51 protein-coding genes and 1 pseudogene (1 of these 52 cut by a window edge) are annotated in these 56,855 nt (G+C 73.1%); 29 read left to right on the top strand and 23 right to left on the bottom strand.

Annotated elements, in window-relative coordinates:
• Positions 1–1,328, top strand: partial view of a DUF8744 domain-containing protein gene (locus HT134_RS05050; RefSeq protein WP_246363540.1) — the final stretch only. 2,380 nt of this gene lie to the left of the window's left edge; 1,328 of the gene's 3,708 nt are visible here — the last part of the coding sequence; the start codon falls outside the window, past its left edge; the stop codon is at positions 1,326–1,328.
• 67 nt (positions 1,329–1,395) lie between these two features.
• Positions 1,396–2,358 (top strand): Acg family FMN-binding oxidoreductase, encoded by a 963-nt coding sequence (locus tag HT134_RS05045; protein ID WP_175599034.1) that lies wholly within the window; start codon positions 1,396–1,398, stop codon positions 2,356–2,358.
• A 41-nt stretch (positions 2,359–2,399) separates the two neighbouring features.
• On the opposite strand, the gene HT134_RS05040 is transcribed toward HT134_RS05045, so the two are convergent.
• A complete protein-coding gene (locus HT134_RS05040; RefSeq protein WP_175599033.1) occupies positions 2,400–3,410 on the bottom strand; it encodes a zinc-dependent alcohol dehydrogenase in 1,011 nt (336 codons plus the stop codon).
• Between the two features lie 217 nt (positions 3,411–3,627).
• On the opposite strand from HT134_RS05040, the gene HT134_RS05035 reads away from it, so the two are divergent.
• A complete protein-coding gene (locus tag HT134_RS05035; RefSeq protein ID WP_175599032.1) occupies positions 3,628–4,326 on the top strand; it encodes a CBS domain-containing protein in 699 nt (232 codons plus the stop codon).
• A gap of 24 nt (positions 4,327–4,350) precedes the next feature.
• Here HT134_RS05035 and HT134_RS05030 read toward each other — a convergent pair whose 3' ends face one another.
• Positions 4,351–5,001, bottom strand: a complete 651-nt coding sequence (locus tag HT134_RS05030) for a response regulator (protein ID WP_175599031.1) — start codon at positions 4,999–5,001, stop codon at positions 4,351–4,353.
• 150 nt (positions 5,002–5,151) lie between these two features.
• On the opposite strand from HT134_RS05030, the gene HT134_RS05025 reads away from it, so the two are divergent.
• Positions 5,152–5,958, top strand: coding sequence for a universal stress protein (locus HT134_RS05025; RefSeq protein ID WP_175599030.1), 807 nt, complete (start codon positions 5,152–5,154; stop codon positions 5,956–5,958).
• 6 nt (positions 5,959–5,964) lie between these two features.
• On the opposite strand, the gene HT134_RS05020 is transcribed toward HT134_RS05025, so the two are convergent.
• Complete coding sequence (locus tag HT134_RS05020; RefSeq protein ID WP_175599029.1) at positions 5,965–6,576, bottom strand: hypothetical protein; 612 nt, start codon at positions 6,574–6,576, stop codon at positions 5,965–5,967.
• Positions 6,577–6,793: 217 nt separating this feature from the next.
• On the opposite strand from HT134_RS05020, the gene HT134_RS05015 reads away from it, so the two are divergent.
• Together HT134_RS05015 and HT134_RS45255 are read left to right on the top strand one after the other, a co-directional pair.
• Positions 6,794–7,558 (top strand): sigma 54 modulation/S30EA ribosomal C-terminal domain-containing protein, encoded by a 765-nt coding sequence (locus HT134_RS05015; RefSeq protein WP_175599028.1) that lies wholly within the window; start codon positions 6,794–6,796, stop codon positions 7,556–7,558.
• A 322-nt stretch (positions 7,559–7,880) separates the two neighbouring features.
• Positions 7,881–8,150, top strand: coding sequence for a YciI family protein (locus HT134_RS45255; RefSeq protein WP_175599027.1), 270 nt, complete (start codon positions 7,881–7,883; stop codon positions 8,148–8,150).
• A gap of 31 nt (positions 8,151–8,181) precedes the next feature.
• Here HT134_RS45255 and HT134_RS05000 read toward each other — a convergent pair whose 3' ends face one another.
• Entirely contained in the window at positions 8,182–9,366 is a 1,185-nt protein-coding gene (locus HT134_RS05000; RefSeq protein ID WP_175599026.1) for a cytochrome P450, read from the bottom strand.
• A gap of 86 nt (positions 9,367–9,452) precedes the next feature.
• Here HT134_RS05000 and HT134_RS04995 point away from each other — a divergent pair, with 86 nt between their 5' ends.
• Complete coding sequence (locus HT134_RS04995; RefSeq protein WP_175599025.1) at positions 9,453–10,058, top strand: TetR/AcrR family transcriptional regulator; 606 nt, start codon at positions 9,453–9,455, stop codon at positions 10,056–10,058.
• A 147-nt stretch (positions 10,059–10,205) separates the two neighbouring features.
• Here HT134_RS04995 and HT134_RS04990 read toward each other — a convergent pair whose 3' ends face one another.
• Complete coding sequence (locus tag HT134_RS04990) at positions 10,206–10,763, bottom strand: TetR/AcrR family transcriptional regulator (protein ID WP_217707182.1); 558 nt, start codon at positions 10,761–10,763, stop codon at positions 10,206–10,208.
• A gap of 116 nt (positions 10,764–10,879) precedes the next feature.
• Here HT134_RS04990 and HT134_RS04985 point away from each other — a divergent pair, with 116 nt between their 5' ends.
• Positions 10,880–11,527 (top strand): class I SAM-dependent methyltransferase, encoded by a 648-nt coding sequence (locus HT134_RS04985; protein ID WP_175599024.1) that lies wholly within the window; start codon positions 10,880–10,882, stop codon positions 11,525–11,527.
• A 411-nt stretch (positions 11,528–11,938) separates the two neighbouring features.
• On the opposite strand, the gene HT134_RS46740 is transcribed toward HT134_RS04985, so the two are convergent.
• From HT134_RS46740 to HT134_RS04960, 6 genes are all read right to left on the bottom strand, one after another.
• On the bottom strand, positions 11,939–12,067 hold the full coding sequence (locus HT134_RS46740) for a hypothetical protein (RefSeq protein ID WP_281387371.1): 129 nt from the start codon (positions 12,065–12,067) through the stop codon (positions 11,939–11,941).
• A gap of 176 nt (positions 12,068–12,243) precedes the next feature.
• Positions 12,244–13,476, bottom strand: a complete 1,233-nt coding sequence (locus tag HT134_RS04980) for an MFS transporter (RefSeq protein ID WP_175599023.1) — start codon at positions 13,474–13,476, stop codon at positions 12,244–12,246.
• Positions 13,473–14,792, bottom strand: a complete 1,320-nt coding sequence (locus tag HT134_RS04975; RefSeq protein WP_175599022.1) for an MBL fold metallo-hydrolase — start codon at positions 14,790–14,792, stop codon at positions 13,473–13,475. Before HT134_RS04975 ends, HT134_RS04980 begins: the two co-directional genes overlap by 4 nt.
• Before the next feature lie 33 nt (positions 14,793–14,825).
• Complete coding sequence (locus HT134_RS04970) at positions 14,826–16,124, bottom strand: MFS transporter (protein WP_312887977.1); 1,299 nt, start codon at positions 16,122–16,124, stop codon at positions 14,826–14,828.
• A gap of 12 nt (positions 16,125–16,136) precedes the next feature.
• On the bottom strand, positions 16,137–16,472 hold the full coding sequence (locus HT134_RS04965; protein WP_217707181.1) for a hypothetical protein: 336 nt from the start codon (positions 16,470–16,472) through the stop codon (positions 16,137–16,139).
• Positions 16,473–16,528: 56 nt separating this feature from the next.
• Positions 16,529–17,416 carry a LysR family transcriptional regulator gene (locus HT134_RS04960; RefSeq protein WP_175599021.1) on the bottom strand — a complete coding sequence of 296 codons (888 nt, stop codon included), beginning with the start codon at positions 17,414–17,416 and terminating at the stop codon, positions 16,529–16,531.
• A gap of 131 nt (positions 17,417–17,547) precedes the next feature.
• Between HT134_RS04960 and HT134_RS04955 the strand changes: the two genes are divergently transcribed.
• From HT134_RS04955 to HT134_RS47525, 4 genes are all read left to right on the top strand, one after another.
• Complete coding sequence (locus tag HT134_RS04955) at positions 17,548–18,555, top strand: alcohol dehydrogenase catalytic domain-containing protein (RefSeq protein ID WP_175600134.1); 1,008 nt, start codon at positions 17,548–17,550, stop codon at positions 18,553–18,555.
• Between the two features lie 90 nt (positions 18,556–18,645).
• Positions 18,646–19,299, top strand: coding sequence for an ArsR/SmtB family transcription factor (locus HT134_RS04950; RefSeq protein WP_175599020.1), 654 nt, complete (start codon positions 18,646–18,648; stop codon positions 19,297–19,299).
• Positions 19,296–19,580: a sulfurtransferase TusA family protein gene (locus HT134_RS04945; protein WP_175599019.1), complete on the top strand. Its 285-nt coding sequence runs from the start codon at positions 19,296–19,298 to the stop codon at positions 19,578–19,580. Before HT134_RS04950 ends, HT134_RS04945 begins: the two co-directional genes overlap by 4 nt.
• Before the next feature lie 147 nt (positions 19,581–19,727).
• Positions 19,728–21,638 carry a sugar transferase gene (locus HT134_RS47525; protein WP_175599018.1) on the top strand — a complete coding sequence of 637 codons (1,911 nt, stop codon included), beginning with the start codon at positions 19,728–19,730 and terminating at the stop codon, positions 21,636–21,638.
• Between the two features lie 6 nt (positions 21,639–21,644).
• Here HT134_RS47525 and HT134_RS04935 read toward each other — a convergent pair whose 3' ends face one another.
• Positions 21,645–22,097 (bottom strand): hypothetical protein, encoded by a 453-nt coding sequence (locus HT134_RS04935; protein ID WP_175599017.1) that lies wholly within the window; start codon positions 22,095–22,097, stop codon positions 21,645–21,647.
• Between the two features lie 147 nt (positions 22,098–22,244).
• Here HT134_RS04935 and HT134_RS04930 point away from each other — a divergent pair, with 147 nt between their 5' ends.
• Together HT134_RS04930 and HT134_RS04925 are read left to right on the top strand one after the other, a co-directional pair.
• Positions 22,245–22,745, top strand: a complete 501-nt coding sequence (locus tag HT134_RS04930; RefSeq protein ID WP_175599016.1) for a hemerythrin domain-containing protein — start codon at positions 22,245–22,247, stop codon at positions 22,743–22,745.
• A 111-nt stretch (positions 22,746–22,856) separates the two neighbouring features.
• Entirely contained in the window at positions 22,857–23,696 is an 840-nt protein-coding gene (locus HT134_RS04925) for a universal stress protein (RefSeq protein ID WP_312887976.1), read from the top strand.
• 71 nt (positions 23,697–23,767) lie between these two features.
• On the opposite strand, the gene HT134_RS04920 is transcribed toward HT134_RS04925, so the two are convergent.
• Positions 23,768–24,031, bottom strand: a complete 264-nt coding sequence (locus HT134_RS04920; protein ID WP_175599015.1) for a dsRBD fold-containing protein — start codon at positions 24,029–24,031, stop codon at positions 23,768–23,770.
• A gap of 38 nt (positions 24,032–24,069) precedes the next feature.
• Positions 24,070–24,480 (bottom strand): Hsp20/alpha crystallin family protein, encoded by a 411-nt coding sequence (locus tag HT134_RS04915; RefSeq protein WP_175599014.1) that lies wholly within the window; start codon positions 24,478–24,480, stop codon positions 24,070–24,072.
• A gap of 234 nt (positions 24,481–24,714) precedes the next feature.
• Here HT134_RS04915 and HT134_RS04910 point away from each other — a divergent pair, with 234 nt between their 5' ends.
• The 5 genes and pseudogenes from HT134_RS04910 (at position 24,715) to HT134_RS04895 (ending at position 31,404) form a co-directional block, all read left to right on the top strand.
• Complete coding sequence (locus tag HT134_RS04910; RefSeq protein WP_175599013.1) at positions 24,715–25,419, top strand: DUF305 domain-containing protein; 705 nt, start codon at positions 24,715–24,717, stop codon at positions 25,417–25,419.
• 106 nt (positions 25,420–25,525) lie between these two features.
• Positions 25,526–25,855 (top strand): annotated as a pseudogene (locus tag HT134_RS47520) (NADH-quinone oxidoreductase subunit NuoE family protein); the annotation flags it as partial.
• Between the two features lie 54 nt (positions 25,856–25,909).
• Complete coding sequence (locus HT134_RS47515) at positions 25,910–27,151, top strand: NADH-ubiquinone oxidoreductase-F iron-sulfur binding region domain-containing protein (protein WP_312888074.1); 1,242 nt, start codon at positions 25,910–25,912, stop codon at positions 27,149–27,151.
• Positions 27,148–29,823 (top strand): formate dehydrogenase subunit alpha, encoded by a 2,676-nt coding sequence (fdhF, locus tag HT134_RS04900; RefSeq protein WP_175599012.1) that lies wholly within the window; start codon positions 27,148–27,150, stop codon positions 29,821–29,823. The genes HT134_RS47515 and fdhF overlap by 4 nt, the downstream gene beginning before the upstream one ends.
• A 66-nt stretch (positions 29,824–29,889) precedes the next feature.
• Entirely contained in the window at positions 29,890–31,404 is a 1,515-nt protein-coding gene (locus HT134_RS04895; protein ID WP_175599011.1) for a bifunctional aminoglycoside phosphotransferase/ATP-binding protein, read from the top strand.
• Positions 31,405–31,437: 33 nt separating this feature from the next.
• On the opposite strand, the gene HT134_RS04890 is transcribed toward HT134_RS04895, so the two are convergent.
• The 5 genes from HT134_RS04890 to HT134_RS04870 form a co-directional block, all read right to left on the bottom strand.
• Positions 31,438–32,274 (bottom strand): universal stress protein, encoded by an 837-nt coding sequence (locus HT134_RS04890; protein ID WP_175599010.1) that lies wholly within the window; start codon positions 32,272–32,274, stop codon positions 31,438–31,440.
• A gap of 30 nt (positions 32,275–32,304) precedes the next feature.
• The gene (locus HT134_RS04885; RefSeq protein ID WP_175599009.1) at positions 32,305–33,006 is read right to left on the bottom strand and encodes a CBS domain-containing protein; all 702 of its coding nucleotides are present in this window, start codon (positions 33,004–33,006) and stop codon (positions 32,305–32,307) included.
• Between the two features lie 133 nt (positions 33,007–33,139).
• The gene (locus HT134_RS04880) at positions 33,140–34,249 is read right to left on the bottom strand and encodes a site-2 protease family protein (protein WP_175599008.1); all 1,110 of its coding nucleotides are present in this window, start codon (positions 34,247–34,249) and stop codon (positions 33,140–33,142) included.
• A 112-nt stretch (positions 34,250–34,361) separates the two neighbouring features.
• Positions 34,362–36,944, bottom strand: a complete 2,583-nt coding sequence (locus HT134_RS04875) for a cation-translocating P-type ATPase (protein WP_246363538.1) — start codon at positions 36,942–36,944, stop codon at positions 34,362–34,364.
• Positions 36,945–37,027: 83 nt separating this feature from the next.
• Entirely contained in the window at positions 37,028–39,742 is a 2,715-nt protein-coding gene (locus HT134_RS04870; RefSeq protein ID WP_175599007.1) for a cation-translocating P-type ATPase, read from the bottom strand.
• 167 nt (positions 39,743–39,909) lie between these two features.
• On the opposite strand from HT134_RS04870, the gene HT134_RS04865 reads away from it, so the two are divergent.
• Positions 39,910–40,608 (top strand): helix-turn-helix domain-containing protein, encoded by a 699-nt coding sequence (locus tag HT134_RS04865; protein ID WP_246363537.1) that lies wholly within the window; start codon positions 39,910–39,912, stop codon positions 40,606–40,608.
• Positions 40,609–40,654: 46 nt separating this feature from the next.
• Here the strand turns inward: HT134_RS04865 and HT134_RS04860 are convergent, their stop codons facing one another.
• From HT134_RS04860 to HT134_RS04850, 3 genes are read right to left on the bottom strand one after another with little or no spacing between them, the layout of a single operon-like run.
• Positions 40,655–41,380: a GntR family transcriptional regulator gene (locus tag HT134_RS04860; protein ID WP_175599006.1), complete on the bottom strand. Its 726-nt coding sequence runs from the start codon at positions 41,378–41,380 to the stop codon at positions 40,655–40,657.
• Positions 41,381–41,437: 57 nt separating this feature from the next.
• Positions 41,438–42,442 carry an acetylxylan esterase gene (locus HT134_RS04855; protein WP_175599005.1) on the bottom strand — a complete coding sequence of 335 codons (1,005 nt, stop codon included), beginning with the start codon at positions 42,440–42,442 and terminating at the stop codon, positions 41,438–41,440.
• A 25-nt stretch (positions 42,443–42,467) separates the two neighbouring features.
• Positions 42,468–43,325, bottom strand: a complete 858-nt coding sequence (locus HT134_RS04850; RefSeq protein WP_175599004.1) for an amidohydrolase family protein — start codon at positions 43,323–43,325, stop codon at positions 42,468–42,470.
• Between the two features lie 147 nt (positions 43,326–43,472).
• Between HT134_RS04850 and HT134_RS04845 the strand changes: the two genes are divergently transcribed.
• Both HT134_RS04845 and HT134_RS04840 read left to right on the top strand, forming a co-directional pair.
• The gene (locus tag HT134_RS04845; protein WP_217707179.1) at positions 43,473–45,374 is read left to right on the top strand and encodes a DUF8034 domain-containing protein; all 1,902 of its coding nucleotides are present in this window, start codon (positions 43,473–43,475) and stop codon (positions 45,372–45,374) included.
• Positions 45,371–46,279: an aldo/keto reductase gene (locus HT134_RS04840; RefSeq protein ID WP_175599003.1), complete on the top strand. Its 909-nt coding sequence runs from the start codon at positions 45,371–45,373 to the stop codon at positions 46,277–46,279. Before HT134_RS04845 ends, HT134_RS04840 begins: the two co-directional genes overlap by 4 nt.
• Positions 46,280–46,351: 72 nt before the next feature.
• On the opposite strand, the gene HT134_RS04835 is transcribed toward HT134_RS04840, so the two are convergent.
• Positions 46,352–47,152, bottom strand: a complete 801-nt coding sequence (locus tag HT134_RS04835) for an RraA family protein (RefSeq protein WP_217707178.1) — start codon at positions 47,150–47,152, stop codon at positions 46,352–46,354.
• Between the two features lie 95 nt (positions 47,153–47,247).
• On the opposite strand from HT134_RS04835, the gene HT134_RS04830 reads away from it, so the two are divergent.
• The 7 genes from HT134_RS04830 to HT134_RS04800 form a co-directional block, all read left to right on the top strand.
• The gene (locus HT134_RS04830; protein WP_312887975.1) at positions 47,248–48,507 is read left to right on the top strand and encodes an alpha-L-fucosidase; all 1,260 of its coding nucleotides are present in this window, start codon (positions 47,248–47,250) and stop codon (positions 48,505–48,507) included.
• Positions 48,497–50,329 carry a heparinase II/III family protein gene (locus tag HT134_RS04825; RefSeq protein ID WP_175599001.1) on the top strand — a complete coding sequence of 611 codons (1,833 nt, stop codon included), beginning with the start codon at positions 48,497–48,499 and terminating at the stop codon, positions 50,327–50,329. The genes HT134_RS04830 and HT134_RS04825 overlap by 11 nt, the downstream gene beginning before the upstream one ends.
• A gap of 274 nt (positions 50,330–50,603) precedes the next feature.
• On the top strand, positions 50,604–51,851 hold the full coding sequence (locus HT134_RS04820) for an ABC transporter substrate-binding protein (RefSeq protein WP_175599000.1): 1,248 nt from the start codon (positions 50,604–50,606) through the stop codon (positions 51,849–51,851).
• Positions 51,833–52,798, top strand: a complete 966-nt coding sequence (locus HT134_RS47510; RefSeq protein ID WP_217707177.1) for a carbohydrate ABC transporter permease — start codon at positions 51,833–51,835, stop codon at positions 52,796–52,798. The genes HT134_RS04820 and HT134_RS47510 overlap by 19 nt, the downstream gene beginning before the upstream one ends.
• A gap of 9 nt (positions 52,799–52,807) precedes the next feature.
• The gene (locus HT134_RS04810; RefSeq protein ID WP_175598999.1) at positions 52,808–53,665 is read left to right on the top strand and encodes a carbohydrate ABC transporter permease; all 858 of its coding nucleotides are present in this window, start codon (positions 52,808–52,810) and stop codon (positions 53,663–53,665) included.
• Between the two features lie 37 nt (positions 53,666–53,702).
• The gene (locus HT134_RS04805; RefSeq protein WP_217707176.1) at positions 53,703–55,673 is read left to right on the top strand and encodes a right-handed parallel beta-helix repeat-containing protein; all 1,971 of its coding nucleotides are present in this window, start codon (positions 53,703–53,705) and stop codon (positions 55,671–55,673) included.
• 243 nt (positions 55,674–55,916) lie between these two features.
• A partial coding sequence (locus tag HT134_RS04800; RefSeq protein ID WP_175598998.1) for a GDSL-type esterase/lipase family protein occupies positions 55,917–56,855 on the top strand: 939 nt, incomplete at its 3' end.

Raw genomic sequence — 56,855 nt, 5'->3', positions numbered from 1 at the left:
TGGCCGTCGGCTGCCTGGTGACGGCCGCCGCGGTCGTCGTCGCCACGTCCGGCGGGTCCGGGCCGGCGGCGAGGGTGACCGCGACGGGTTCGCGGACGGTCGAGGTGACGCTGTCCGGGATGAGGATCCGTCCCGCCGTGATCGAGGCGCCCGTCGGCACCGTGCTGACGTTGCGCGTCACCAACGCCGACGCGCAACGGCACGACCTGCGCCTGGCGACCGGCGAACGCACCCCGCTGCTGGCCCCGGGCCAGAGCGCCACGCTGACGCCGGCCCCGCTGGGAGAGCCGGTCGAGGGGTGGTGCACGGTGGCGGGGCACCGCGCGGCGGGCATGACCATGCGCGTCGTCCCGGTCGGCACGGCGGCGTCCCCGCCCCGGCCGGGCACCGGCCACGCCGGTCACGACGGCCAGGCCACGGCCGCCGCCGGACCAGCCGGGCTGGACCTGTCCGCCCCCATGTCGCCGGGCTGGACACCGTACGACGCGACCCTGCGGCCCGCGCCCGGCGGCACGGAGCACCATGTCGAGCTGCGCGCCGAGGACACCCGCGTGCAGGAGGTCGCGCCCGGGACGCGGCAACGCGTGTGGACGTTCAACGGCACCATGCCCGGACCGGTGCTGCGCGGCAAGGTCGGCGACGTGTTCGTCGTCACGTTCGTCAACGCCGGCACGATGGGACACGGCATCGACTTCCACGCCGGGGCGACCGCGCCGGACGGGCCGATGCGCACGATCCGGCCCGGCGAGCGGCTCACCTACCGCTTCCGCGCGGACTTCGCCGGCGCGTGGCTGTATCACTGCTCGACCATGCCGATGACCCAGCACATCGCCAACGGCATGTACGGGGCCGTCGTCATCGACCCGCCCGGCCTGCCGAAGGCGGACCGCGAGTACCTCCTGGTCCAGGGCGAGCTCTACCTCGGGGAACCCGGCAGCGACGCCCAGGTCGCCAAGATGCGGCGGGGCGAACCGGACGGCTGGCTGTTCAACGGCGTCGCCGCCGGCTACGACCACGCCCCGCTGCGGGCCGAGGCGGGTGAGCGGGTCCGTATCTGGGCCGTGGCCGCCGGCCCGAGCTCGGGCACGGCGCTGCACGTGGTCGGGGCCCCGTTCGACACCGTCTACAAGGAGGGCGCCTACACGTTGCGGACCGGCGACCCGGGCGGGGCGCAGGTGCTCGACCTGGCGCCCGCGCAGGGCGGCTTCGCCGAGCTGGTCTTTCCCGAGGCGGGCACGTACCCGGTGGTGGACCACACGATGCGCCAGGCGGAGGCGGGCGCGCACGGCCTGTTCAAGGTGGGCGGGGGCGATGAAGGCCCGCGCTGATCGCGGGAGCACCGCTCCCCGGCCCCGGCAGCGACGTCACGACACCGTGAAAGCCGAGAGGTGAACGATGGCCGGCCCCTTCGCCAGTCTCTCCGGCGTGCGCCGGATCGTCGAGGCCGCGGTCGCCGCGCCCTCCGTGCACAACACCCAGCCGTGGCTGTTCCACCACCTCAAGGACAGCGTGACCGTGTACGCCGACCTTGGCCGGCAACTGCACGTCGCCGACCCCCGAGGGCGCTGCCTCGGCATCAGCTGCGGGGCCGCCCTGCTCAACATGAGACTGGCCATCGGGATGACCGGCCACGAGGCCCGGGTCCTGCCGTTGCCCGCCCCGCGCGGAGCGCCCGATCTCCTCGCCGTCGTGCGGGCCGTCCCGGGCGAAGCGCCGTCGGCGGAGGAACAGCGGCTGCACGCCGTGATCGCGCGCCGGCGCACCAACCGCTTCCCCTTCGACGACCGCCCCCTGCCCGTCGAGGTCGCCGGCGACCTGGTCGCCGCGGCCCGCCGCGAAGGGGCCACCCTGGTCATGCTCGACAGCCGGGTGGGGCGCAAGGTCCTCGGCCTGGTCGCCGCCGCCGACAGGGCGCTCTCACGCGACGACGCCCATCGCCGCGAGCTGTCGTGCTGGACCGGGGACGGCGCCCGTGCCGACGGCGTCCCCCGCCACGCCTTCGGCGCCCGGCCGGCGGACACGGGGCTGCCGCTACGCGACTTCAGCCTGGGAGAGGGCGGGCAGGTGGCCGGATTCGAAGCGGATCCGCAGATCGCCGCGCTGTTCACCCGCGGCGACGGACCACGTGACTGGCTGGTCGCCGGCCAGGCGTTGCAGCGGGTGCTGCTCACCGCCACCGCTCAGGGTGTGTCGGCGTCGCTGTTCAGCCAGCCGCTGGACCTTCCGGACCGGGGGCACGGTGACGAAGCCGCCGGGCGGCTCGGGCACCTGCAGATGCTGCTGCGGCTGGGGTACGGCCCGCCGGTCCCCGCCGTGCCCCGCCGTCCCCTGCACGAGGTCCTCAACACCCGCCCGTGAGGGGACGGCCGACCGGGTGGCTCATGGCCTCCTGGAGGCGGTCACAGCTCGAAGACGAGGCGGGCGGGCACGGTCCCGGCGAGGACGTCGTCGAAGGACTGGTTGATCTCCTCCAGCTTGCGGGTCTCGTAGACGACCTTGGTGCGTCCCTGCGCGTGCAGCTGGAAGACCTCGGCCAGATCGGCGCGGGTGCCGACGATCGAGCCGATGACGCTGATGCCGCCGAGCACGGTCTCGAAGACGGGCAGGCTCATCGTGTTGTCCTTCGGCAGGGAGACCAGGACCAGGCGGCCGCCGCGCCGCAGCGAGGCGTGGGCCTGCTCCAGCACGCGGGGATTCGCGGCCAGCACGACGGCCACGTCGGCACCGCCCAGCCCCCTGATCGCGGCCACCGGGTCCTCGGCGGCGGCGTTGACCGTGTGCGCGGCGCCGAGGTCACGGGCCAGCCGGAGCTTGTCCTCGGTGACGTCGACGGCGATGGTCCGGCCGCCGAAGATCTGCGCGTACTGCTGGGCGAGATGGCCGAGCCCGCCGATGCCGAAGATCGCGGCACACTCGGCGGGGCGCAGGCCGGAGACCTTGACCGCCTTGTACGTGGTCACGCCGGCGCAGGTCAGCGGCGCGGCCTCAGCGGGCGGAACGCCGTCGGGCACGGGCACGACGTAGGCGGCGTGGGCGACGGCGTACTCGGCGTGACCGCCGTCGAGCGCGTACCCGGTGTTCTGCTGGGACGCGCACAGGGTCTCGCGGCCGCTGACGCAGTACGCGCAGACGCCGCAGGCGTACCCGAGCCACGGGATGGCCACGCGCTCGCCGACGGTCCGGCCGGTCACGGCGGAGCCGAGCTTCTCGATGACGCCGACGCCCTCGTGGCCGGGGGTGAACGGCAGCGCCGGCTTGACCGGCCAGTCACCGTGGGCGGCGTGGATGTCGGTGTGGCACAGGCCGCTGGCCTCGATGCGGACGAGGACCTGGAACGGCTCCGGCTCGGGGACGGGCACCTCCCGCACCTCGACGGGCCTGTCGAAACCGGTGACGACGGCAGCGCGCATGGCTCTTCTCTCCTTCGGTCGGGCCCTCACCCTCCCGCGCGGGACGACACCGTGATCAGGGCCGAACGTCCCGCGCGACCCTGCCGTCGGTCACCCGCTTCGCGAGCACGTCCCCCGTCGGGCAGGCGGCCTGACCAAAGCCGCGGCCGGCGGGACCTCCGGCCCTGGAGGGCGGGCCGGGCGAGGCGGTGGCATGGCAGGCAGAAGGGGAGGACCCATGTTGCGGATCAACGTGAGGGACGTCATGACCACGCATGTCGCCTCGGTCGAGGGCGGCACGCCGTTCAAGGACGTCGCCGAGCTGCTCGTGCGGCGCGAGGTCAGCGCCGTGCCCGTCCTGGCCGCCGACGGCACAGTCGTCGGCGTGGTGTCCGAGGCGGACCTGTTGCGCAAGGAGGAGTTCCGGGAGCAGTACTACGGGGAGGACTACCGGCCGCGGCTGCGGACCCGGTTGCGCCACAGGCTGGCCGGGCACGGCGAGGACCCCGGCCACAAGGCCGAGGGCGTCACGGCGGCGCAGCTGATGTCCTCGCCGGCGGTGACGGTCGCCCCGGACGCCTCGACGGTGACGGCCGCGCGACTCATGGACGCGCACGGCGTCAAGCGCCTGGTCGTCGTGGACGACGACGGACGGCTGATCGGCATCGTCAGCAGGCGCGACCTGCTCAAGGCGTACGTGCGCGACGACGGCGAGCTCAAGCGCTGGGTCGAGGAGGCCATCCCCGAGCAGGCCCGGTGGAACGACCGGACGGGCATCGTCGTCCAGGTGCGGAACGGCATCGTGACGCTGTCCGGGCACACCTCCACGCGCGCCGACGCGAGGGCGGCCGTGCACATGGCCAAGGGACTCGGCGGGGTCGTCGGCGTGCGCGAGGAGCTCGTCCGGGACCGGGACGACCGGGGCGGTACCCCCTGACGCGGGACCGGCCCGGGGCCGCGGTCAGGCCGTTCGGTCGCGCTTGTCGGCGCGCAGGCGGGCGGCCAGCGCGGCGGCCTGGGTGCGGCGCTGCATGCTGAGCTTGGCCAGCAGGTTGGACACGTAGTTCTTGACCGTCTTCTCGGCGAGGAACATCCGCTCGCCGATCTGCCGGTTGGTCAGCCCCTCGCCGATCAGGTCCAGGATGTGCCGCTCCTGCTCGGTCAGCGCGGCGAGGGGATCCTTCCGGTCCGCCTGCTCGCGTATCCGCTGCAGCATGGCGGCGGTGGTCTGCGGGTCCAGCAGCGACCGCCCGGCGGCGACCGTGCGCACCGCGCCGACCAGGTCGGAGCCGTGGATCTGCTTGAGCACGTAGCCGGACGCCCCGGCCATGACCGCGTCGAACAGCGCGTCGTCGTCGGCGTACGACGTCAGCATCAGGCACGCCAGCCCCTGCACCCGGGAGCGCACCTCGCGGCACACGTCCACGCCGCTGCCGTCGGGCAGGCGCACGTCCAGCACCGCCACGTCGGGCCGGAGCGCCGGGATGCGGGCGACCGCCGACTCGGCGGTGCCGGCCTCGCCGACGACCTCGATGTCGTCTTCGGACTCCAGCAGGGCGGCCACGCCCCGGCGGACGACCTCGTGGTCGTCGACGAGAAAGACACGAATCATGTCCTCGACGTTATCGGAGCATCGGCACCGGCAGAAGGATCACCCCATTCGTGGATCTTGGTGGCGAAAGGCCCCCCGCAATGAGGCCGTTCGGCGCTGTGCCGGTGACCTGCCTCTGCGGTGTTCTGGAGGGGAGAACCTGGAGGGATCATGATTGTCGTCGGTGTGGACAGCTCGCGGGCCGCTCTGGAGGCCGCCGCATGGGCCGCACGGGAGGCGGGACTGCGCGACGTGCCGCTCCTGGTGGCGCACGCCATGCCACGGTGGGCGTACGAGGGCGGCACGGACCGCTACGCGGAGGTGGCCGCCTGGATGCGCGACGGCGGAAGGGCGGTGCTGGCGGCGGCGGAGGAACGGGTGCGCCTGGAGCGCCCCGGGATCAGCGTGACCACGACCTTCCTGCCCGACGACCCGCGCACCGCGCTGATCGACGCCGCCAAGGACGCCGACCTGCTGGTCGTCGGCAGCCACGGGATCGGCGGCTTCCGCGGCATGCTGGTCGGATCGGTCGCCTACGGTGTGGCCGGGCACGCCGCCTGCGACGTCGTCGTGGTCCGCGAGGCGCCCCCGTCGTCCTGCCCCGAGATCGTCGCCGGGGTCGACGGTTCGCCGGCGTCCGGCCGGGTGCTGGAGTTCGCCCTCACCGAGGCCCGGTTGCGCGGCGCCCGGCTGCGCGTGGTCACCGTCATCCCCGAGGGGTTCCCGCCGGCCGAGACCGATGAGCCGCACCCGGCGGACGCGACCCTCGCCGAGCGGCACCCGGACGTCCCCGTCATCGAGGAGATCGCCCACGGCCACCCCGTCGAGGTGTTACGGCAGGCCGCCGACGGCGCCGACCTGCTGGTGGTGGGCTCTCACGGGCACCGCGCGTTCGCCGGCATGCTGCTGGGCTCGGTCAGCCACGAGCTGCTCCACCACGCGCCCTGCCCCCTGGCCGTCGTCAGGAACGCGGGGTGACCCGGCCTACGTCCGCGCCGGCAGCGCCACGTGCGCCACCGTGGTGAAACGGCCGTGGGTCACTCGTGTGTGGGCGTGCGCGGCCGCCCGGCGTACCTCGTCGGCGAGGACGGCGCCGATCTCGCCGGGGAACGACAGGTACACGTGCACCGTGCCGTTCACCTCCACGAGCTCCACCTGCGGATACGCGCCCGCGCCCGGCAGCAGCGGCCGGACCGCGTCGACGACGGCCCGGCGGGCCGCGGAGCCGGTCGGCGTGACCGTCTCCGCGCAGGCCTCGACCAGCTCGCCGGGGTCGCATCCGGCCACGACCTCGTCCAGTCCGGTGCCCACCGGCGGGGGCCCGGCCACCAGCACCGGAACCTGCGCGCGAAGGGCGCACATGACCCCGGCCTCTCTGAGCGTGAACGGGCCCGGCGCCAGCCGGACATCCACCAGCAGATCCGCGCCGCCGTCCGCCAGCGGGCAGCGCCCGCCCGGCGCCATCCCGCCGCATGGCGCGGCCGACGCCTCCGCGCCCGGAGGGTGGCAGTAGGCCACGTCGTGTCCCTCGAGGGTGAGCAACGCCCCGGCCACCGCGCCGCCGGAGGGGTCCGACTCGGTCATCACGATCCGCATGTGACCAGCCTGTCGTCAGAGCTCACGGGCCGGCAGGGGCGAAAGTCCGTCCGGTGGCGGGCCGGAGACCTCGGATCGTCCCCAGCGGTCCCATCGGTCACTTCCGCCACCCTGAGCACAAGGTCCCCACGCGGTGAGGGCCAAAGCCCCTGGCAGCGCGTCCGGACCGGTCGGAGAGTGGGATCACCATCAACGGATGCGAAGAAGGTGCTGACGCATGAGGCACAGGACCATCGCCCTTGAGGCCGCCGACGTGCACGTCAAGACCCGTGGCGGGATCCCGTCCGCCGACGTCCGCCGCGCCCGGCACACCGTGGCCGAACTGACCAGGCTCGCCCACGCGCCGGTGCTCCGGGCCACGGTCAAGCTCTCCACCGGGCCGGGGCTCGCGCAGGAGCGACGTACGGCGGAGGCCGTCCTGGACGTCCAGGGGCGGCTCGTCAGGGCCCGGGCCGGCGCCGCCTCCACCCGCGCCGCGATCCACCTGCTCGGCGACCGGCTGCGGACGCGGCTGCTGGACGTCACCAGGCAGGGGGACAGCCGGCGGGGACGCCGCCAACGGCAGCGCCCCCCGGCCCGGCTCGCCGGGGAGCGGCGCGTCGTCCGCACCCTCGCGGCGGCCCGTGTCCTGCCCGAGGAGGCGGTGGCGGACATGGAAGAGCTCGACTACGACTTCCTGCTGTTCACCGAGGCCGTGACGGGCCAGGCCGGCGTCGTCTACCGCACCGGCGACGGCTACCGGCTCGCCCGGCTCACGCCCCGGCCGGACCTGCCGGCGCCGGCAGGCGCGGCCATCTCGGTCAGCGCGGTGCCCGCCGCACGGCTCACCACGGACGAGGCCATCGAGAGGCTGGAGCTGACCGGCTTCCCGTTCGTCTTCTTCGCCGACGCGAGCACCGGCGCCGGCTGCCTCCTCTACCGCCGGTACGACGGGGATCACGGACTGGTCACCAGCGTCCACGACACCGGGCGACAGCCGTAAGGCCGCTGGCGGCTCACTTGACGTCGCGTAGGACGAGTGTCCCGAGATCCCTCTAGGACAGTCGGCAGGGTTACGAGCACACGTCCTTCGCGGCGATCGCGCAGGCCGTGCGCATCTCCCGGGGCAACTTCTCCTACCACTTCAAGTCCAAGGACGACATCCTCGACGTGGGAGGCCGAGGAGGCCGACCCGGCCGGCCGCATCCGCAGGTTCGTCGAGATCGTGGTGACCAACCGCGCCGACATCCAGAACTACGGCTGCCCGGTGGGCACCTTGACGACAGAGCTGGGCAAGCTCGGCCATCCCGCCCTGGACGCGGCCCATGGTCTGTTCACGCTCTTCCGCGCCTGGCTGCGCGAGCAGTTCGAGCAGCTGGGGCACCACGAGCGGGCCGACGCGCCGGCGATGCACGCTGGTCGGCGGCATCCAGCCGGGGCTGGGCGGCGCGATCCTGGCGGCCGACACGTCCCGGGAGGAGCTGGAGAGCCGCGTGGCGGCCGACCCGTTCGTCGCCGAGGACGTCGTCAGCGCGGAGATCGTCGAGATCGCTCCCTGGCTGGCCGACGACCGCCTGAAGTTCCTGCTCGCCTGAGCCTGCCCCTGCCCCTGCCCGGGGCCGCGGGTCACCAGGTCACGGGCAGCGCGGTCAGGCCGCCGGTCAGCACGTTCGCGTCGAAGGTCAGCTCCTCCACCGCGCAGCCCAGCTCCAGGGCGGGGAAGCGGGCGACGAGCCGGGAGAAGACCACCTGGAGCTCGACGCGGGCCAGGGGCGCGCCGATGCAGTAGCGGGCGCCGTGACCGAAACTCAGATGCGGCACGGCGGGGCGGCCGATGTCGAAGCGGTCGGGGTCGGCGAACGCGCCGGCGTCGTGGTTGGCCGCGCCGACGTCCAGCAGCACCAGGTCTCCGGCGCGCACCCGCGCTCCGGCGATCTCCAGGTCGGTGCGGGCGTAGCGGGGGATGCCGCCGCCGCCCAGGCCGGGCGCGCGCAGGATCTCCTCCACCGCCGCGTCGACGCGGGACGGGTCCTCCACCAGCGCCTGCCACTGCCCAGGAGCGGCCAGCAGCCACAGGGCTCCCTCGCCGATCGCGGCGACCGTGGTCTCGTGGCCGGCGAACAGCAGGAACATGCCCATCGTGGCCGCCTCGTCGTCACTCACCCCGTCGGTCGCGGCCAGCCGGGAGATGACGTCGGCGTCCGGGTCCCCTTCGGCCCGCTTGCGCGCCACCAGCCGCTGCCCGTAGCCGAACAGCTCGGCCAGCCCCTGCTCGGAGCGGGCCCGATCGGTGATGTCCGCGGCGGCCCGCGTCCATTGCCGGAACCGGCCGCGGTCGGCGAACGGCACCCCGAGCAGCTCGCAGATGACCGCGATCGGCAGGGGCAGCGCCAGCGCGGTGTGCAGGTCGGCGGGCGGTCCGGCGGTGGCCAGCTCGTCCAGCAGCTCCTCGGTGAGCGTCTCGACGCGCTCGCGCAGCGCGCGCATCCGCTTGGGGGAGAAGTGCGGCTGCAACAGCGAGCGCATCCGCCGGTGGTCGGCCTGCTCGGTGTCGAAGTCGCCCAGCGGCCCGCCGAACATCGCCGACTCGCCGGTACGGGAAGCGCGTTCGGGCTCGCGGTGGGCCCGGCCGAGGCGGTCGTCGTCCAGCAGGCGGCGCACCTCCTCGTAGCCGGTCACCAGCCAGGCCGGGTCGCCGACCGCGGTCCGGACGGCGTGGACGGGGCTCCTCGACTGCAGCTCGCGCAGCAGCGGCGCGGGCCGCAGGGGATGAGGCTGCTCGAACGGCAGCTGAACGGGGCCTGACGGCACGGCTCCTCCATGAAGTAGACGAGCATTTGTATACTCAGACGTATAAGAAGCTACATGTACACTTTGCCTTCTACAAGGGAGGCGGGATGGGCGACGTCGAGCAAGACGACGGCCAGGTCGTGGCGGCCCAGCCGATACGGCGGCTGCGGCGCGCGGAGCGGCGCGAGCAGATCCTCGACGCGGCCACCCGCGCCTTCGCCCGCGCCGGCTACAATGCCACCGGCCTGGACGACATCGCCGACGAGGCCGAGCTCACCCGCGCCATGCTGTACAGGCACTTCGACTCCAAGGCCGACCTGTACCGGGCCGTGCTCGACCGCGCCTGCGTCCGCCTGGAGGAGGCCACCGGGGCCGACGACTTCGACGACAGCGCCATCCCCGCCCTGCTGCGCGCCGCCGCCGCCGACCCCGACGGGTTCAGGCTGCTGTTCCGCCACGCCGCCCGCGAGCCCGACTTCCGCGAGCTGATCGACTCCATCACCGCGGCCTCCCGCGAGGTCGCCCACCGCAACCTCGCCCGCCGCATCCCGGCGGGCCCATGGCTCGACTGGGCCGCCACCCTGATCCCCGCCTTCACCCTGGAGGCCGTCATCGCCTGGCTGGACGCCGGGCAGCCCGACCCCGACCAGGCAGCCGCCCGCATCAGCCAGGCCGTACGCGGGGTCATGGCCGCCGCGCACGCCTCTCACTGAAGGGGCTCCGCCGGTCATTCCGGCCGGGTGACCCCAGGCCGGTGCTCCTGAGAGAACGTCCGTGCCGGTGGCCCGGGTGCGCTGCCGGAAACCGGACGAGGACTGATGTCCGGTGACGGCGTCGCTCCACCCCGCACGACCGAGCGGTCAGAGCCGGCCCAGCACTGCGCGCACTCCCGGCTCGACGGCCGCGCGGAAAGCGGCGTCCAGCTCGGCGGGCGAAGCGGCGGTCTCGCCGTCCACCCACGCCCGCAGCAGCCCCATGAACGCGCCCACCACGCAGACCACCAGCAGGTCGAGCGCCGCCGACGCCCGCGCGCCCGCCGCGAGAAGCTCGTCCCTGACGAGGCCGGCGAGCAGCCGCTCCCCGTGCGCGTGCACCGGACCGCCGCCGCGCCGCCCCAGCAGGGCCCGCACGAGCCGCTCCTGCTCGCGCACGTGCTCCAGCATCGGCAGGCTGAACGCGAACAGCCTCCCCGGCTCGCCGCCGGCCGGTGCGGGGCGCAGGAACGCGAGGTCATGCAGGTTGCTGAGCAGTACGTCCTGCTTGTCGGTGAAATGGGAGTAGAACGTGGACCGGCCCACGTCGGCGCGGGCGATGATGTCGGTGACGGTCACCGCCTCGTAGCCCTTCTCCAGGATCAGCGCCACCAACGCCTCCTGGACCATGCGCCGTGTGCGCCGCACCCGCCGGTCTCCGGACACTTTCGCGCTCCCTGTTCGGTACGGCACAACACGGCCTGTCTGCTCGTTGATCCTCTCCCATTATGAACGCATCATTCATAAGCGAACACATTGTTCGGAATTCAGGAGGTCAGGCCATGGGACTCGGAAAGCTGCTGCATCGCCATGACGAGCACGCCGACGAGGGCGGGACCATCGACCGCCCGCGGGCCTACGAGGTCTTCGCCTCGATCGGGTTCCTCGGCGGGCGTCGCGCCGCCTTCACCCGCCTGGCCGCCGCGGCCAGGCCGCGCGCCGGGGACCGCGTCCTGGACGTCGGCTGCGGCACCGGTTACCTGAGCCGGGTCCTCGCCCCGGTCGTCACACCCAGCGGACACGTCACCGGCCTCGACCCGTCACCCGCGATGATCGAGTACGCCACCCGGCGCGCCCCGGCCAACTGCACCTATGTCGTGGGCGCGGGGCAGGACCTGCCGTTCCCGGACGGCTCCTTCGACCTGGTCGTCTCCAGCCTGGCCGTGCACCACATGCCCGTCGAGGCGCGGCCCGGAGCCGTGCGGGAGATGTTCCGGGTGCTGCGGCCGGGCGGGCGGCTGCTCATCGCCGAGTTCCGCCCGCCGGCCGGCCACCTGGCCCGGCACCTCGTCGGAGCGTTGTCCGGCCCCGCCATGCGGCACGACCCCCGAGACCTGCTCGGCACCGTGGTCCCGGACGCCGGATTCGAGGTGGAGGCCGAGGGCGACCTGCCGTACCTCCTGTACTACGTCCGGGCCACCCGCCCGTAGCACGGCGACAACGCCTGCTGCCGGGCGGCGACCTCGCGCGAGTGGGTGGACAGCGACATTCAGGGACTCGGTTACCCCTATTGGGCCAAGGCTCTAGGAACTAAGATGGTTAGGTGTAACCGACTTGGGCGCGCGTCCCGTGGGAGGCGACCGGACCAGGTTCAGCGCATCTCGGCACCGGCGCGCGCACACCAGCCGCCGCGGCGGCGGCACTGTCAAAGACCCGTAGTTGGACCCGCCGCCGCGGTGCTCATCCTGTCGGGGTGCGGTCACGGCCTCGCGCCGGATGCCCACAGCACGCTCGCCGCCACGAGCCCCCGGCATCACACAAACCTCCGACCCTCGCATGAGGGCCGGAGGCTGATTTCTCTGTCTGCCGACTCTGTGACCAGAGCTAGAGGCGAGGCCGGTCTACCACCACCAGCCGCCGCCCCAGCCTCCGCCGCCCCACCAGCGATGGCCGCAGCCGCCGCCCCACCAGCGGCGACGGCGCCACCATGGGTGCTGCTCGAAGTCGACGTGAGACATATACCTAGCCATGTTTCCTCCCCCGTGGGCTAGGCAACCCAAATTCGAACATTACTCCCATGCAGGGACATATAGCGATGTCAAGGGACATTTCTGACGGTCAGCGTTCTGACTCCTGTCTCCGCGCTAGTCCGCCCTTGACGAAGACGGGACGTGAGGAGGCGAGCAGCAGGTGAGGGACCGTGCCGTCATGTGGCGGCGGCCCCTCTCACGTGGGTCTCGTACATGCGCAGGGCGACCACCAGTCCGGAGGCGGCGGTGAGGGCGGCGACGGTCCAGATGGCGGCGGGGATGCCGAACAGGTCGGCGGTCACTCCGGCGACCAGGGCGCCGGCCGCGAAGCCGCCGTCGCGCCACAGGCGGTAGACGCCGACCGCGCGGGCTCGCCACGAAGGGTGCGCGACGTCGCCGATGGCGGCCAGGAGCGTGGGGTAGACCATCGCGGTCCCGGCACCGAGCAGCACCAGGGCGGCGGCCCACAGGGGGAAGGACGAGGCCGCGCCGATGAGGGCGAGGGCGAGGCCCTGGGTGAGCATGCCCCAGACGATCAGCCGTTTGCGTCCCCACCGGTCCGACAGGGCGCCGGTGGCGAGTTGGCCCAGGCCCCAGACGGCCAGGTAGAGCGCGGACAGGAAGCCGATCCGGCCCAGGGACAGGCCGTGCGCGGCGAACATGATCGGCAGCAGTCCCCAGGCGAGGCCGTCGTTGAGGTTGTTGACCAGCCCGGCCTGGCTCACCGATGACAGGGCGCGTTCCTTGAAGCTGGTCAGGAGGAAGATCTGGCGGGTGGTGTGCGGGCTTGGCTCGGATCCGGCCTCGTGGCGGGCGTGATCGTGGGTCTCCTTGACCGCCACTGTGGACAGGCCCAGCCCGAGTGCGGCGTAGGCGGCGCCGAGCAGGAAGGGGGCGGGGCGCAGGCCGTACCGCTCGGCCAAGTAGCCGGTGGCCACGGTCGTGACGGCGACCGCGAGATAGCCGGCGGCCTCGTTGAGCCCCATGGCCAGGCCACGGCGTTCGGGGCCGGCCAGGTCGATCTTCATGATCACGGTGGTGGACCAGGTCAGGCCCTGGTTGACCCCGAGCAGCACGTTGGCGATGATCACCCAGCCCCAGCCGGGCGCCCACATCAGCAGCAGCGGGATCGGCAGGCCGATGAGCCAGCCGGCGACGAGGACGGGCTTGCGGCCGTAGCGGTCGGACAGGGTGCCGGCGAAGAAGTTCGTGGCCGCCTTGACCAGGCCGAAGGTCAGGATGAAGGTGAGGGCGCTGGTGGCCGTGGTCAGGCCGAAGGTCTGCTCGGCGAGCAGGGGCAGTACCACGCGCTCCTGGCCGAGCATGCCGCCGACCAGGGCGTTGACCGCGACGAGGAGCGTGAACTGGGCCAGGTTGGCGCGCAGACCGAGCCGTACCGGGCCGGTCATGGTCCGGCTTCCAGCTCGCGTCCGGTGGCGGCGGCCCAGTCGGCGGCGCCGCCGTTCAGGACGCTGACCTGCCGGTGTCCCGCGCGGGCGAGCAGGCTCGCGCCGGTCATGGCGCGCTCGCCGTGCCCGCACATGACCACCGTCGGCTCGTCGGGGACGGCATGGCCGCGCAGCTCCCCGAGCTCCACGTGCACGGCTCCCGGCAGATGTCCGCTCGCGAACTCGCTGCTCTGGCGGACATCGAGCACGGTGCCGCTGATCTCGGCCGGAGCGACCAGCGGGATGCGGGCGAGCGGGCCGTCCCATGCTCCGGCGAGTTCCCCGGCGAGGTTCTCCTGGCCGATCTTGAGCGCCTGCCAGAGGATCTCGGCCGGGTCCTGGTCCGGGTCGCGGACGATGACGTACGGCGTGGCCGGGTCGACCAGCCAGCCGAGCCAGGTGGCGAACTGGGCGCGCAGCGGGATCGAGATCGCGCCGGGGATGTGACCGCGGGCGACATGCTCCTTCGGCCGCACGTCGACCACCATGGCTCCGCCGTCCAGGAGCCTCCTGGTCCGTGCCGCGGTGAGCGGTGTGAGCGCCGGCTCGCCGACGGGGGAGGGGCCGTGCCGGTTGGCTTCGGCCAGCCGCAGGAAGTACGGCGGGAAGCTGCCCGCCCCGTCCAGCAGCTCCTTGACGAAGGCGTCCTCGTCGGCGGCCTGGAGGAGGGGATTGGCGGCCTTCTCCGCGCCGACGGTGGAGACCCGGCCGGCGGCGGGACCGGCCAGGCAGAACGAGCCGGCGCCGTGCGTGGGCCAGACCGGCGTCGCGTCCGGCAGGGTGGCCAGGCGGCGCAGCGAGGTGTACTGGGCGCGGGCCAGCGGCTCGGTCCGCTCGGAGCCGGTCAGGTCGGTGCGGGCGGCGCCGCCGACGATCAGCGACCCGCCGGTGAAGACGCCTTGGACGGAGGTGCCGTCCAGCAGGAGGAAGGCCAGGTGCTCACCGGTGTGGCCGGGGGTGGCCCAGGCGCGCAGCGTCAGCCCGCCCAGGTCGACCTCGTCGCCGTCGCGCAGCCCGCGGTGGTCGAAGAGCCGCTCGCCGGCCGCCGAGGCCAGGACCCGCGCCCCGTCGTCGCGGGCGAGCTGGAGTGAGCCGGACAGGAAGTCGGCGTGCAGGTGGGTGTCGGCGGCGAACGCGACGCGCAGGCCGCGCCGGGCCGCGTGGGCCTTCAGCGCCCGCAGGTCCCGCGAGGCGTCGACGGCCAGCGCGCGGCCGTCGCCGAGGTCGACCAGGTAGGAGCTGTTGCCCAGGCCGTCGTCCGGGATGGTGATGATCATCGCCCCTCCACGTAGCTCTCTTACAATATTCCATTAAGTATTGGAATGCGATCGAGCGTGGCCGGCCAGGAGCACGGCCGGCGGAAGGAGCGCGACGAGGGCCAGGGCGGACAGCAGGGAGAAGCCGCTGACGGCCAGCAGCGGCCCGGACGCGAACGCCGCGGCCGCTCCGCAGAGGTTCGACAGCGCGTCCACCCCGCCCTGGGACGAGGCGCGGGTCTCGGCGGAGACGACCGCGTCGAACAGCGCGGAGCCGGCGACATTGACCAAGGACCAGCCGACGCCCAGCAGCATCAGCGACGCGATGATCCAGCCGGTGCCGTCGGGTTTCACGGCGCCGATCACGAGGGAGGCGGCGAGGACGCCGAGCCCGGCGCCGATCGCCGGCCGGTGACCGTACCGGTCCGCGAGCAGGCCCACGAGCGGGGCCGGGGCGTACATGCCGACGATGTGCAGGCTGATCGTGACGCCGACGACGGTGACCGAGCCGCCTTGGTGGGTGAGGTGGACCGGCGTCATGGTCATGATCGCGACCATCACCCCTTGGGCGGTGAGAATCGCGATCACCGCCAGCCGGGCCCGCCGGTTGACGCGCAGTTCGGCGAGCACCTGCCGGATGCGGCCCGGCTGCTGCCTGCCGCCAGGACCCGGCGGTGAGGCGGGCGTGGCCGGCCCGAGGAACAGCAGCGGGTCGGGACGCAGCCACACGAACACGATCAGACCCGCGACGGCCAGGCAGGCAGCGGCGATGAGGAAGGCGCCGGCGTACACGGTCAGGCCGGTGGCCGAGCCGATGATCTCGCCGGGTACGCCGAGGTTCGGGCCGAGCACGGAGCCGAGGGTGCCCACCCAGACCACCAGGGCCAGCGAGCGGGCTCTGCGGTGCGGCTGCGCGAGGTCGGTGGCCGCGAACCGTGACTGCAGGCTCACCGCCAGGCCGACGCCGATCAGCAGCAGGCCGGCGAAGAGCGGCACGACCATGCTCCACTGCGCCGCGGCGACCAGCACCGCGCCGCCCGCGGCCGCCGTCCACCAGCCGCCGGCGAGGGCGACGCGGCGTCCGCGGCGTGCGGCCAGCGCGCCCAGCGGCAGGCCGAGCAGCGCCGCGCCGAGCGTGCTCGCGGTGCGGGCCAGGCCCGCCCAGGCTTCGCTGTCGGTGACGGCTCCGGCCAGCAGTACGCCGATCGAGGGCGCGACGCCCACCCCCACGGTGCCGATGATCTGCGCGAGGACCAGCACAGTCATCGTGCGCCGCTGGACGGCGTCGGCGGCGAGCCCGGCCGGGGCGGAGGGTACGGCGCCGGTGCCGGCGAGGTGTTCGAGGTCAGGCACGAGAATCCTTGGTCAGGCGCTCTCGTAGACGCGCACGTCCGGAGCCGCCTTCAGGTAGGGCCGCAGAGCGGTGACGACGTCCTGGGTGAACAGCTCGGTGGACAGGTACGCGTGCGCGTCGGCGGTGCTGGCGAACCCGTGCAGGACCTGCACGTCCTCGTCGCGGACCAGCAGTTCCTTGCTCCTCGCGCCCGCGATCGTGTCCAGGAACGGCTGCTTGTAGCGCTGGTAGACGCCGGCCGCGGCGGCACGGTCCTCCGCGCTGACGTTCAGGGTGATCTGAAGGTAGGCCATGGGGTTCCTCGTTCCGGGTCCGAGCGTGATGGCCACGACGTGAGCCGTGGCCATGCGCCGAAGCTATGCCCGGGAACGAGCGGCCCGGTAGCCGGGCGACGCGAATACGGCTATAGGCGGCGGTTATCGCCGAGCGAGGCGACGAGCCGGCTCAGATCGGCCGCGTGGCGGGAGGTGGGGTCCCACACGGCCTCGTAGAACAACTCGACCGGCCGCCCGTCGTCGATGAGCGGGCGGGCGGTGAGGCGGGCGTCCGACAGCTTGGACTCGGGCAGGATCGCCGCGCCCAGGCCGAGGCCGACCCACTGCTCGAGGACCTGGTAACCGCCGGCCTCGCCCGGGTAGGTGCGCAGCGGCAGGTCGTGCTCACGGAACAGCTGCGTGGTGAACCGGGTCAGGCCGCACGCGTCGGGAACCAGGATGAACTGCGCATCGGCGGTGTCGCTCAGCTCCACGGCCGACGACGCTTCCGCGTGGGCGTCGATCACGACGACCCGTTCGGAATGGATGACGCGGTGCTCGAAGCGGGGCAGCGGGTTCACCGACGGGATCAGGATGACGTCGAGCTCCCCTGCGGCGAGCGCCTCGTGCAGGTCGGCCATGTTCGCCTCCCGCAGCACCAGGTCCCCCGGGACCGGCAACCGGCGCACCGCGCCGAAGGCCCGCGCCACCAGGTCCGGACTGATGAGCGGGGACACGCCCAGACGAATGCGGGGCGCCTCCGGGCCGGCCATCCGCCGCGCCTCGGCGGTGATCGCGTCCAGCGCCGACAGCGCGGTGTCCACCAGCGGGATCAGCCGCACCGCTTCGGCGGTCAAGGTCACACCCCGGGTGGACCGCTCGAACAACCGCACCCCGAGGCGCTCCTCCAGCCGGGCGACCGCGTTCGACAGCGCCGGCTGCGTGATGCCGTGAGCGCGCGCGGCGGCCGAGAACGACCGGGCGTGCGCGACCGACCGCGCGTACCGCAGCGCCTCGAGGTTCAACCGCTCGGCCATAACCGGAGGCTATCACCCGATTCGCGCCGCACACCTACCCGCGCCGACCGGCCCGGCCATATCGTCCCTGAATGCCTGCCGGCGCGTGAGCACGCGCCGCCCCGCAGGAGAGGGAGAGAGCGTTGTCGACCATGTTCCGCCGCATGGCGGTCACCGAGCCCGGCGGCCCGCTTCGCCCCGTCGAGGCGGCGATCACCGATCCGGAACCCGGCTGGGTCCGCGTGCGGGTGGCCGCCGGCGGGGTGTGCGGCGCCGATCTCGGCACCGTGAGCGCCTCCGATCCGGCCGGCGGCTTCCCGATCACTCCGGGGCATGAGATCGCCGGCGTGATCGACGCGACCGGCGCACCCGCCGCCGGCTGGAGAACGGGCGATCGGGTCGCGGTCGGCTGGTCCGGCGGCAGCTGCGGCCACTGCCACGCGTGCCGCACCGGCGACCAGGTTCACTGCCGGCGACGCCTGATCCCGGGCCTGTCCTATCCGGGCGGCTGGGCCGACATGGTGACCGTTCCCCTGGAGGCGCTCGCCCGGATCCCCGACGGATTGAGCATGGCCGACGCGGCGCCGATGGGCTGTGCCGGCGTGACCACGTTCACCGCGATCCGCGCGGCCGGCCTGCCGCCGGGCTCGCGGGTCGCCGTGTACGGCCTCGGCGGCCTCGGCCATCTCGCCGTGCAGTTCGCCGCCCGCATGGGCCACGAGGTCGTCGTGGTGGCCCGCGGCACCGGCCGCGAGCACGACGCCGCCGCGCTGGGCGCCCGCCACTACATCGACGCCACCACCCAGGACGCGGGCCGGACGCTGGCGGAGCTCGGCGGTGCCGACCTCATGCTGTGCACGGCCTCCAGCTCCGAGCCGGTCAGCGCACTGCTCGCCGGGCTGCGCGTGCGCGGACGGCTCACGCTGATCGGCGTGGACGGCGGAGCCCTCCGGGTGCCGGTGGCGCGGCTGGTGATGAACGCGCAGACCGTCACCGGCCACCTCACCGGCACGCCCGCCGACATCGAGGACACCATGCGCTTCGCCGCCGCCCACGACGTCCGGCCGCGTCTCGAACGCCTGCCGCTCGAACAGGCCGGCCTCGCGGTGCGCCGGCTGCGTGACGGACAAGCCCGGTACCGGTTGGTGCTGGAGCCCTGACCTCGAACGACGGACTTGGCTCCGCAGGGCGGTGATTGCCCCCGGCGGGGACGCCTCATACACTATTCCAGAAAGTAGTGGAGGACTGTCGTGGGCGACAAGACATCGTTGTTCGAGGCGTTCGCTCAGGTGGCCAAGGCCCTGGCCAGCGCGAAGCGCCTGGAGCTGCTCGACCTGCTGGCCCAGGGTGAGCGATCCGTCGAGGTGCTGGCCGGCGCGGCCGGGCTCGGGCTGACGAGCGCCTCGAACCACTTGCAGGTCCTGAAGCAGTCCGGCCTGGTGGCGACGCGCAAGGAGGGGACGAGGGTCTTCTACCGTCTGGCCGGGGACGACGTGGCCGACCTCTGGGCCCGCCTTCGCCATGTCGCCTCCGCCCACCTGGCGGAAGTGGATCGCGCGCGTGCCGCCTATCTCGGTCCTGCGGACACCGAGCAGCTGACCCGGGCCGAGCTGCTGCGCAGGATCCAGGACGGGGACGTCACGGTCATCGACGTGCGCCCCCGTGAGGAGTACGCGGCCGGGCACATCCCCGGCGCCCTGTCGATCCCCGTGGACGAGCTCCTGGACCGGCTGGCCGAACTGCCCGAGGACGGCACCGTCGTCGCCTACTGCCGCGGCGCCTACTGCGTGTTCGCGCACGACGCCGTCAGGGCGCTGACCGGCCAGGGGCGCCGCGCCGTCCGGCTGGAGGACGGCATGCTGGAGTGGCGCCTGGCCGAGCTGCCCGTGGCGACGGGCGCATGATTCCACCTCCGGACCTGGTGGTCGACGGCGGCGACCGGCTGTGCGTGCGGTTGCTGATCGAGTTGCGCGCTCACGTGGCGGCGGCGCGCCCCGGGGCGGTGATCCACCTCATCGCCTCCGACCCGGCGGCGCCGATCGACCTGCCTGCCTGGTGCCACCTGACGGGCAACGACTATCTGGGACAGGTGCCGGGCGCTGCGCGTTCGACGTACGCCCTTCGGGTGGGCGGCGGGGCCCGCGAAACCGAGCCGAAGAGCCCATGGCGGACCCGGGTGGACTGACCTTCGGCCGCCGGTCTTTCGACAGGCCCGCCAGGCCGGGACGGCGGCCCTCCTCGTGCTCCGCCGCGGCTGATCCGTTAGAGTCACGGGAGCGTTTGCCGGGAATGATGGGGCTGAGGAGACATCGCCGCGGACGATCTGCCGCCTGTGGGCGCGGCGCAGTTCACCCCGGAGATCTGGGTCAGCGCGGGGAGAGGCGTCCGGGAGACCGCTGACGATCTGGCCCGGGGCGTGGACGCGTTCTGCCGGGCGATGGATGAGCGGCCCTTCGGTCAGGATGATCTGGGCCGGGCGCTGTTCGAGGGCCATCCCGAGGCGGGCATGCCCGGGTTCGCCCGGCTGCGTAACGACCTGCTGGCAGATCTGGTCGTGGCGGTGAACCTGTTACGCCGGATGGCGGCCGGGCTGGTCGTCGCCGGGGACTCCTATGCCGAAGCCGAGGCGGCGAGCATCGGGATCCCGTACGCGCCATCACGCCCGACCTGGCTGACGGACCCGGAGGAGTACCGGCCTGAGCCGGGACCGAGCGGCCTGCCGACGACCACGCCACCGCCTGACTTCGTGAGCCAGGCGATCTGGTTCCTCGAGTCCGTGGGATGCGGCGCCGCGTGGCCGGACGCCGATCTCGACGGTGTGACGCGGCTGCGCGATGCCGCGACGGCGCTGGGACGCGTGGTCGGCGACGTTCAGGAACAGATCGCGGGACAGGCCGGGCGGGTGACCAAGGCCGGGCTCGGGCCGGCCACGGCCGCGTTCGGACAGGCCACGCGGGCGGTGCACGGCGAGCCGGGGCAGCTGGCGGACCTGCGGCGGCGGTGCGAGCATCTCGCCTGCTGCGCCCAGATCGCCTATGACGCGATCGTCAAGGCCCGATGGCGATTCGTGGCCTCCGCCGGGTTCGTGCTGACCCTGATGCTCGTCGCGAAGCTCCTGGCGCCCCGGCTCGGCCCGCTCCTCGACGTGGTGGTGCGAAGGCTTCTCCGGGCGGAGGGCCTGGCGCTGCGGATCATCTTGCTGATCATCCGGCAGGCCGCGCTGGGCGCGATGTTCTCCGGCGGGCTGAGCGCGATCGACCAGTTGTTCGCCACCGGCGACATCGATGCGGCGCGGCTGACCCGGGATCTGTATCACGGAGCCCTCGCCGGCGGTCTGATGGCCGGCGCGCACGCCGGGCTGCCCGCGCTGCTGCGCCGAGGCGGACCCGCGCTCACCGGCCTGGCCGAGGCCATGGAGTCGGCCACATGGGAACGGGCGTTCACCCGGATCCTGGCCGGCGGGACGGTGAGCACCACCGTGCTGGCGACCGCGGGATGGGCCGGCGGTGCCGGCTGGAACTGGAAGCACTCCGCTGAGATGGGGTTCGGCATGGCCGTGCTCAGTACCGGCGCGGCGCTCGCCTCCCGGGCCTGGCCCGTCCCGAGCTATGCGGGCCTGACGGGCAGAGCCTGGAAGCAGAGCCCGGCCAAGCGGTGGCATGACGTCAAGTGGGCCCTGGGGATTCTCCTGATCACCGCTCCCGCGGTCTCCGCCTTCGCGCTCGCCAAGTTCGTCGAGGACAGGAAGAACCCCTTCTTCCTGCAGAAACGGGTCGGCCAGTTCGGCCGCGTGTTCGACCTCGCCAAGGGCCGTTCGATGAGGACGACCAAGGGTGAGGACAGCAGTCTCGGCGGATCGGATGCGCGGCGTACGCGGGTCGGCAAACTGTGGGCGAAGACCAGTCTCGATGAGTTCGTCCAACTGGCGTACAACGTCCTCTACAAGGGCGACATGTCAGTCGTGAACGACCGGCCGCTCCTGGCCGCCACCAGACAGGAGACCATGGAAGCCCTCGGCCCCACTCTGGGCCCGCGTTGGGACGAAGCGGATCTGGCCGGAAAGCCGGGGCTGTTCGGCCCGTTCCCCAACAAGATCGTCGAGCTCGGTCTCCAGCCCAAGACCGCCGCGTTCGACCTCCAACGGGGCTACACGGGCATCTGGCACGACAGGACCGCGAGCCTGCGTTCCGACCGCAACATCCTCTGGGAGTTCATCACCACGTACGTGCGTCGCATCTCCTAGACGGGATCAGCCCGCCGCCCGCCTCGTCGCCGCCGCGTAGGACCGGATCGTCTCCAGGAACAGCCCGACCACGACGGCCCCGAGCACCCCGTGGTACCAACGCCAGCCCACACCGATGCCGACGAACCCGTCCAGGATCATGATGCCCGCGCCGCCGCCGACGGCCAGCAGCATGCCGGCCAGTACCAGCAGTATCAGCATCCTCGGCACCCTGCGCCCCAGCGGCGTGACCGTGGCGACGGCGACGCACGCGCCCAGCACGCCCGACGCGGTCGCCAGCCACTGCGCCGTGGCCGCTTCCATGAAGTAGCCGCTGCTCTCGGCGGCCGATACGGGCGGACCGCCCGGGAAGCCGAGGCGGGCCTGCAGGGCGAAGACGGCCTTCCCCGCGGCGTAACCGAGGAACAGCACCGCCAGCGCGTACGCCGGCCAGCGTCGTGGGCGGTCGAGGGCAACCATGGCTCCGACCGTAGACGTCGCGGCGCGGCCGGCGCTCCTCCCCGTGGGGGAAGCGTCTCCCCCGGAGGAGGGAGCACCAGCCGCTGATCAGGCCGGTTGGTAGTGTGGGTGCAGATAGGCGGTCACTGCGCGGGGGAGGTGAGCGCCGTGGGCGTGACGGCACCGCTGCGCCGGGAACACCAGGAACTGCTGCCGCACATCGAGGCGCTGTGCGCCGTCGCCGAGGCCGCCGAAGGCGACCGCGACACGCTGGTGAAGGCGCTCGACGACACGCTGACGTTCCTGGAGCGCCACCTCATCCCGCACGCCCAGGCCGAGGACGCCGTCCTGTACCCCAAGGTGGAGCAGGTGATGCGGGCGCCGGGGGCCACCGCGACCATGCGGCGCGACCACGAGGAGGTGGTCGAGCTGACCCGGCGGCTGCGGCGGCTGCGTGACGGCCTCACCGGCCCGCCGTCCTCCGGCCCGCTGTCCTCCGAGCAGCGTCGCGGCCTGCAACGTCTGCTGTACGGGCTCCACGCGGTCGTCCGCCTGCACTTCGCCAAGGAGGAAGAGGTGTACCTGCCGCTCCTGGACGCCGAGCTCACCGCCGAGGACGCGGCCGCCATGTTCCAGGCGATGCACGGGTCCGCCTCCCTGCCGTCCTGACGCCGCGCCTCGCGCAGGGGAGGAGTACTTCTCCCTGGTGGGGCAGAGGGAGGGGTGACGGACCACGTCCTCGGGCTCGTCCCGGGCGCTGGACCGGTCACGGGGGGATGGATGATGACTGGACCGATCGTGGCAGGTGTGGACGGATCCGCACCGGCGACCGCGGCGGTGGAGTGGGCCGCCGCCGACGCCGGAAGACGTGGCCTGGCGCTGCGCCTGGTTCACGTGTGCGAGCACTGGGCGCGCGACATGGGCGCCACCCAGTACTGCGAGGGAGCCCTGGAGGCCGCGGCCGACCGGGCGCGGGCGCTGGCCCCCGGGCTGGAGGTGAGCACCGAGATGCTCTCCGGCCGGGTGACGGAGGAGCTCGTGGCGCAGTCCGCCACCGCCGAGAGCATGGTGGTGGGCAGCCGAGGGCTCGGCGGGTTCCGCGGGATGATCCTCGGCTCGGCGAGCCTGACCCTCGCCGGTCACGCCGCCGGGCCGGTCGTGGTCGTACGGGAGCACGCCGCGGAGCGGCTCGGCGAGATCGTGGTCGGCTACGACGGCTCGCCGTTCTCGGACGCGGCGGTGGAGTACGCGATCCAGCAGGCCCGGGCCCGGGGCGTCCAGCTACGTGTCCTGTACGCCTGGTACCTGCCGCCGCTGTCGCCGTACGCGTCGGGTTACGTCGCCTCCGACGAGGGCTTCAAGGAGGCGGCGCGGGAGGCGGCCGAGCGGGTGGCGCCGTTCCGGGAGAGGAACCCGGACGTACGGCTGGTCGACGAGCAGGTGTGCGACCATCCCGTCGCCGCGCTCATGAAGTGCGCGGCCACGGCGGACCTGGTGGTCGTCGGCTCACGCGGCCACGGCGGGCTCGCCTCGGCGGTGCTGGGCTCGGTCAGTCACGGAGTGCTGCACCACGTGACGCGCCCCGTCGCCGTGGTGCGGCCACGGCCGGCGAAGGGCTGAGCGGGCGGAAGGACGAGGTGCCCGGCGGGTGAGCCGCCGGACACCTCGCACGCCCCCCCATCGAGTGCCGGTCAGCGTGTCCGGAGCCCGCCGAGCTGCGCGACGTCGCCGGCGGCGTCGCCCATCAGCCGCTCGGCGAGGGCCATCAGCGCCCGTCCGGCGGCGAGCTCGTCGCCGATCTCCGGCACGGCGCGGTCGGCGGGGTTGCGCCTGGCCAGACCCACGCTCTCGCGCCACTCGCGCCCCCGCGCGTGCAGCACCGCCCGGGCCACCGTTCGCTGGTCGTCGTCGTCCTCACTGATGGAGATCTGGACGGTCCATCGCTTGGCCTCCATGACGCCTCCTCGCGGTCGGTTCGATCCTCTGCGGCCGGTCAGCGGCCGGTCTCGACCTGGATCCGCCTGCCTTCCCGCCTCTCCTCGGCCAGCTTGACGCTGATCTCGAGGATGCCCTTGTCGTAGACGGCCTTGACGTCCTGCTCGTCCGCGCCCGTGGGCAGGGTGATGGAACGTGAGAAGCTGCCGTACCGGAACTCGGTGCGGTGCTGCTCCTTGAGCTCCTCGCGGCGCTCGCCATGGATGGTGAGGACGCCGTTGCGCAGCGTGATCTCCACATCCTTCTCCGGGTCGAGGCCCGGCAGTTCGGCCCGTACGGTGTACCGGCCGTCCTTGACGTAGTCCTCGAACCTGACCATCTGCTGGGCGTGGACGCCTGGCGGCCATTCCAGCCAGTCGAACAGGTCGGGGAACAGGCCTCTGTGCTCTCGGCGTGCCGGCGTTCCCATGTCCACCTCCACGGTCTTCGACTGTCTCCCTCCCATCCCAGCGACCGGCGGCGTGGAGGTGCAGAGGCGGAGGTCCTCCTGGCCCGGGGCCTTGGGCCCGAACCGTGCGACCCCGACGCCGTGACGGCTCCGAGGGCCTTGGTCCCCGCCCTGTGGGCCGATGGGCCCTGGGTCCGCCGGGGATGCGCGCCCACCGTGAGAGGTGAGGGAGCGAGCAAGTCGCCGGGAGGGACCATGAGACTTCGGGCAGGACCGCGGGCGGCGGCCGCGGCGATCCTGATCGCCGCGGCGTTGACGGGCGTCGACGCCGCGGCCGCGGACGACCAGGCGCGGCCGGCTCCGGCTCCGTCCCCTTCCGGGTGGCGGCAGACCTGCCCGCCGGGAGGCTCGTGGATGGGGCCGGGCGGCCCGATGCACGGCGTGCGGGTGGACGACGAGTTCGGCTACCTGGCGCAGATGGTGCCCCACCACCAGGAGGCCGTCATCGCCGCGCGGCAGCTGCGCCGCTCCGAGCGGCCGCAGATGCGCCGCCTGGGTGCGTCGATCGTGGCGACGCAGAGCGCTGAGATCGCGACGATGAGGGCGTGGCTGGACCAGTGGTACCCCGGACGCTCCCCGGCGGTCGGCTACCGGCCGATGATGCGTGACCTGTCGAGACTGTCGGGCGACGCGCTGGACGAGGCGTTCCTGCGGGACATGATTCCGCACCACATGGGCGCGATCATGATGTCGCAGCAGCTGCTCATGCGCGGGCGGGTGGAGCACGAGCAGGTCGCGGCGTTCGCCCGCACGGTGCGCGACGACCAGCACGCCGAGATGGTGCAGATGCGGCGGTGGCTGGCGGGCTGGTTCGGCGAGACGGGCATGCCGGGAATGCCGGGCATGCCTGGCGGGCCGTGGCCGACCGGCGACGGGCGCGGGAGTCCGTGCGGCTGGTGACACCAGGGCGGCCGGTTCGCGGTGACCCCGCCGCCGGAAACGGGCATGAAGGATGGTGTGAAGCGACCCTTTCGCTGGATTCCGCGCCCTCGCTGAGCGGCGCGGGCGGCCGGGCGCCCGCCTGATCGAGGCGCTCGCCGACGCGGCCACGGAGCAGGGGGGAGGGCCCGAGCGCTGGGCGCCCGAGGTGGCCCGGCGATTCGGGCTGCCCGCGGCGGCGGGCCTGGGCCCGGCCACCTTCTACGCGGACCTGGCGGTCCCGCACGGGCGTCGCCACGTGCGGGTCTGCGGCGCGACCGCGTGTTTCGCGGCCCAGGGAGGCCGGCACCTGTCCGCCGTCGAGGACGTCCTCGGTGTCCAGGCCGACGCCGGTCCGGGGCCGGACGCGGCGGTCTCCTTGCGGACCGTCCGCTGCCTCGGCTACTGCTACGCGGGGCCTGCCTGCCTGGACGGTGAGACGGTCTGTACCGGCCCGGACGTCGCGGACCAGGTGGCCGGGCGGGTGCCCGCGCACGCCCCGCCGATCCGGGCGGCCGACACCACCGGAGACCCCGTCGTGCTCGCCGGGATCGTGGCCGGCGACGACGCCTGGCGGACCTGGGTGGAGACCGTCGGACGGCGCCCGCCCGAGCTGGTCCGCTCGCAGGTCGCGGCCGCCGGGCTGCGCGGCCGTGGGGGCGCGGGATTCCCCGTGGCGGCCAAGTGGGCGGCCGCGGGCGGCTCGCCCGACACCGTGGTGATCGCCAACGGCGACGAGGGTGATCCGGGATCGTACGCCGACCGGCTCCTGATGGAGGCGGACCCGGCCCGGGTGCTCGCCGGGCTGGCGCTCGCCTGCCTCGCCTGCGGGGCCCGCCGCGGCCTGGTGCTGGTGCGCTCGGAGTACCCGCGGGCGGTGGCGCGCCTGCGGGAGGCCGTGGAGCGGGCCCGCGCGGACGGCCACCTCGGCCGGAACGTCCACGGCAGCGGCGTGGACGTGGACATCGAGGTGGTGGTGGGCGCCGGCTCCTACGTCGCGGGCGAGGAGACGGCATTGATCGCCGGGCTGGAGGGCGGCCGCGGCTGCGCGCGGGCGCGCCCGCCCTACCCGGCGAGCCAGGGCATGTGGGGTGCCCCCACCGTGGTCAACAACGTCGAGACGCTCGCCGCGGTGCCCTGGATCGTCCGGCGCGGCGGCCAGGACTACGCCCGCCGCGGCGCGCCCGGCGAGGCGGGCACGAAGCTGGTCTGCCTGTCGGAGCGGTTCGCCCGGCCCGGCTGCTACGAGGTCGAGCTGGGCGTGCCGGTGCGGTGGATCGTCACGGAGCTGGGCGGCGGCCTGCGGGAGGACGGCCGGCTCGGCGTCCTGCAGGTGGGGGGCCCGCTGGGCGGTTTCCTCCGGGAGGAGGACCTGGACGTGCCGCTCAGCGAGGCGGGACTGTCGGGCTGTGGAGCCGCGCTGGGCCACGCCGGGTTGGTGGCCGTCGAGCGGCGGCTGGAGCCGCTGGACGTGCTGCGGCACGTGTGGGCGTTCGCCGCGGCGGAGAGCTGTGGCGCCTGCTCCCCGTGCCGGGTCGGCTCCCGCCGCGGGCTGGAGCAGGCCAGGGCCGGTGCTCCTCCCGGCGACGCGTACGCCCGCATGCTGCGGGTGATGAGCGAGGCCAGTCTGTGCGCGTTCGGGCGCCGGCTGCCGCACGCGGTACGGAGCCTGGCCCGGGCCTACGGGGACCGCCTGCCGGGGTGGGGCGGATGAGGGTCACGGTGGACGGCCTCCTCGTGGATCTGCCCGAGGACGCGACGGTGCTGTCCGCGGTACGGGCCGCGGGCCTCGAACTGCCCACGCTGTGCCATGACGACCGGCTGACGCCCGTCGGCTCGTGCCGGGCCTGCCTGGTCCGGGTCGGCGGGCGGGTCGTGGCGGCATGCGTGACGCCCGCCGCGGACGGCGCCCAGGTGCGCGTCGACGAGGAGGACCTGCGCCGGCTGCGCCACGACGCCGTGGAGCTGATCGTCTCGGCGCTCCCGCCGTACGCGCTGGACGGCGACGGGGAGCTGGCGCGGGTCTGCCGGTCCTCGGGCGTCGGCCCGGAGAGCGCCGGCGGCGGCGCCGGGAGGGGGCGCGACGACTCGCACCCCTTCGTCCGCCTGGACCGGGATCTGTGCATCGCCTGTGGCCGCTGCGTGCGCATGTGCGCCGAGGTCCAGGGCACGTTCGCGCTCACGCTGGTGGGGCGGGGCGCCGAGACCGTGGTCGCGCCGGGCACCGGGGGTCCCTGGGCGGAGTCCGACTGCGTGGCGTGCGGCGGATGCGTGGACACCTGCCCGACCGGCGCTCTCACCGAGCCCGGGCTGCCGATCGGGACCCGCCGGGCCTCCCTCACCAGCACCCGCACCACCTGCGGGTACTGCGGCGTCGGCTGCGCCCTCGACGTGCTGACCCGGGACGGCGACGTCGCCGCGGTACGGCCGGCCGCGGACGGCCCGGTCAACCGGGGTCACGCGTGCGTCAAGGGCCGCTTCTCCCACGGGTTCCTGCGCTCTCCGGAGCGGCTCACCCGGCCTCTGCTGCGCCGCCGTTCCGGCCTGGAGCCCGTGAGCTGGGGCGAGGCGCTCGACCACATCGCCCGCGGGCTACGGGCCGCCGTGGGGGAGGCGGGCCCCGACGCGGTGGCGGCGATCTCCTCGGCCCGGGCCACCAACGAGGAGAACTACCTGATCCAGAAGTTCATGAGGGCCGTCATCGGGACCAACAACGTCGACAACTGCTCCAGGCTGTGCCATTCGCCCTCGGCCGCCGGGCTGACCGCCGCGTTCGGCCTGCCGGGGGGCACCGACGGCTTCGAGGACGTGGAGCGGGCCGACTGCCTGCTCGTCGTGGGCGCGAACCCCGTGGAGGCGCATCCGGTCGTCGGAGCGCGGCTGCTCCAGCAGGTGCTGAAGGGCGCGCGACTGGTCGTCGTCGACCCGCGTGCCGTCGGGCTCGCCGGCCACGCGGACGTCCACCTGCGGCCCCGGCCGGGGACCAACGTCGCCGTGTTCAACGGGCTCGCGCACGTCCTGCTCGCCGAGAACCTGATCGACGAGGAGTTCCTGCGCCACCGCGCCGACGGGTTGCCGGCACTCGCCGCGCTTCTCGACGACTACGCGCCCGACCGGGTGTCCACGATCACCGGGGTGCCGGCGCCGGATCTGGTCGCGGCGGCGCGGCTCTACGGGCGGGCCGAGCGGCCGGCCATCGTCTACGGGCTCGGCGTCACCGAGCACCTGCACGGCACCGACGGCGTGCGGACGCTGGCCAACCTGGCGATCCTGCGCGGCGCGGTCGGCACCGAGCGCGGCTTCGGCGTGAACCCGCTCCGAGGGCAGAACAACGTTCAGGGCGCCTCCGACATGGGGGCCCTGCCCGACCTGCTGCCCGGCTACGGCAGGGTCGGCGATCCCGTCGCGCGCGCCCGTGCCGAACAGGTGTGGGGCACCCGGCTGCCGGCCCACGACGGCCTGCGCATCGCGCAGATGTTCGCCGCGGCACGCTCGGGAGACCTGCGCGTCCTGTGGGTCGTCGGAGAGGACGTGTGCGCCACCGACCCCGACGCCGATCGGGTCGTCGAGGCGCTGGAGGCGTGCCCGCTCGTCATCAGCCAGGACCTCTTCCTGTCCGAGACCGCCCGCCACGCCGACGTGGTCCTGCCGGCCGCGTCGTGGCTGGAGAAGGACGGGACCTTCGTCAACTTCGACCGCAGGTTCCAGCGGGTGCGCCCCGCCCTGGCCCCGCCCGGCGAGGCCCGGACCGACTTCGCCGTCGTGCACGCGATCGCCGCGGCCTGCGGCGCCGACCTGGGCTGCCCGACACCGGCGGCGGCGCTCGCCGAGTGCGGGCGGGTGGCGCCCGTGTTCGCCGGGATATCCCATCAGCGGCTGGACCGCGAAGGCGCCATCCCGTGGCCGTGCCCCGATCCCGGCCGCCCGGGCCAGGTCAAGCTCCATCGGGACCGGTTCGCCACCCCGGACGGGCTGGCCCACCTGGCCGCCCGCCCGTACCTGCCGCCGGGCGAGAGCGCCGACGACGACTACCCGCTGATCCTCATCACCGGCCGCCGGTGGGCGCACTACAACTCCGGCAACATGACCCGGCGATCCGGCAACATCCGGCTCGACGCCGCCGACCGGCTCGACATCCACCCCGCCGACGCCGCCCGTCACGGCGTCCGCGACGGCGACCGGGTGCTCGTGCAGAGCCGGCACGGGCGGGCCACACTGCCGGTGCGGGTCACCGAGGAGCTCCTGCCGGGCCAGCTCTTCTGCGCCTTCCACTTCCCCTCCAGCCGGGTGAACGCCCTCACCTCCGGCCACGCGGACACCGTGACGTCGTGCCCGGAGTACAAGGTCACCGCCGTGCGCCTGCGCGGCTCCCCGCCGCTCTCCTGACTCCCCGCCGCCCGCCGCTCCGTCAGGGCCCGAGTCAGGGGCGGTGGGCAGGGGAAGGAGCCAGGCATGGGGGAACAGCAAGCGGCGTGGAGACCGTGGGCGCAGGTCCGGGAGACACACGCCTCCGCGGTGATCTTTCTCGGGGACCATGTCGTCAAGGTCAAGAAGCCGGTGAATCTCGGCTTCCTGGACTTCACCACCCGTGAGGCGCGGCTGGCCGTCTGCCGGAACGAGGTGGAGCTGAACCGGCGGCTGGCGCCCGATGTCTACGAGGGAGTCGCCGACGTGCTCGGCCCTGACGGCAAGCCCTGCGAGCACCTGGTCGTGATGCGGCGGCTGCCGGAGGAGCGCCGCCTGGCCACGATGGTCCGCGCGGGTGAACCGGTGGACGCGCACGTGCGGCAGATCGCCCGGACGCTCGCGAGCATGCACGGCCGCGCCCGCCACGGCCCGCAGATCGACGCGCAGGGGGCGAGGCCGGCGCTGCGCTCGCGCTGGGCCGAGAGCTTCGAGCAGGTCCGCGCGCTGCGCGACGCGGCTCTCGACCGCGGCACCCTCGACGAGATCGAACGGCTCGCGCTGCGTTTCCTCGACGGCCGCGACCGCCTCTTCGACTCCCGGATCGCCGGGAGGCGCGTCGTGGACGGCCACGGCGACCTGCTCGCCGACGACATCTTCTGCCTGGACGACGGCCCGCGCATCCTGGACTGCCTGGAGTTCGACGAGCGGCTGCGGTTCGTGGACGGGCTGGACGACGCCGCCTTCCTGGCCATGGACCTGGAGCGGCTCGGCGCGCCCCGGCTGGCGGAGCTCTTCCTGCACTGGTACGCCGAGTTCTCCGGCGATCCCTCGCCGCCCTCGCTGTGGCACCACTATGTCGCCTACCGGGCCTTCGTCCGGGCCAAGGTGGCCTGCCTGCGCCACTGGCAGGGAGATCCCGACGCGGGGTGGCAGGCCCGCGACCTCGCCGGGCTCGCGCTGCGCCACCTGGAGGCCGGGGCGGTCACGCTCGTCCTCGTCGGCGGGCTGCCGGGCACCGGCAAGTCGACGCTGGCCGCCGCCGTCGCCGACCGCTCCGGGTTCACGGTCCTGAACAGCGACCGGGTCCGCAAGGAGCTCGCCGGCATCGCGCCCGAGCAGCCCGCGCCCGCTCCTTTCGGCGAGGGCATCTACGGCGAGGACTGGACGGAGCGCACCTATCGCGAACTCCTCGCCCGGGCCGAGGCGCTCCTCCGCCACGGCGAGTCGGTCGTCCTCGACGCCTCCTGGACCGGCGCCGCGCACCGGACGGCCGCCGCCGACGTGGCCCGGCGCGCCTTCGCCGACGTCGTGGAGCTGCGCTGCACCGCTCTGCCGCAGGTCGGCACGGAGCGTCTGGCCCGCCGTGAACGCGGCGTCTCCGACGCCGACCAGGCGATCGCCGCGGCCATGGCGGCCAGGACGGCGCCCTGGCCGGGCGCGGTCGAGATCGACACCAGCGCGGGGCGGGACCAGGCGCTCGACCGGGCGCTGCGGGCCATCCACGCCAGGTGGACCACCACTCCCTGGCGGTTCCGGCGTCCGCGGATGGAACCCGGCTGATGGGGCCGGGCCTCGTACGGCGCCGCGTGCCGCTCAGCTCAGCGGCTGCCGCGGCCGTACGACGGCGACCGGACAGGTGACATGGTGCAGCACCCCGTGGCTGACCGACCCGAGCACCGCCGAGGCGAACCCGCCGAGCCCGCGTGAGCCGACGACCACCAGGTCCGCGGCCGGCGCCGCCTTGATCAGGGCCGCGACCGGGTGGTCGCACACCTCGTCGTGGACGATCGGCACGTCGGGGTACCTCTCGCGCCAGGGGGCCACCCGCTCGGCGGCCGCCTGCGACTCCCGCTGGAACTGCTCGTCGAGCAGGCCGCTGTAGGCTTCCGCGAACGGTGCGGACAGGGGCGGCTGCCAGGCGTAGAGCACCCGCAGCCGCGCGCCGCGGGCCCGCGCCTGATCGATGGCGTACACCATGGCGGTCCGTGAGTGGGCGGATCCGTCATGACCGACCACGATCTCGCCGTGCCGCACCGCGGCGGGCCCGCGCACGATCACGACCGGCCCGGCGGCGTGCCCGGCCACGGCCAGACCGACCGAGCCGAGCAGCATCGCGGCGAACCCTCCCAGCCCTCTGCCGCCCAGCACCACGCTGTCGGCCTCCGCCGACTCGCGCACCAGCAGATCGGTCACCTCGCCGGCCGGCATTCGGGTGTCCACCTCGACGCCCGGCGCCACGTCGCGCGCCCGGCCGGCGGCCGCTCTCAGGACACCGGCGCAGTACTCCTTGGCCGCGTCGCCCGGCCATCGCTCACACACCCGCACGATCCGCAGGCCCAGTCCACGTCGCCGCGCGTCGGCGGCGGCCCATTCCACCGCCGCGGTGGCGGGTTCGGACCCGTCCACGCCGACCACGATCCATCCGGCCATCGCCCGCCCTCTCCACGCGTCGCGTCACCGCTATCGTCCGGCCCACCTGGGCGTGTCGTCCTCCTTCCACTCCAGCTCGTCGATCACGTCGACCACGCCGTTGACCCGTTGGGTCATGCGCGCGAGGATCTCCGCGTCGCTGCGGAACCTCACCGCGCCCCCGAGCGTCACCACGCCGTTGTCCACCCGGAGCCGCACCTCGTCGGTGTCCACCCCGATGGTCGCGTCGAGCACGTCCTCGCGCACCTCGCGCGCGATGTCGCCGTCCTGCCGTACGAAGACCTTGAGCAGGTCGTGGCGGCTGACGACGCCCACGAGCCGGCCGTCCTCGTCGACGACCGGCAGTCTCTTGACTCCGTGCCCGTCCATGAGCCTGGCCGCCTCGACCGTCGTGGCGTCAGGCGTGGTCGTGACCGCCGGGCTCGTCATCAGCTCGGCCGCCGTGTCGCCGTGCGCCGTCTCCGCGGCCCTGCGCCGCTCGCGGCCCACGCGGTCACGCAGCCGGGCGCGGAGCGGCGGCTGGTACCCCTCGCGGTAGAACTGCTCCCGGAACTCCTCCTTGCGGAGCAGGTCCGCCTCCGAGACGACACCGACCACATGCCCTTCGGCGTCCACCACGGGGACGGCGCTCACCGCGTGGGCGATGAGGACCTCGGCGACGTCCTTGAAGGGCGTGCTGCCGTTGACCGAGGCGACCTCCCTGGTCATGACCGTGTCGATCTTGACGCGCATGCTGGGCTCCTCACGTCCGCGACCTCCTGCACTTCCATCCGATGCGCCACCGGAGGGAACGGGTAGGGACGGAAGTCCTCACCTCCACCGTCGTTGGTCCGCGCGGCTCGCGGTGCGGGCCGGCCGGGGACGCCTATCCGGAGGTGTGCGCGTCCGCTCCGGTCCGTAGCAGCGCCTGTCCCAGGGCGCGGCCCAGGTCGGCCCCGGTCACCATGCCGACCAGGCGCCCGTCCTCGACGACGGCGGCGACCAGCCGGCTCTGCGGCGACTGGTCGAGCAGGAGGACCGCTCCGTCACCCGGCGCGAGTGTCCGCACCGGCCGCTGCGCGGTCGTGAGCGTCTCGACCCGCGTGGAGCTCCGGCGTTCCGCGGGCACGGCCGCCAGGGTGTCCAGCGAGACGGAGCCCACCGGGGTTCCGGTGAAGGTCACCACGGGGAAGATCGTCTGGCGTGAGTTCAGCACGACCTTCTGGATGAGTCCCTCCACGTTCATCCAGGCGGGGGCCAGATCCGGCATCGGGGTCATCACATCACGCACCGTCAGGCCGCCCAGCCCGGCCCGGGCGAGCTTGAGGGTGAGCTCCTGGCGCGCGCTCGTGGCGATGTACCAGCCCAGAACCGCCAGCCACAGCCCGTTCAGCCAGTTCCAGAGCAACATGATGACGACGCCGGTCGACAGGAGCGTCGTCCCGAGCACGTGGCCCGCTCGCGCCGCCGCCCGATCCGCTCGGGAGGCGTCACCGGAACGCCACCACACCAGCGCGTGCAGCACCCGCCCGCCGTCCAGCGGGGCGCCGGGAAGCAGGTTGAACAGGCCGAGCAGCAGGTTCATGGTGCCCAGCCACGCGGCGCCGGACGCCGGCAGAGCGGGTCTGGGCAGGAAGAGGTAGGCGAGCAGCGAGAGGACGGCGACGCCCAGGCTGACCAGCGGGCCGGCCGCGGCGGTCGCCAGCTCGACACGCGGGCTCTTCGCCCCGGCCTCCACCTCGGTGTAGCCCCCGAGCACCCACAGCGTGACGGAGCCGACGTCGAGGGCGCACCGGCGGGCGACCAGCGCGTGAGCCAGCTCGTGGGCCAGCAGGGACGCGATGAACAGCACGCCGGTGACCACGGCCACCAGCCAGTACTCCGGCTGGCCCGAGCCCGGCACGGCCCGCGGCAGCACGGTCGTGCCGAGCAGCCCGACGATGACCGCCGTGATGGCGAGCGCCGACCAGTGCGCCCGGACCGGAATGCCGGCCACGCTTCCGAGGGGAAGAGCCTGTTTCACCTCTTCATGGTGCAGCGGCGACACCCTTCGCGTGAGGGCCGAAACGCCCTGCTCGGGGGGACCTTGGTCGCATCTGCGCCTGCCCTCAGGCGGACTGCCGTGCCTGCCCGTGGCTCTCCCGGCTGGGGGGAGCGGGCTGCGGCGGACGGTGCAGGACACGGTCCAGGCGGACGGCGGCGTAGCCCAGGACGGACAGAGCGCTCACGATCAGCAGGTCGCCGGGCGGGAGCGGCTCGGTGCCGAGGAGCTCCCGCAGCGGCGGCAGGTACAGCCCCGCCAGCTGCAGGGCGAGCGCGCCCGCGACGGCGAGCAGCAGCATCGGGTTGGCCAGCGAGCCGGGCCGGGACCGTGAGCCGATCGCCACGCCGAGCTGTGCGGCGCCGAGGGCGAAGAAGGCCATGCTCTGCCAGGGGCGCCCGCTCTGCTGGCCCCAGACGGCGACGCCGAGGGTGACCGCGGTCAGGACGACGGCGATCCGGATCACGCGTTGCCACAACCCCGCGCCGAGGATGCTCTGGCCCGGCGGACGGGGCGGGCTGTCCATGGTGCCCGGCATCGCGGGCTCGCCGCCCAGGGCGACACCGGGCAGCCCGTGGGTGAGCAGGTTGATCCACAGGATCTGCGCGGGCAGCAGCGGGAGCGCCAGCCCGGCGAACGGGCCGAGGAGCATCACCGCGATCTCCGCCGCGCCGCCGGAGAGGGCGTAGACGAGGAAGCGGCGGATGTTGGCGTAGACACGGCGGCCTTCCTCCACGGCGGCCACCACGGTGTGCAGGTCGTCGTCGGCCAGCACCAGGTCGGCGGCCTGCCGGGCGACCTCGGTGCCGCGCCTGCCCATGGCCACGCCGATGTCGGCCCGGCGCAACGCGGGTCCGTCGTTGACCCCGTCGCCTGTCATCGCCAGGACCTCGCCCCGCGCCCGCAGACGCTGGATGAGGTCGAGCTTCTGCTCCGGCGTGGCCCGCGCGTAGACGGCGGCGTCGCGCCCGGCCTGGCCCGGGGCCCGGCAGTCGACGACCGGGTCTCCCGGCCCGGTGATGCCCAGCTCGACGGCGACGGCCCGGGCGGTTCCCGGATGGTCACCGGTGATCAGGACGGGTCTGATGCCCGCCCGCCGGCAGGCGGCGAGGGCGCCGGCCGCCGCCTCTCGCGGCGGGTCCAGGATCGCCGTCAGGCCGAGCAGCCGCAGCCCTCGCTCCTCGACGGTGTCCGGCACGGCGTCGGCGTCCGCCTGGGCGACGGCCAGTACCCGGTAGCCGTCTCGGGCCAGCCGCTCGGCCTGCTCGGCCGCGCGGGCGAGCAGCGCCGGGTCGTCGGCGATGACCGACGGGCGCAGCAGCGCCTCGGGCGCGCCTTTGCAGATCACGCGGGCCCGGCCGTCGGGCAGGCGATGGACGGTCGTCATGCGCTTGCGGTCGCTGTCGAAGGGACGCTCGGCCACGCGGGGGAGGCGGCGGTGCAGCAGGTCCCGGTCCAGCCCGTGTCTCGCGGCGGCGGCGAGCAGCGCGGCCTCGGTCGGGTCGCCGAGCGCGTTCCACCGCCCGTCCGCGTTCTCGACGAGCCGGGCGTCGTTGCACAGCGCCGCCGCCGTCAACAGCTCGGCGATGCCGCCGGAGTCCGCGGGGTCGCCGTGGACGATCTCACCCGCCGGGCTGTAGCCGGAGCCGGTGACCGTGGCCTGCCCGGCGGGAGTCCACAGCAGCCGGACCACCATGCTGCCCTCGGTGAGGGTGCCGGTCTTGTCGGTGGCCAGCACGGTCACCGAGCCCAGCGTCTCCACCGCGGGCAGCCTGCGGACCAGGGCGTGGCGCTCGGCCATCCGGCGCGCGCCCAGCGCCAGGCTCAACGTGACCACCGCGGGCAGCGACTCCGGCACCGCCGCGACCACCAGGCTGATCGCGGTCACCACCATCAGCTCGACCGGCTCGCCGCGCACCAGGCCGAGCGTCAGCACCAGCACGCACAGCAGCACGGTGACGCCGGCGAGCATGCGGCCCACTCCCACCAGCCGCCGCTGCAACGGCGTCAGCCCCGCTCCGCGGCCCATCATGGAGGCGATGCGGCCGGTCGCGCTGGCCGCCCCCACCGCGGTGACCTTGGCCAGGCCGCGTCCGCGCACCACCACGGTGCCCGCCGACACCGGCTCCCCGGGGCCCCGCTCCACCGGCACCGACTCGCCGGTCAGGGCCGATTCGTCCACGAGCAGCGCCGCCGCCTCCACCATGACGGCGTCCGCCGGGACGATGTCGCCCTCGCCCAGCACCGCGACGTCCCCCACCACCACCTCCGCCGCGGGCACCTCCGCCTGCGAGCCGTCGCGGACCACCCGCGCCGCGGGAGCGGTGAGCCGGGACAGCGCGGAGATGGCCCGGTCGGCGCGGACCTCCTGGCCCACCCCGACCGCGGTGTTGACCACGATCACCAGCAGGATGACGGCCATGTCGGTCCAGTCGCGCGTGACCATGGTCAGCGCGGCGGCCACGAGCAGGACGATGATCAGCGGATCCCGGAGCTGCCCGGCGACCCGCCGCCACAGGGGGACGGGTGGGCGCTGCGGCAGCCGGTTGGGCCCGTCACGGTCCAGCCGGGCCGCCGCCTCGGCCGACGACAGCCCCCGGACCGGAGCGATCGTCCCGGACGGCTGCCGTTCACCGCGCGACATCTCCATGTACGCCTACTTTCCGCGTGACTTGTCGTTGAATCAGGGTGTTGCGCCGCTGAGCAGGCGAAACCGGCCGCATGACGGGCCCGCTACCGGCCGAGGGTGGCGGTGGTGGTGAAACGGTGGGCCCTGCGGTGCGTGCGGTGGGCGGAGGTACGCTCGCGGCCCGCTGGAGTCACGGGCGCGGTCCGGTAGAACCAGCGTTTGCCGATCTCGATGAGGGCGAGGTAGCAGGCCACCAACAGGAGCAGGACGAGGAAGAACGGGCCGGGCAGCGGCTGGAAGCCCAGAGCCGGGGCGACGGGGGTGAGCGGGATGATCGCCCCGGTCGCGACGACCCCGAGGGCGGCCAGCAGCAGGGGGAGACTCGGACGGCTGCGGAAGAACGGGACGCGCCTGGTGCGGATGACGAAGATCACCAGCACTTGGGTGGCGAGGGATTCGACGAACCAGCCGGTACGGAACAGCGGCGGCCCGGCATGGAAGACCCCGAGCATGATCGCGAACGTCGCGAAGTCGAACAGCGAGCTGATCGGGCCGAAGAACAGCATGAAGCGGCGGATCAGCCGCACGTCCCAGCGGGAGGGGCGGCGCAGCTGCTCCGCGTCGACGGAGTCCGTGGGGATGGCCAGCTGGCTGGAGTCGTAGAGCAGGTTGTTGAGCAGGATCTGCGAGGGCAGCATCGGCAGGAAGGGCAGGAACGCCGAGGCCGCGGCGGCGGAGAACATGTTGCCGAAGTTGCTGGACGTGCCCATCAGGACGTACTTCATGGTGTTGGCGAAGATGCGCCGGCCCTGGGTGACGCCGTCGGCGAGGATGTCGAGGTCCTTCTCCAGCAGGAGCACGTCGGCGGCGTCCTTGGCCACGTCGGTGGCCGTGTCGACGGAGATCCCCACGTCGGCGGCGTGCAGCGCGAGGGCGTCGTTGACGCCGTCCCCGAGGAAGGCCACGTCGAGACCGCTGCGCCGCTGGGTCCGCACGATGCGCGCCTTGTGCTCGGGACTGACCCGGGCGAAGACGGAGCTCTGCTCGATGAGCGCGGCCAGCCGGGAGTCGTCGGCGGCGTCGATGTCCCGCCCGGTCAGCACGCGCCCGTCCGGCAGGCCGAGATCGGCGCAGACTTTCGCGGCGACCGCCGCGTTGTCGCCGGTGAGGATCTTGACGGTGACGCCGAGAGCGGAGAGCCGTTCCAGCGCGTGCCGCGCACCGGCCTTGGGCGGGTCCAGGAAGACCAGCAGGCCGCGGAAGGTCAGGTCGTGCTCGTCGGCCGGGCTGAGCTCGGCCTGGGAGGCGGTCTCCGGGAGCCACCGGGTGGCCACCGCCACCACGCGGTTGCCCGCGGCGAACTCGGCCTCCAGCACCGCCCTGGCCTGGTCGCCGATGGCGGCGCACCGCTCCAGCACGGTCTCGGGAGCGCCCTTGGTGACGATCAGGCGCCGGCCGTCGTCGTGGCGGAGCAGCACCGACGCCATCCGCCGCTCATGGTCGAAGGGCACGAGGGACAGGCGGCGGTAGCGGCGCAGCCCGTCCTGCGCGGCCGCGGCCGGCGCGTCCCACAGCGCGACGTCGAGCGGATTGCCGCCCGTGGCCCGGCCCCGGCTGCCGTCCGGCCCGTCGTCCCGGCCGGCCTGGCTGTCGTCCCGGCGGGCCTGGCCGTCGTCCCGGCCGGCCTGGGGGTCGACGACGGCCTCGTTGCACAACAGGCCGAGTTCCAGCACCTCGTCCGCGGGCCGGCCGTCGGGGCCGAGCGAGCGCATGAAGCTGATCCGCCCCTCGGTGAGGGTCCCGGTCTTGTCGGTGAACAGCACGTCGATGTCGCCCAGATCCTCGATGCAGACCAGGCGTTTGACCAGCACCTTGTGCTGAGCCAGCCGCCGCGTGCCGGCGGCCAGGCTCGTGGAGACGACGGCGGGCAGCAGCTGGGGAGAGATGCCGACGGCGATCGCCAGCGAGAACAGCAGCGCGTCGAGCACCGGGCGGTGCAGGACGAGGTTGATGACGAAGATCGCCGCGGTCAGGACGGCGGCGACGCGCACCAGCAGCAGCGAGAACCGCCGCAACCCGACCTGGAACTCCGTTTCCGGATGGCGCTCGCCGAGCTGGAGCGCGACCCGCCCGAACACGGTGCGTCCGCCCGTGGCCACCACCACACCCGTGCCCGAACCGGTGTGCACCACGCTGCCCATCAGCGCGCAGTCGGACAGCTCGGCCAGCACGGCGTCCGCGCCGACGGGCCGGGTGGACTTGGCGACCGGCATCGACTCGCCGGTCAGCACCGACTCCTCGCACTCCAGCTCCGCCACCTCCAGCAGCCGCAGGTCGGCCGGCACGATGTCGCCGAGCCGCAGCTCCACGACGTCGCCCGGGACCAGCGCGGTCACGTCGAGCAGACGGGGACGGCCGTCACGCCGTACCAGGCAGCGGTGCCGGATCTGGGAGTGCAGCGCCTCGGCGGCCTTCTCCGCGCGGTACTCGTTGAAGAACCCCAGCCCGACCGACGCCGTCAGGATCGCGCCGATGATCAGCGCGTCCGTCGGCTCGCCGAGGAAGAACGACGCCACGGCGGTGACGGCCAGCAGGATCAGCAGCGGCGAGCGCAACTGGCGGGCGAGCACCGCGAGCCGCCGCGCCCGGTGCCTGCGCAGCGCGTTCGGCCCCACCGCCGCCAGGCGGCGCCGCGCCTGCTCCTCGCTCAGCCCGCCGTCGGCGCTGCCCAGACGGGCCAGCGCCGCATCGGCGTCCAGCCGGCTCGCGACGGTGACATCGAGCCCCGCCTCGCCGCTCACCTCGGCTGTCAGCGCCATCGCGTGCTCCCGTCCCCGTTTCCGCTCACCTCTCGATCCTGGCCACCAGCCCCGGCGCCAAGAAAGGGGCGAAGGTCCTCAACCGCCGCCTTCGGCCGAGCCGGTCACCGGCCGCGATCGTCACGGGGGGACGGATCTTCGGCGACGTCGTGGGTAGGGTCTGCGGCATGGCAGGCGCCAGCCGCACCGTCACGATGGGGGACACCGACATGGAAGGAACCGGAGACTTCGGGCACCGCCTCACGTACCACCGCGAGCGGTCGGGCCTCACCGTCGAGCAGCTCGCCGCCCGGGCGGGCATGTCCGCCGGCTACATCCAGTACATGGAGAGCCACTCGGACAACCCCGAGCGAGGCACGATGGCCCGCCTGGCCGACGCCCTCGGGACCACGGTCCAGGACCTGCTGGGCGGCGGGCGGGACCGCCCGCCCGGCGGCGGCCCGGCCATGGCGAATCCGGTGCTGAAGGTCCTGGAGCCGGAGGAGTGCCTGCGGCTGATCGCCCCCGGCGGCATCGGCCGCGTGGCGTTCAACGGTTCGCACGGGCCGACGGTCCTGCCCGTCAACTACCGGCTGCACGGCGGCGCGATCGTCTTCCGTACGGCCTTCGGCGGCCCCATGGACCAGGATCTGCGCACCGGGCTGGAAGGCGTCGAGATCAAGGTCGGTTTCGAGGTCGACCGGATCGACGAAGCCCACCGGCAGGGCTGGAGCGTCCTCATCCAGGGGCCCGCCCACCACATGCGGGACGACGAGGCGGCCGAGATGGCCGACGCCGGCATCACCCCGTGGGCCGGTGGCGAGCGCCGCCTCTACATCCGCATCGTCCCGCACCGGATCACCGGCCGCCGCATCCACGGCCTGTGAGGCGACGCCGGCGCCGGCCGGCGGCTCGTCCTCGGACGGCCGCGGCCTACCGGGGAGAGGTCCTGCCCTTCCGGGCGCGGCGGTCGGGAACGGGGGAGCGGCCGGCGGCATGGTCGGCGAACGCCTCGGCCGCCTTGGCGTGGTCGCCGTCGCGCAGCAGCGCCACCAGACGGCCGTGCTCGTCGGCCATCGCGTGCCAGTCACCCTCGAAGAGCGGGTCCGCGATGGCGCGCAGCGCCCGGAGGCTCGGTTCGAGGACCTCCCACATCCGGGTGAGGAACGGGTTTCCCGCGATCTGGCTGACCTGTGTGTGGAAGGCGATGTCGACGTCGCGGAACCTGCCGACGTCGTTGATCGCCACAGCCTGGTGCATCTGCTCCACGAGGTCCTCGAGCTCGCGCAGCTGGTCGTCGGTGATGCGTTCGGCGGCGAGCCCGGCGGCCAGCCGTTCGAGCGGCTCGCGCACCTGGCGGGCGTACTCGGCGTCCTGGGTGGAGATCTCGACCACGAAGTTGCCGCGCCGCGGCACGTGCACGAGCAGCCCTTCGCGGGCCAGTTGCTTGACGGCTTCGCGGACCGGCGCCTGACTCACGCCCAGCCGGCGGGCGATCTCCGACTCCACCACGCGGTCGTTCGGCGCGAGGTCGCCCTCGACGATGGCCTGGCGGAGCAGCTCGTACACCCGATCGGAGATCAGGGTGGGGCGAACCGACTCCTTGCTCGTGGCCAGCCTGGAGGCGAAGCCACTGTTCGCTTGCCGTGTCGATGCCATGAAGTCCTCATCATGCGAGTTCGCGCGTCCCCGGTCCCCGGATGCCATGATACGCGATCATCGCCTAGCAGGTATCGATGAGAGCTCTGCCAGCCGGTCCGCCAGCCACGCGAGCTTGACGGCCTCGTGCGCGGGCCCGCCGCCCTCGTGGTCGTTGAACGGGTAGACGCTGATCCGCTTGCGTGCCGCGGGCATGGCGCAGAGCGCGCCGTAGTGGTTGAACGCCGCGTAGACCGTCGAGGGCGGGCAGATGCGGTCCATGAGGCCGACGGAGAAGAGCGCCGGCGCGTTGGCCCGGCGGGCGAGCGTCGCGCCGTCGAAGTACGACAACGTCCGCATCACCGTGTCCGCGTGTTCCCGGCGCAGCTTCACGAACCGGGTGACCTCCACGTACGGCGGCTGGTCGGTGAACGTGGTCGCGCGCGGGAAGTGGCAGAGGAACGGCACGTCGGGCATGACGGCCACGAGGTCGGGGACGAGCCCGGCCGCGGCGAGGGCGATCCCCCCGCCCTGGCTGGTCCCGGTCACCGCCACCCTCGAGGGGTCCACGGCCGGATGCGTCCGCACGGCCGCGATCGCACGCACCGCGTCGGTGTACAGGCGGCGATAGTAGTACCGCTCGGGGTCCAGCACGCCGCGGGTCAGGAAACCGGGGGCCGCGACGTCGCCGGTCGCGGGGTCGGGGTCGGCCGTCTCGGCGCCCTGGCCACGGGTGTCCATGACGAAGTGCGCGTATCCGGCGCACGCCCAGAGCCGTTTCTCGTGGGCCACGCCGCGGCCGCTGCCGTACCCCAGGTACTCCACGACGGCGGGAAGGGGAGCGGTCCTGGTCACCGGCAGGTGTAGCCAGCCCTTGACGGGATGGCCGCCGAAGCCCGCGAACGTGACGTCGAAGGTGTCGATCGTCGCCAGCCCGTTCGGCACCGGCTCGGCCGTCATGGCGAGGTCGGCGCCGCTGTTCGCGGCGAGCGTCTTCGCCCAGAACGCGTCGAGGTCCGCCGGTTCCGGCAGGGTCGGCAGGTACCGTTCGAGCTGGTCCTGGGGAAGGTCGAAATGGGCCATCGATCAACCAATCATCGCTTATCGATCAACTGTCGCATCGAAGCAGGGGCGCCTGATCGTTGTCAACCACGGGTGCCAGGCGGTAGGCGCGTTCGGCGGTGGTGCTCAGCACCCGTACGCGCTCGCCGGCCGTCAGCCCGGCGAGCCCGAGCCGGGAGAGCCGCAGCGACTCCGCCCGGGACCCGCGGGGCAGGCAGATCGGCCAGTCGGACCCGACGAGGCACCGGTCGGGGCCGAACGCCTCGACCGCGTGAGCGACCAGGCCGGCCACCCGTTCCCGTGGCACGCCGTGCTGCTGGGTGAGCAGGCCGGAGATCTTCATGATCACGTTCGGCGTCCGCGCCGCCCGCCGTACGTGCTCGCGCCACTCGCCGGGATCGGTCGTCAGCAGGTTCCCGGGGTTGCCGAGATGATCGACGATCACGGTCAGCGCGGGGTGCCGGGTGGCGACCTCGGCCGCGAGGCGGACGGCGGCGGCGTGGAGGTTGAGTTCGAGCGCCACCCCGCGTTCGGCCAGCACGGGGACCAGCGCGCGGGCCGGGGCGGGCGTGGCGTCCCACGAGGCGCCTCCGAGGCGCATCCCGTTGGGCCGGGCCCGGTCCATGAGGTCCCGGAAGCGGGACGGTGCGACGCCGGCGTGGACGTTGAGGTTGCCGACGTAGCCGCGGATCAGCTCCGGGTGGCGCAGGCGCAGCTCGCGCAGCCGCCCGGTCTCGCCCCTGTCCCCGCGGGAGGCCTCGACCAGGATCGTGCCGGTCAGGCCGAGCCCGTCGCCCGACTCGGCCAGGTCGCCGACCGTGAACGGCCGGTGGTGGGGCGACCCCGGCGTGATCCATGGATATCCGCCGTCGAGGTCCCAGAGGTGGGCGTGGCAGTCGATCACCTGGTCTCCTTATGTTTGGCCAGTATTGACACGTTGATCCGGGCTCATGAAGATTCTAGGCATCGGCTATCGATCAGCGATTACAGGTGTTCTCATGCGCATGGCAGCAAGACTTCCCGGCGGCTCGGCAGAGGGGGCGGCGAGACGGTGACGGCCTTCGACATATCGCGCGTACCGGAGCTGCGGGCGTCCCGCGGCCTGACGACTCCGCCGCGGTGGGCCGTCCTGGAGCGGGAGCTGTTCGCCGTCCAGGACAAGGCGTGGCGGATCTTCTCCGACCGCTACACCGAGGACGACGGCCGGTTGGTCTTCCGCGACCGGCTGGGAGAGGGCCTCGACGGCCGCGACGGCGTGGACGACTTCTACGAGGCGTTCTTCAACTGGCCGACGCTCTACCTGCTCGGCGGCAGCGACGACGTGCTGGCCGCGGCCCGCGGGCATTGGCGGGGCGTCACCGCCCAGCTCGCCGAGATGGGCATGCTGGTCGACGGCTTCGAACGCGGCTACGACTGGTTCCACCAGGGCGAGGGCATGCTGCTGTTCTACGGGCTCTGCCTGGCCGAGCCCGGGGACGGCGAGCTGAGAGAGCTGGCCGCCCGCTTCGCCGACCTCTACCTGCCCGGCGGCCCCAACTACGACCCCGAGCACCGGATCATCCGCGCGCCGCACAACGGCGCCGCCGGGCCCCGCTGGGGCTTCAGCGATCACGATGTGTACTTCCCGTGGAGCCTGGCCCTGCGCCCCTACGGACTGCCCCTCGACTGGATCGACGAAGCCGCGCCCTTCGACGAACTGGCCGCCGACCCGCGGCGGGCACGCGCCTACGGCCGGGTCATGTGGGACCGGATGGGACGCGGCGACACGATCGTCAACCTCGCCGCGACCAGCCTCGTCACCAACGCCTACCTCCTCGGCGGCGAAGCCCGCCACGCCGACTGGGTGGTCGAGTACGTCAACGCATGGCGGCAGCGACTGGACGGCCGCGACGTCGTGCCCGACAACGCCGGCATGCACGGCGTGGTGGGAGAGCACCTGGACGGCCGCTGGTACGGCGGGCACTACGGCTGGTCGTGGCCGCACGGACTGCCGCCGGTCGGGACCGCGGCGATCGTCGGCGCGTCCAACGCGATGCTGCTGACGGGCGACCCGTCCTACCTGGAATTGGCACGCAACCCGCTGGACGTGGTGCTCCGCCAGGCCGTACGACGTCGCCCCGCCGAGGTCCCCACCATCATCAAACGCTGGCGGCCCCACCTGCGCGGGCTGGAGCACGAGCCGACCCTCATGGCGCCCATGCGCCGCGACGACTCCGGATGGTTCGACCACACCATCATGCCGACCCAGCTGCCCGTGGCCCTGTGGCAGTTCAGCCGGGCCGCCGCCGACCGGGAGCGGATCGACCGGCTCCGCGAGGAGTCGAGCTGGGACTGGACGGCGGTGCACACCCAGCGCACCAAGGAGGAGTCGGGGCACGAGGAGCCCTGGTACGAGTACCTCGCCGGCCGCAACCCCGGCTTCCCCGAGCGGATGCTGCGCAGCGCCATCGACACCTGCGCCCAGCGGGTCGAGTCGATCGCCGACGACCCGGTGGACCCCGCCGTCGGCCCCGACGCGCTGGGCATCCACGACTGGCAGGACCGCAACCCGGTCGTCACCGAGGCGCTGCTGCAGCTGACCACGGGGTCCCCGCAGGTGCTCTACAACGGCGCGCTGGCGCAGATGCACCTGCGCTACTTCGACGCCGACCGGCGCCGTCCCGGCCTGCCCGCCGACGTCGCCGCGCTGGTTTCCAGCATCGACGCCGGCCACACCGTGGTCGAACTGGCCAACCTCGGCGAGGCGCCGCGGTCGCTCGTCGTGCAGGCCGGCACGTACGCCGAGCACGTCATCCACACGGTCCGCGTCGACGACGAGCCGCCCCGGCCCGTCGAGGGGCCGTACGTCACCGTGCGGCTGCCGGGCTCCACGCACGTACGGCTCACCCTCACGATGACGCTGCGCGGCGGGAGGCCCACCTACGCGGCCCCACCCTGGGAGGGGACGCGATGAGGACCGGACTGCCACGGCTGGGCCTCGGCACCGCCCCCATCGGCAACCTGTTCCAGGACGTCTCCGAGCAGGACGCGGCCGCGACGGTGGCCGCCGCCGTCGAGGAGGGGATCGTCTACTTCGACACCGCACCGCGCTACGGTCACGGGCTCGCCGAGGAGCGGCTCGGCCGCTCGCTCGCGGCTCTGGACGGCGCCGCCGAGCCGGTGATCTCGACCAAGGCGGGATGGCTGCTGCGGCCGGGCTCCACGGTGGCCACGGACTGGACGGAGCGCGGCGTCCGGGAATCGCTGGAGTCCAGCCTGGAGCGGCTCCGGCGGTCCTCCGTCGACATCCTGTACCTGCACGACCCCGACGACTTCCGGGAGGAGGTACGCCGCACCGCCTACCCGGCCGCGCGCAGGCTCCGCGACGAAGGACTGGCCGGCGCCGTCGGCTTCGGCATGAACCACAGCGAACCGCTGGCCGCGTACGTGGCCGAGTTCGACGTGGACGTCGTCCTCATCGCGGGCCGCTTCTCGCTGCTCGACCACGAGGCGCTGACGACCCTGCTGCCGCTGTGCCTGAAGACCGGTACCGCGGTGGTCGTGGGCGGCGTGTTCAACACCGGGCTGCTGGCGGACCCTCGTCCGGGGGCCATGTTCGACTACCGGCCGGCATCCGGCGGTGTGCTCGCCCGGGCGGAGCGTTGCCGCGCGATCTGCGCCGAGTTCGGGGTGCCGCTCGCCGCGGCGGCCATCCAGTTCCCCTTCCTCCATCCGGCCGTACGGTCGGTCGCGGTGGGCTGCCGGTCGGCGGCCGAGGTGAGGGGGAACGCGGCCGCGTCGCGGACGGAGATCCCGCCGGAGCTGTGGCGCCGGCTCGCCGAGGAGGGCTTCGTCCCCCCGGAGCTGCTGGACGGTTAGGGCAGGCCCCGCCGGGACGCCTGCCGCGTCCCGGCGGGGCGAGGTCCTGCCCCGTCCCGCCCCGTCCCGCCCTCAGTCGGCCTCGCGGGCGGCGAGGTACTCGGCCAGACCGGCCCCGGTCAGCGGGTAGTAGTCCGAGAGCCGCCCGCCCTCGTCCAGGCGGCGGCGGGCGAACTCCTCGCGGTCCTGGTGCAGCAGGGAGTCCTCGGCCACCGCCATGGCGCTCTTCTGCGGGACGACGACCGCTCCGTCCTCGTCGGCGACGATGAGATCGCCGGGCGTCACCAGTGCTCCGCCCACCCCGACCGGGACGTTGAAGGCCGAGGGGAACAACTCCGTCTGCGAGGCGTAGTGCGGCGTCACCCCCGTGCACCAGATCGGCACGCCGAGGGCGCGTACCCGCGCGGCGTCGCGCACGCGTCCGTCCACGACGATGCCGGCTCCACCGCGCAGCTTGAAGTAGCGGACCAGCATGTCACCGAGGCAGCCGGTGAAGTGGCTGGCCTGCGCGGAGACGACCAGCACGTCGCCTGGCCGGATGGACTCCAGCACCGCCCACAGCGCGGTCTTGCGCTCGGCGTCCTCCTGCCCCGTGCCGGAGAAGACGTCCTCCCGCTGGGGCAGGAACTGCAGCGTCACGGCCCCGCCGGTGATCCGTACGCCTGGCTCCCTGTGCAGGGGCACAGGGCCGTCGATGAAGGTCCGGGTTATGCCCATCTGGTGGAGCTTGGCGCAGGCGGTGGCCGCGCTCACGTCCGTGAGGGCCTGGACCAGGCTCGCGCTGGGCCGGACGAAGGGCGAGGAGGCCGCCGGTCCCAGCATCGTCTCGTAGATCTCCGTCTCCGGTGCTCCGACATGCCCGTTCGTACGCATTCCTGCCCCATCCCACGTCATCGACAATTATCGCCTATCGATGGTAGATGTAACTGCCGGCCGATGAGGGCTGTCAACCATGAGAGGAGACCGGGGTGCCAGCGGGGCCAAGGGAGTGGTTCGTAGAAGCGCGTTTCGGCATGTTCGTTCACTTCGGGCTTTACAGCCTCGCCGCCCGGCACGAGTGGGTGCGCAGCCGGGAGACGATGCCGGACGAGGACTACGACCGCTATCTGGAGCAGTTCGATCCCGACCTGTTCGACGCGGCGGAGCTCGCCAGGACGGCCCGTGCCGCCGGGATGCGCTACGCGGTGCTGACCGCCAAGCACCATGACGGGTTCTGCCTCTTCGACTCGGAGCTCACCGACTACACCACCGCCCGCGCGGTCGGCCGCGACCTGGTCGCCGAGTTCGCCGCCGCCATGCGGGCGGAGGGCCTGCGGGTGGGGCTGTACTACTCGCTGCTCGACTGGCGCCACCCCGACTTCGCCATCGACCAGTACCACCCGCTGCGCGACAGCGCGCCCCCGGACGCGAACGCCACGCGGGACATGGCGCGCTACCGCGCGTACCTGCACGGGCAGGTACGCGAGCTGCTCACCGGATACGGACCGATCGACCTGCTCTTCTTCGACTTCACCTATCCGGCGAAGGGGCCCGCCGACTGGGGTTCGGAGGAGCTGACGGCGATGGTGCGCGCCCTGCAGCCGCGGATCGTCGTGAACGACCGTCTCGGCATCCCCGGCGACTATGTGACGCCCGAGCAGTACCAGCCGGACCGGCCGCTCACCCGCGACGGCGTCGAGGTCATGTGGGAGGCGTGCCACACGCTCAACGGCTCCTGGGGCTACGACCGTGACAACCACGACTACAAGGACCCGGCCCTGCTGATCCGGATGCTCGTCCAGTCCGTCGCGTGCGGGGGCAACCTGCTGCTCAACGTCGGGCCCACCGGCCGGGGCTCGCTCGACCCGCGGGCCCGGCACACGCTGGCCGCGATCGGGGACTGGATGTCCCTGCACGCCAGGGCCGTGCACGGCGCGGGACCGAGCGCGTTCCGGCCGCCGCCCAACGCCCTCTACACGCAGCGGGGGAGCCGCCTCTACCTGCACCTGCTCTCCTGGCCGCTCAAGCACGTGCACCTGCCCGGGCTCGCGGGACGGGTGCGCTACGCGCAGCTGCTCCACGACGGCTCGGAGGTGCGCCTCCACCAGGTCGACGGTGGCGCGCACGAGCACAACAACCTCGCCCTGCCAGGGCAGCCGCCGGGCACGCTCACGCTGGACCTGCCCGTCGCCGCGCCGGAGGTGGCGCTCCCGGTCGTCGAGCTCATGCTGCGCGACGATGGTCCCTGACGTCACCGCGCGGTCGCTGTGGGACGCGGTGCCCGCCGAGGCCCGCGACGCGGTCCTGGCCGCCGCCGCCGGGGAGCTGGCCCGGCCGGCCCCGCACCTGTCCGCGGGCGACTGGGCCCGGACGTTCCGCGACGGGGCGCGCACCGTCCACGAGGACAAGGTGCGCCGGCTGCGCGAGCGGGTGGACGTCCTCGCCCTCGCCGCCGTGCTCACCGGTGAGGTGGCCGCCGCGACGGCGCCCCCAGGAGCGTGCCCGCACCTGGACGCCGCGGTGGACGGGCTGATGACGCTGGCCGAGGCCAGCACGTGGTGCTGGGCGCCGCACGATCGCGGGGCGGCGGCTCGAGGCGAGGTCGTGCCCGATCCCGACGACCCCTTCCTCGACCTGGGCGCGGCCGAGATCGCGGCGCTGTTCGCCTGGGCCGACCACGCGCTGGGCCCGCACCTGGACACCAGGGCGCCGGGGCTGCGCCGGCGGTTGCGCCGCGAGGTCGACCGGCGGGTGCTCACGCCGTTCGAGCAGGTGCGTGACTGGCACTGGATCGGCCGCGACGGCGGCGCGAACAACTGGAATCCCTGGATCCACGGCGCCGTCCTCGCGGCCGCGCTGCTGCTCTGCGACGACGCCCGGCGGCGCGAGCGCGTGGTGCGCCTCGTCGCCGAGGGGCTGGACCACTACCTCGCCTGCCTGCCCGACGACGGCGGGATCGACGAGGGGATCGCGTACTGGTGGCAGGGGGCGTGCCGGCTGCTGGAGGCGCTGGACCTGCTGGGGGCGGCCGGCCCGCCGGTGCTGCCGGCCCTGCTCGCCTATCCGCAGCGCATGCATCTCGGTGCGGACTGGTACGTCAACACCGGTGACGCCCCTGCCCGGCTGGCCGGCGAGCGGCCGTGGCACGTGCTCTTCCGCTGGGGTGAGCGCCTCGGCCGACCGGCGACCGTGGCGTACGCGGTGAGCGCGGCGCGCGAGTCCGGCGGTGCCGTCCAGCCACGGGCCGGCCTCGGCCGCGCCATGGCCGCGCTGGCGGATCGGCGGTGGTGCCGGGCGGTCGCGGCGGCCGGCACGGCGAGCGCCGCGCCGTGGCTGGCCCGCGAGTGCTGGTTGCCGCGCATCCAGGTCATGGTCGCGCGCGAGACGGCCGGGAGCGCGGACGGGCTCACCGTGGCGGCGAAGGCGGGCCACAACGGCGAGCACCACAACCACCTGGACGTCGGCTCGTACTGGGTGGCGCTCGACGGGCGGCCGATGGTCGTGGACGTCGGCCAGCCGACCTACACCGCCGCGACCTTCGGCCCGCACCGCTATGAGGAGTGGCCGTTCCAGAGCGCGTGGCACAACGTGCCCGAGCCGGGGCGGGGACAGCTCCCCGGCGCGGGGTACCGTGCGTGCGACGTCGCCGTGCGGTTCGAGGAGAGCTCCGCCGTCCTGCGGGCCGACCTGAGCGCCGCCTATCCGGCGGGACTGCTCACCCGCTGGGAGCGCGCCGTGCGGCTGGTGCGCGCCGGCGCGCAGCCGTACGTCACCGTGGAGGACGAGTGGGCCGGATGCCCGGAGCCGGTGCTGTTCCGGCACGTCCTCGCCGGTGAGGTCGAGTGCGGGGCGGGCCGGGCCGTCGTCATGGCGGCCGGGGGGCGGTGGCTCGAGCTGCGGTGGGATCCCGCGGTCGCCACCGCCTCGATCGAGCACCGGGACATCGACGACCCACGGCTGGCGCGCAGCTGGGGCGCGCGGCTGACCCGGCTGACGCTGGCCGTCACCGGGCCGGTGAGCGGCGGCCGGTTCGCCGTGAGCTTTCGCCGGTACTCGGGAAATGACTCTTGAACAAGAGAGGTATGCCACATAACATCACCTATCGATAGGCGATGGAGTTACCGGCGGTCGACGTCACCGCGTCGACCGTGTCGGGCCGCCACACCGTCCGCCGCGCCGGCAGACGCCGCCGGACGCGCGGAGCGGCACCAGGACCATCACGACCATCACGACCGTCCGCGCGACCTCGCCCCTCAGCTCGTCCTGGGCGGGCGGTCGCCGAAGACGGCCGGTCCACCCCGACCTTCTACCCGTCATGACAATGCAAGGGGAGCGTGTAGCGGATATGGGAACACAGTTGCGCCGGGCGTGCGCGGCCGCGGTCGCCGTCACGACCGTGGTGGCCGCGGCCACCGCCTGCGGTGGTGAGGACACGGCGCAGGCCGGCGTCACGACTCTCCGGATCATCGTCAACATCAGCCCGAACCTGACCGAGCAGTACTGGAAGGGGCTGTTCGCGAAGTACGAGCAGAGCCACCCGAAGGTGAAGGTCAACCTGGAGCTCACCGGGACCATCTCCGCCACCGCCAAGCTCACCCAGGACCTCGCCGCGGGCGATCCGCCGGACATCGCCCAGCAGATCACCCCGACGAAGGAGAACGCCGGCCTGTTCGCCGACCTGTCCGGCCAGGCGTGGACCGGCCAGACCCCGCTGGCCGACCAGTACGCCGTCGACGGGAAGCGCTACCTGGTCGGCGTCGGCCAGCAGATCCAGTCGCTCGTCTTCTACAACAAGTCCGCCTTCGCCAAGGCCGGTCTCGACGCGTCCACCATCAGGACGCTCGACCAGTTCCAGGACGCCATGGCGAAGCTGAAGGGCGCCGGGTACACGCCGCTGCAGACCTCCGGGCAGTGGGTCCCGGGAGCGCAGTTCTCACTGATCGCCGACTCCGGCGTCCTCACCGCGGACCCCGACTGGACCGTCAAGCGCAAGCAGGGCAAGGTCTCCTTCGCCACCGGCGACTACCTGAAGTACTTCCAGCGCTACCGCAGCTGGATCGACCAGGGATATCTCGACAAGAGCGCGCTCGGCCTGACCTACGCCGACGGGCAGACGGCCTTCCTCGACGGCAAGTCCGCCATGTACATCATGGGGTCCTTCTTCGTCCCCGCCGCGGACGCCGCGAAGAAGAGCGACGAGATCGGCGTGTTCTCCATGCCGACCGACGGCGCCTACCCCTCCGGACAGTTCGGCAACATCGCCAACCCGTACGTGGTCGTCAACGCCTCCAAGAACAAGGCGGCCGCGATCGACTTCGTGAAGTGGCTGGTCACCGACCCGGCCGCGATCGAGAGCCAGCTCGCCGCCGACGGGAACCTGCGCAAGGGCTTCACCTACCCGATGTCCTCCCTCGGCGCGCAGGTCCAGAAGATCCTCGAGGAGGCGCCGTCCGTCCTGGTGAAGTCCGGTGAGCGCCAGCCGGTCGAGGGCTACCCGGCCGAGCTCAACACGCAGGTGCAGAAGCTGTACACAGGCGCCACGGCCGAGCAGGTCGCCGCCGGTTTGGACAAGTGGTGGAACTCGCAGAGCTGACGCGGCGACGGGAGCGGCAGGCGCCGCAGCCGGGCGAGCCGCGGCGCGGGTCCCCGCGCGACGGGTGGCTGCCGGCACGCTACCGGGCGAAGGCCGTGACCTTCGGGCTCGTCGCGCCGTCCGTGCTGGTCTACACCGTGATGACGGTCGTGCCGGTGGGCGTGGCGATCTATCTCAGCCTGACGGACTGGAACGGCTTCTCCGACGCGGTGTTCATCGGTTTCGAGAACTACCTGCACCTGTTCGACGACCCGAGCTCGACCAGCGCCTGGTACGTGACCGCCGTGGTCGCGGGCGCCGGCACCGTGCTCATGATCGGCGGCGGCATGGTGTACGCCCTGCTGCTGAAGGAACGCTCGCGGACGAACTCGTTCTTCCGCACGCTCGCCTACTACCCGCACGTGATCAGCGCGCTGATCCTCGGCTTCCTCTGGGCCGCGATCCTCGGCACGAACGGCGCCGTCAACAGCACGCTCCAGCATCTCGGCATCGGCCCCGTCGGCTTCCTGTTCGAGGAGAACCTCGCCCTGGTCTCGCTCATCGGGGTGATCGTGTGGGCCGGCTTCGGATTCAACGTCGTGCTGTTCGTCGCCGCGCTCCAGACGGTTCCCGCCGAACTGCTGGAGGCCGCGGCGATCGACGGTGCGAGCCGGCGCCAGACCAACCTGCGCGTGGTGATCCCGATGATCTCCCCGGTGGTCACCGTGGCGACCGTGCTGAACCTCGTCGGGCTGATCAAGACCTACGACCTGGTCGTGAGCCTCACGAACGGAGGACCCGCGGGCGCCACGCAGACGTACTCGTTCCTCATCCTGGCCCGCTCCTTCGAGGGGACGAAGGTCGGATACGCCAACGCGCAGGCCGTCTTCCTCATGGTCGTGTGCGCCGTCCTCGCCCTGCTGGTCACCGCCGCGCGCAACCGGCAAGACCGGGCCACGACGAGTTAGGGGCCCGTGATGACCGAACAAGCGGAAACCGGCCGCGCCAGGCGCCGCCCGATCGTGCGCCCCGTCATGCTGGCGCTGCTCCTGCTCGCCATGACCATGCCGGTCTACCTGCTCGTGGTGAACAGCTTCAAGTCGCAGGACGACATCCTCGGCAACCCCTTCTCCCTCCCGCTCGGCGACCTCACCCTCGACCACCTCGCCGACGCCGTCAACAGCCCCCAGTACAACGTGATCCGCAGCTACGGATTCACGCTCTTCCTGGTCGTCGTCGTGGACGTCCTGTGCATCCTGCTGGCCGGGCCGGCCGCGTACGCGATCGCGCGCAGCACCAGCCGCCGCGCCCAGTCGCTGCTGCTGTACTTCCTCGCGGGCACCTTCATCCCCGGCGCCGCGCTGGTGATCCCGGTCATCTACGTGCTGCGCTCGGTCGGCCTGGCCAACACCGTGGCCGGCCTGGTGGCTCACGACGTGGCCTCGACCCTTCCGGTGAGCATCTTCCTGTTCGTCGGCTTCATCCGTACCATCCCCGCCTCCATCGACCAGGCAGCGATGATCGACGGCGCGGGCAGGCTGCGGACGTTCTGGACGATCATCTTCCCGCTGATGCGGCCCGCGGTGGTCACCGTCCTGATCCTCAACTCGATCGGGATCTGGAACGACTTCGTCAGCCCGCAGATCCTGCTCAGCCCCGGCTCCGGCAGGTACACGGTGACGACCGCCATCTATGCCGGGATCAGCCAGTACTCGACCGACCTGACGAAGGTGTTCCCCAACCTGCTGCTGGCCGTGGCGCCGGTCGTCATCTTCTTCGTCTACATGCAGCGCCACATCATCAGCGGCCTCACGGTCGGCGCGGTCAAGGGCTGAACAGCCCGTCAACCGAACGGAGACAAGGACAGTGACATTGTCACGCACGTGGCGGCCGCTCGCGGCCCTGGCGCTCGTGGTGCTGTCGGGTGCCGCCACAGCCGTCCCGGCGGCGGCTGAGCAGGACCGGAGCGCGGCCGGTGCGACGTACTACGTCGCGCCGTGGGGCAGGGACTCGGCCGACGGACGCTCGGCCGGGACGGCCTACCGCCGCATCCAGCGGTGCGCCGACGTCATGGTGCCCGGCGACACCTGCCTCATCATGTCGGGCACGTACGAGGAGACGGTGGTGCCGGCCCGGTCGGGCACCGCCGAGCTGCCCATCACCTACCGGGCGGCCCCGGGCGCGCGCGTGACGGTGAGCGGCGCCACGCGGGTCAGGGGCTGGTCCCGGGTCACCGGCGCGGACGTGAAGCGCATCGCGGAGAAGGACCCGTACGCGCCGGACTCGCCCTTCGGCCAGGCGGTGCGGGACGGCCACGTCTACAGCACGCGCGTCGACCTCGGATCCGACGTCACGACCGTGCAGACCTTCACCGACAAGAGGATGAACGTCGAGGCGCAGTGGCCGTACCCCGGCCTCGACCTGCTCGACCCCGTGGTGCAGTACGCCGACGCGGGCAGCGCGGCGGCCACCGTCGTGGACGACGCGCTGACCCGCCCGGCCGGCTACTGGAACGGCGCCCGCGTGTCGACGAACTACTGGTACATCACGGCGACGTCCACGATCAAGAGCTCCGACGTGGGCTCCGTGGAGCTCGACGCGGCGCCGCCGTGCATCCACAAGGTGGTGCCGAAGGACACCCGGTACGCGCTCCACGGCAAGATCGGCGAACTCGCGCACCCCGGCACCTGGTTCTACGACCCGGCCGGCGAACGGCTCTACCTCTACAGCGAGGACGACCCCAACCGGCACGTCATCGAGGCCAAGACCCGCACCCTGGCCTTCGACCTGCGCGACACCAGTCACACGACGATCGCCGGCGTCGGCCTGTTCGCCGCCACCATCGAGACCGGCGCGGGCAGCAGCCACGTGGTGATCGACCGGGTCACCGGCAGGTACCTGTCGCACTACACCGACATCACGCGCGGCGCCACGGACTGCGGCTCCACCGTGACCAGGGGCGTCGCCGACACCGGCATCGTGCTCAACGGCACGGACAACAAGGTCGTCAACAGCGACCTGTCGCTGAGCGCCGGCAACGGCATCGCGCTGCGCGGCATGCGGAACACCGCCACCAACAACGTCATCCACGACGTGGACTACCTGGGCACCTACGCGGCCGGCGTCGCCGTGCAGGGCAACAGCCAGACCGTCACCCACAACACCATCTACCGGGTCGGCCGCAGCGGGGTCAACCTGCAATGGGACAACGCCGTCGGCGGCACGCCGGGGCCCGACCGCATCGCCTACAACGACATCTCGCAGTACGCCCGGCTGAGCCTGGACGTGGCCGCGATCTACACCTGCTGCGGCTCCGACATGCTGCGGACCTCGATCGACCACAACGTGCTGCACGACCCCGCGCCGAGGTGGGGCGCCACCAAGTTCGGGGTCACGGGCGTCTACGCCGACAACGGGCAGAGCAACATCACCATCGCGAACAACGTGGGCTGGGGCAACCCTGAGGGGACCGTCATGCTCAACGGCCTCGGCGGCGGCTCGCACAACAACGGCGTCTACAACAACACCGGCGGCATGACGATGTTCTACGTCAAGGAGCCCGGCAACTCGACCGGCACCAAGGTCTACAACAACATCGGCCCCATCCGCGGCCTGGACGGCGCCACGAACGGCGGGATGGAGCTGTCCAACAACCTGCCGGCCGGCGTCGACCCGCTGTTCGTCGATCCGGCCGCGCACGACTATCGCCTGTCGGAGGCATCGCCGGCGCGGAACCAGGCGATCCCGCTGCCCGGCGTCAACGACGGCTCCACGGACCCGGTCCCGAGCCTCGGCGCCTACCAGTACGGCGCCCCCAAGTGGGAGGCCGGAGCGACCCGGTAGCACAACCGGCCACGGCGAGGTGGCGCCCTCCTGGGAGGGAGCCGCCGAGCCGAGCCGGGCGGCCCGGCCGCGGGATGAATGTTTCATCGCTCTCGTTGCGGCGCGACCGGCCGTGCGTCCAGATCAGAGCGCTGCGGCGCGCGGCGCGTCCCGGGCGGGGAGGGCGGACCCTTGACGGGTGTGCTCGCGTCCTGTGTGCTCCGCCACACCACCTCAGTCGGCCTCCGTGCAAGGAGCTGCTAGATGCGCCGCATTGTTAACGCTAACAGCATCCCCGCCGCCCAACCCGCCATTCCTTCCCGCAGGGAGGTTCGCCTGCGCGGGCGGGGACGACGGTGGGCCGCCGCGCTGACGGCCGTGGTCCTCGCGGTGGCCGGCACGGTGCTGGCGGCCGGGGCCGCCGGCGCGGAGTCCAACGGCGGGGTGCGGGTCATGCCGCTGGGCGACTCGATCACCGAGGGCACCCAGGTGCCGGGCGGGTACCGGATCGGCCTGTGGCAGCGCCTGGCCGCCGGCCGCTACACGATCGACTTCGTCGGGTCGCAGGTCAACGGACCTGGCAGCCTCGGCGACCACGATCACGAGGGCCATCCCGGGTGGCGGATCGACCAGATCGACGCGAACGTCACCGGCTGGCTGCGTACGTCCGCACCGCGTACGGTGCTGCTGCACCTCGGCACCAACGACGTCCTGCAGAACTACAACCTGTCCGGCGCCCCGCAACGGCTGTCCACGCTGATCGACCACATCACCGCGGCCGTGCCCGACGCGGACGTCTTCGTGGCGACCATCATCCCGCTGTCCAACTCCGGCCAGGAGGCGGCCGGTCGCACCTTCAACGCGGCCGTCCCCGGCATCGTGCAGAGCAAGGCGAACAGCGGCAAGCACGTCCACCTCGTCGACATGCACAGCAAGCTGACCACCGCCGACCTGATCGACGGCATCCACCCCACCGCCGGGGGCTACGACAAGATGGCCGCCGCCTGGTACGACGCCCTTCGGTCGGTGCCCGGCAGCATCGGCCAGCCCGGAGGCGGCGGCACTCCCGGGCCGACGCCCCCGCCCGCGGGGGCGATCAAGGGGGTGGGGTCGGGCAGATGCCTGGACGTCTCCGGTGCCTCGCAGGCGAACGGCGCGCAGGCGCAGATCTGGGACTGCAACGGCCAGGCGAACCAGCAGTGG

Origin of the sequence: Nonomuraea rhodomycinica (genome assembly GCF_013363995.1) — a bacterium.
Classification (GTDB): Bacteria; Actinomycetota; Actinomycetes; order Streptosporangiales; family Streptosporangiaceae; genus Nonomuraea; species Nonomuraea rhodomycinica.
Note: the sequence above shows the minus strand (reverse complement) of the source record. Positions and strands in the feature narration are given on the sequence as shown.

Coding starts and splice junctions, on each gene's coding strand:
- HT134_RS04915 (WP_175599014.1), bottom strand. CDS start 24,480: ATGGGAACGCCGGCACGCCGAGAGCACAGAGGCCTGTTCCCCGACCTG.
- HT134_RS05030 (WP_175599031.1), bottom strand. CDS start 5,001: ATGATTCGTGTCTTTCTCGTCGACGACCACGAGGTCGTCCGCCGGGGC.
- HT134_RS04975 (WP_175599022.1), bottom strand. CDS start 14,792: ATGATCATCACCATCCCGGACGACGGCCTGGGCAACAGCTCCTACCTG.
- HT134_RS04820 (WP_175599000.1), top strand. CDS start 50,604: ATGGGAACACAGTTGCGCCGGGCGTGCGCGGCCGCGGTCGCCGTCACG.
- HT134_RS04870 (WP_175599007.1), bottom strand. CDS start 39,742: ATGGCGCTGACAGCCGAGGTGAGCGGCGAGGCGGGGCTCGATGTCACC.
- HT134_RS04865 (WP_246363537.1), top strand. CDS start 39,910: ATGGCAGGCGCCAGCCGCACCGTCACGATGGGGGACACCGACATGGAA.
- HT134_RS04860 (WP_175599006.1), bottom strand. CDS start 41,380: ATGGCATCGACACGGCAAGCGAACAGTGGCTTCGCCTCCAGGCTGGCC.
- HT134_RS04925 (WP_312887976.1), top strand. CDS start 22,857: ATGATGACTGGACCGATCGTGGCAGGTGTGGACGGATCCGCACCGGCG.
- fdhF (WP_175599012.1), top strand. CDS start 27,148: ATGAGGGTCACGGTGGACGGCCTCCTCGTGGATCTGCCCGAGGACGCG.
- HT134_RS05040 (WP_175599033.1), bottom strand. CDS start 3,410: ATGCGCGCTGCCGTCGTCACCGGTTTCGACAGGCCCGTCGAGGTGCGG.
- HT134_RS05015 (WP_175599028.1), top strand. CDS start 6,794: ATGAGGCACAGGACCATCGCCCTTGAGGCCGCCGACGTGCACGTCAAG.
- HT134_RS04890 (WP_175599010.1), bottom strand. CDS start 32,274: ATGGCCGGATGGATCGTGGTCGGCGTGGACGGGTCCGAACCCGCCACC.
- HT134_RS04960 (WP_175599021.1), bottom strand. CDS start 17,416: ATGGCCGAGCGGTTGAACCTCGAGGCGCTGCGGTACGCGCGGTCGGTC.
- HT134_RS05045 (WP_175599034.1), top strand. CDS start 1,396: ATGGCCGGCCCCTTCGCCAGTCTCTCCGGCGTGCGCCGGATCGTCGAG.
- HT134_RS04825 (WP_175599001.1), top strand. CDS start 48,497: ATGGTCCCTGACGTCACCGCGCGGTCGCTGTGGGACGCGGTGCCCGCC.
- HT134_RS04885 (WP_175599009.1), bottom strand. CDS start 33,006: ATGCGCGTCAAGATCGACACGGTCATGACCAGGGAGGTCGCCTCGGTC.
- HT134_RS04810 (WP_175598999.1), top strand. CDS start 52,808: ATGACCGAACAAGCGGAAACCGGCCGCGCCAGGCGCCGCCCGATCGTG.
- HT134_RS04875 (WP_246363538.1), bottom strand. CDS start 36,944: ATGGAGATGTCGCGCGGTGAACGGCAGCCGTCCGGGACGATCGCTCCG.
- HT134_RS04835 (WP_217707178.1), bottom strand. CDS start 47,152: ATGCGTACGAACGGGCATGTCGGAGCACCGGAGACGGAGATCTACGAG.
- HT134_RS05025 (WP_175599030.1), top strand. CDS start 5,152: ATGATTGTCGTCGGTGTGGACAGCTCGCGGGCCGCTCTGGAGGCCGCC.
- HT134_RS04895 (WP_175599011.1), top strand. CDS start 29,890: ATGGGGGAACAGCAAGCGGCGTGGAGACCGTGGGCGCAGGTCCGGGAG.
- HT134_RS04840 (WP_175599003.1), top strand. CDS start 45,371: ATGAGGACCGGACTGCCACGGCTGGGCCTCGGCACCGCCCCCATCGGC.
- HT134_RS46740 (WP_281387371.1), bottom strand. CDS start 12,067: ATGGCTAGGTATATGTCTCACGTCGACTTCGAGCAGCACCCATGGTGG.
- HT134_RS04910 (WP_175599013.1), top strand. CDS start 24,715: ATGAGACTTCGGGCAGGACCGCGGGCGGCGGCCGCGGCGATCCTGATC.
- HT134_RS04965 (WP_217707181.1), bottom strand. CDS start 16,472: ATGGCCACGGCTCACGTCGTGGCCATCACGCTCGGACCCGGAACGAGG.
- HT134_RS05020 (WP_175599029.1), bottom strand. CDS start 6,576: ATGCGGATCGTGATGACCGAGTCGGACCCCTCCGGCGGCGCGGTGGCC.
- HT134_RS45255 (WP_175599027.1), top strand. CDS start 7,881: ATGGTCTGTTCACGCTCTTCCGCGCCTGGCTGCGCGAGCAGTTCGAGC.
- HT134_RS04980 (WP_175599023.1), bottom strand. CDS start 13,476: ATGACCGGCCCGGTACGGCTCGGTCTGCGCGCCAACCTGGCCCAGTTC.
- HT134_RS04985 (WP_175599024.1), top strand. CDS start 10,880: ATGGGACTCGGAAAGCTGCTGCATCGCCATGACGAGCACGCCGACGAG.
- HT134_RS04855 (WP_175599005.1), bottom strand. CDS start 42,442: ATGGCCCATTTCGACCTTCCCCAGGACCAGCTCGAACGGTACCTGCCG.
- HT134_RS04920 (WP_175599015.1), bottom strand. CDS start 24,031: ATGGAGGCCAAGCGATGGACCGTCCAGATCTCCATCAGTGAGGACGAC.
- HT134_RS04995 (WP_175599025.1), top strand. CDS start 9,453: ATGGGCGACGTCGAGCAAGACGACGGCCAGGTCGTGGCGGCCCAGCCG.
- HT134_RS04945 (WP_175599019.1), top strand. CDS start 19,296: ATGATTCCACCTCCGGACCTGGTGGTCGACGGCGGCGACCGGCTGTGC.
- HT134_RS04955 (WP_175600134.1), top strand. CDS start 17,548: ATGTTCCGCCGCATGGCGGTCACCGAGCCCGGCGGCCCGCTTCGCCCC.
- HT134_RS05035 (WP_175599032.1), top strand. CDS start 3,628: ATGTTGCGGATCAACGTGAGGGACGTCATGACCACGCATGTCGCCTCG.
- HT134_RS04935 (WP_175599017.1), bottom strand. CDS start 22,097: ATGGTTGCCCTCGACCGCCCACGACGCTGGCCGGCGTACGCGCTGGCG.